This is a genomic window from Shinella pollutisoli, assembly GCF_024609765.1.
In the GTDB taxonomy this organism is placed as follows: Bacteria; Pseudomonadota; Alphaproteobacteria; order Rhizobiales; family Rhizobiaceae; genus Shinella; species Shinella pollutisoli.
Genome location: NZ_JANFDG010000011.1, coordinates 1 through 57,671, shown reverse-complemented (window position 1 = coordinate 57,671; position 57,671 = coordinate 1). Strand labels below are relative to the sequence as shown.

The 57,671-nt window shown below is 68.3% G+C and carries 49 protein-coding genes (1 of these 49 running past the window's edge); 28 read left to right on the top strand and 21 right to left on the bottom strand.

Features of this window, described 5'->3' with window-relative positions; genetic code table 11:
- The 4 genes in view from NNZ72_RS10810 to NNZ72_RS10795 are tightly spaced (at most 3 nt apart) and all read right to left on the bottom strand, a layout consistent with a single transcriptional unit that may run on beyond the window.
- Positions 1-799 carry the 5' portion of an aspartate aminotransferase family protein gene (locus NNZ72_RS10810; RefSeq protein WP_257315319.1) on the bottom strand. 524 nt of this gene lie to the left of the window's left edge, so the window shows 799 of its 1,323 coding nt (coding positions 1-799); it begins with the start codon at positions 797-799; its stop codon lies beyond the left edge, outside the window.
- A 3-nt stretch (positions 800-802) separates the two neighbouring features.
- Positions 803-1,888, bottom strand: coding sequence for a phosphotransferase (locus NNZ72_RS10805; RefSeq protein ID WP_257315318.1), 1,086 nt, complete (start codon positions 1,886-1,888; stop codon positions 803-805).
- Positions 1,881-2,864: a 5-oxoprolinase subunit C family protein gene (locus tag NNZ72_RS10800; RefSeq protein WP_257315317.1), complete on the bottom strand. Its 984-nt coding sequence runs from the start codon at positions 2,862-2,864 to the stop codon at positions 1,881-1,883. The genes NNZ72_RS10805 and NNZ72_RS10800 overlap by 8 nt, the downstream gene beginning before the upstream one ends.
- Positions 2,861-3,724, bottom strand: a complete 864-nt coding sequence (locus tag NNZ72_RS10795) for a 5-oxoprolinase subunit B family protein (protein WP_257315316.1) — start codon at positions 3,722-3,724, stop codon at positions 2,861-2,863. The genes NNZ72_RS10800 and NNZ72_RS10795 overlap by 4 nt, the downstream gene beginning before the upstream one ends.
- Before the next feature lie 163 nt (positions 3,725-3,887).
- On the opposite strand from NNZ72_RS10795, the gene NNZ72_RS10790 reads away from it, so the two are divergent.
- Positions 3,888-4,550, top strand: coding sequence for a GntR family transcriptional regulator (locus tag NNZ72_RS10790; protein ID WP_257315315.1), 663 nt, complete (start codon positions 3,888-3,890; stop codon positions 4,548-4,550).
- A 32-nt stretch (positions 4,551-4,582) separates the two neighbouring features.
- Here NNZ72_RS10790 and NNZ72_RS10785 read toward each other — a convergent pair whose 3' ends face one another.
- The 6 genes from NNZ72_RS10785 to pxpA all read right to left on the bottom strand — a co-directional run bounded on the left by NNZ72_RS10785 (position 4,583) and on the right by pxpA (position 10,981).
- Positions 4,583-5,425 carry an ABC transporter permease gene (locus NNZ72_RS10785; RefSeq protein ID WP_257315314.1) on the bottom strand — a complete coding sequence of 281 codons (843 nt, stop codon included), beginning with the start codon at positions 5,423-5,425 and terminating at the stop codon, positions 4,583-4,585.
- 4 nt (positions 5,426-5,429) lie between these two features.
- A complete protein-coding gene (locus tag NNZ72_RS10780) occupies positions 5,430-6,365 on the bottom strand; it encodes an ABC transporter permease (protein WP_257315313.1) in 936 nt (311 codons plus the stop codon).
- A gap of 76 nt (positions 6,366-6,441) precedes the next feature.
- A complete protein-coding gene (locus NNZ72_RS10775) occupies positions 6,442-7,641 on the bottom strand; it encodes an ABC transporter substrate-binding protein (protein WP_257315312.1) in 1,200 nt (399 codons plus the stop codon).
- 34 nt (positions 7,642-7,675) lie between these two features.
- Positions 7,676-8,758, bottom strand: coding sequence for an ABC transporter ATP-binding protein (locus NNZ72_RS10770; RefSeq protein WP_257315311.1), 1,083 nt, complete (start codon positions 8,756-8,758; stop codon positions 7,676-7,678).
- A 35-nt stretch (positions 8,759-8,793) separates the two neighbouring features.
- Positions 8,794-10,242: a hypothetical protein gene (locus tag NNZ72_RS10765; protein WP_257315310.1), complete on the bottom strand. Its 1,449-nt coding sequence runs from the start codon at positions 10,240-10,242 to the stop codon at positions 8,794-8,796.
- 4 nt (positions 10,243-10,246) lie between these two features.
- Complete coding sequence (gene pxpA, locus NNZ72_RS10760) at positions 10,247-10,981, bottom strand: 5-oxoprolinase subunit PxpA (RefSeq protein ID WP_257315309.1); 735 nt, start codon at positions 10,979-10,981, stop codon at positions 10,247-10,249.
- Positions 10,982-11,526: 545 nt separating this feature from the next.
- On the opposite strand from pxpA, the gene NNZ72_RS10755 reads away from it, so the two are divergent.
- Complete coding sequence (locus NNZ72_RS10755) at positions 11,527-14,499, top strand: NAD(P)-dependent oxidoreductase (protein WP_257315308.1); 2,973 nt, start codon at positions 11,527-11,529, stop codon at positions 14,497-14,499.
- 25 nt (positions 14,500-14,524) lie between these two features.
- Here NNZ72_RS10755 and NNZ72_RS10750 read toward each other — a convergent pair whose 3' ends face one another.
- Both NNZ72_RS10750 and NNZ72_RS10745 read right to left on the bottom strand, forming a co-directional pair.
- Positions 14,525-15,364: a hypothetical protein gene (locus tag NNZ72_RS10750; RefSeq protein ID WP_257315307.1), complete on the bottom strand. Its 840-nt coding sequence runs from the start codon at positions 15,362-15,364 to the stop codon at positions 14,525-14,527.
- Between the two features lie 82 nt (positions 15,365-15,446).
- Entirely contained in the window at positions 15,447-16,475 is a 1,029-nt protein-coding gene (locus NNZ72_RS10745) for an SH3 domain-containing protein (RefSeq protein WP_257315306.1), read from the bottom strand.
- Between the two features lie 303 nt (positions 16,476-16,778).
- Between NNZ72_RS10745 and NNZ72_RS10740 the strand changes: the two genes are divergently transcribed.
- The 14 genes from NNZ72_RS10740 to NNZ72_RS10675 all read left to right on the top strand — a co-directional run bounded on the left by NNZ72_RS10740 (position 16,779) and on the right by NNZ72_RS10675 (position 32,546).
- Positions 16,779-18,824 carry a hydantoinase/oxoprolinase family protein gene (locus NNZ72_RS10740; RefSeq protein WP_257315305.1) on the top strand — a complete coding sequence of 682 codons (2,046 nt, stop codon included), beginning with the start codon at positions 16,779-16,781 and terminating at the stop codon, positions 18,822-18,824.
- Positions 18,824-20,581, top strand: a complete 1,758-nt coding sequence (locus NNZ72_RS10735) for a hydantoinase B/oxoprolinase family protein (RefSeq protein WP_257315304.1) — start codon at positions 18,824-18,826, stop codon at positions 20,579-20,581. The genes NNZ72_RS10740 and NNZ72_RS10735 overlap by 1 nt, the downstream gene beginning before the upstream one ends.
- Positions 20,582-20,629: 48 nt before the next feature.
- A complete protein-coding gene (locus NNZ72_RS10730) occupies positions 20,630-21,790 on the top strand; it encodes a CaiB/BaiF CoA transferase family protein (RefSeq protein WP_257315303.1) in 1,161 nt (386 codons plus the stop codon).
- Positions 21,787-22,602 carry an enoyl-CoA hydratase/isomerase family protein gene (locus NNZ72_RS10725; protein WP_257315302.1) on the top strand — a complete coding sequence of 272 codons (816 nt, stop codon included), beginning with the start codon at positions 21,787-21,789 and terminating at the stop codon, positions 22,600-22,602. The genes NNZ72_RS10730 and NNZ72_RS10725 overlap by 4 nt, the downstream gene beginning before the upstream one ends.
- A gap of 32 nt (positions 22,603-22,634) precedes the next feature.
- Positions 22,635-23,792: an ABC transporter substrate-binding protein gene (locus NNZ72_RS10720; protein WP_257315301.1), complete on the top strand. Its 1,158-nt coding sequence runs from the start codon at positions 22,635-22,637 to the stop codon at positions 23,790-23,792.
- 7 nt (positions 23,793-23,799) lie between these two features.
- Positions 23,800-24,669, top strand: a complete 870-nt coding sequence (locus tag NNZ72_RS10715) for a branched-chain amino acid ABC transporter permease (protein WP_257315300.1) — start codon at positions 23,800-23,802, stop codon at positions 24,667-24,669.
- A complete protein-coding gene (locus NNZ72_RS10710; RefSeq protein WP_257315299.1) occupies positions 24,662-25,663 on the top strand; it encodes a branched-chain amino acid ABC transporter permease in 1,002 nt (333 codons plus the stop codon). The genes NNZ72_RS10715 and NNZ72_RS10710 overlap by 8 nt, the downstream gene beginning before the upstream one ends.
- Complete coding sequence (locus NNZ72_RS10705) at positions 25,660-26,436, top strand: ABC transporter ATP-binding protein (RefSeq protein WP_257315298.1); 777 nt, start codon at positions 25,660-25,662, stop codon at positions 26,434-26,436. Before NNZ72_RS10710 ends, NNZ72_RS10705 begins: the two co-directional genes overlap by 4 nt.
- Entirely contained in the window at positions 26,423-27,139 is a 717-nt protein-coding gene (locus NNZ72_RS10700; protein ID WP_257315297.1) for an ABC transporter ATP-binding protein, read from the top strand. Before NNZ72_RS10705 ends, NNZ72_RS10700 begins: the two co-directional genes overlap by 14 nt.
- Before the next feature lie 19 nt (positions 27,140-27,158).
- The gene (locus NNZ72_RS10695; protein WP_257315296.1) at positions 27,159-28,598 is read left to right on the top strand and encodes an NAD-dependent succinate-semialdehyde dehydrogenase; all 1,440 of its coding nucleotides are present in this window, start codon (positions 27,159-27,161) and stop codon (positions 28,596-28,598) included.
- Entirely contained in the window at positions 28,595-29,515 is a 921-nt protein-coding gene (locus NNZ72_RS10690; RefSeq protein ID WP_257315295.1) for a citryl-CoA lyase, read from the top strand. The genes NNZ72_RS10695 and NNZ72_RS10690 overlap by 4 nt, the downstream gene beginning before the upstream one ends.
- Positions 29,484-30,596 (top strand): 4-hydroxybutyrate dehydrogenase, encoded by a 1,113-nt coding sequence (gene gbd, locus NNZ72_RS10685; protein WP_257315294.1) that lies wholly within the window; start codon positions 29,484-29,486, stop codon positions 30,594-30,596. The genes NNZ72_RS10690 and gbd overlap by 32 nt, the downstream gene beginning before the upstream one ends.
- Positions 30,597-30,629: 33 nt before the next feature.
- Positions 30,630-31,628 (top strand): transcriptional regulator GcvA, encoded by a 999-nt coding sequence (gcvA, locus tag NNZ72_RS10680; protein WP_257315293.1) that lies wholly within the window; start codon positions 30,630-30,632, stop codon positions 31,626-31,628.
- A 114-nt stretch (positions 31,629-31,742) separates the two neighbouring features.
- A complete protein-coding gene (locus tag NNZ72_RS10675; RefSeq protein ID WP_257315292.1) occupies positions 31,743-32,546 on the top strand; it encodes a MerR family transcriptional regulator in 804 nt (267 codons plus the stop codon).
- 31 nt (positions 32,547-32,577) lie between these two features.
- On the opposite strand, the gene NNZ72_RS10670 is transcribed toward NNZ72_RS10675, so the two are convergent.
- The gene (locus tag NNZ72_RS10670) at positions 32,578-33,405 is read right to left on the bottom strand and encodes a helix-turn-helix transcriptional regulator (protein ID WP_257315291.1); all 828 of its coding nucleotides are present in this window, start codon (positions 33,403-33,405) and stop codon (positions 32,578-32,580) included.
- A 144-nt stretch (positions 33,406-33,549) separates the two neighbouring features.
- Between NNZ72_RS10670 and NNZ72_RS10665 the strand changes: the two genes are divergently transcribed.
- From NNZ72_RS10665 to NNZ72_RS10620, 10 genes are all read left to right on the top strand, one after another.
- The gene (locus tag NNZ72_RS10665) at positions 33,550-35,811 is read left to right on the top strand and encodes a propanediol/glycerol family dehydratase large subunit (protein ID WP_257315290.1); all 2,262 of its coding nucleotides are present in this window, start codon (positions 33,550-33,552) and stop codon (positions 35,809-35,811) included.
- Positions 35,808-36,221, top strand: coding sequence for a diol dehydratase small subunit (locus NNZ72_RS10660; protein ID WP_257315289.1), 414 nt, complete (start codon positions 35,808-35,810; stop codon positions 36,219-36,221). The genes NNZ72_RS10665 and NNZ72_RS10660 overlap by 4 nt, the downstream gene beginning before the upstream one ends.
- On the top strand, positions 36,222-36,986 hold the full coding sequence (locus NNZ72_RS10655) for an SDR family NAD(P)-dependent oxidoreductase (RefSeq protein WP_257315288.1): 765 nt from the start codon (positions 36,222-36,224) through the stop codon (positions 36,984-36,986).
- A gap of 14 nt (positions 36,987-37,000) precedes the next feature.
- On the top strand, positions 37,001-37,783 hold the full coding sequence (locus NNZ72_RS10650; RefSeq protein ID WP_257315287.1) for an SDR family NAD(P)-dependent oxidoreductase: 783 nt from the start codon (positions 37,001-37,003) through the stop codon (positions 37,781-37,783).
- Positions 37,784-37,848: 65 nt separating this feature from the next.
- Positions 37,849-38,925 (top strand): ABC transporter ATP-binding protein, encoded by a 1,077-nt coding sequence (locus NNZ72_RS10645; RefSeq protein WP_257315286.1) that lies wholly within the window; start codon positions 37,849-37,851, stop codon positions 38,923-38,925.
- Positions 38,926-38,938: 13 nt separating this feature from the next.
- Positions 38,939-40,057 carry an ABC transporter substrate-binding protein gene (locus NNZ72_RS10640; RefSeq protein WP_257315285.1) on the top strand — a complete coding sequence of 373 codons (1,119 nt, stop codon included), beginning with the start codon at positions 38,939-38,941 and terminating at the stop codon, positions 40,055-40,057.
- A 128-nt stretch (positions 40,058-40,185) separates the two neighbouring features.
- Complete coding sequence (locus NNZ72_RS10635; protein WP_257315284.1) at positions 40,186-41,028, top strand: ABC transporter permease; 843 nt, start codon at positions 40,186-40,188, stop codon at positions 41,026-41,028.
- 1 nt (position 41,029) lies between these two features.
- Entirely contained in the window at positions 41,030-41,845 is an 816-nt protein-coding gene (locus NNZ72_RS10630; RefSeq protein WP_257315283.1) for an ABC transporter permease, read from the top strand.
- Between the two features lie 169 nt (positions 41,846-42,014).
- The gene (locus NNZ72_RS10625; protein ID WP_257315282.1) at positions 42,015-44,465 is read left to right on the top strand and encodes a GcvT family protein; all 2,451 of its coding nucleotides are present in this window, start codon (positions 42,015-42,017) and stop codon (positions 44,463-44,465) included.
- Between the two features lie 556 nt (positions 44,466-45,021).
- Positions 45,022-46,014: a glycine betaine ABC transporter substrate-binding protein gene (locus tag NNZ72_RS10620; protein WP_257315280.1), complete on the top strand. Its 993-nt coding sequence runs from the start codon at positions 45,022-45,024 to the stop codon at positions 46,012-46,014.
- 99 nt (positions 46,015-46,113) lie between these two features.
- On the opposite strand, the gene NNZ72_RS10615 is transcribed toward NNZ72_RS10620, so the two are convergent.
- The 8 genes from NNZ72_RS10615 to NNZ72_RS10580 form a co-directional block, all read right to left on the bottom strand.
- Positions 46,114-47,166 carry a proline racemase family protein gene (locus tag NNZ72_RS10615; protein WP_257315279.1) on the bottom strand — a complete coding sequence of 351 codons (1,053 nt, stop codon included), beginning with the start codon at positions 47,164-47,166 and terminating at the stop codon, positions 46,114-46,116.
- Positions 47,167-47,217: 51 nt separating this feature from the next.
- On the bottom strand, positions 47,218-48,222 hold the full coding sequence (locus tag NNZ72_RS10610) for an Ldh family oxidoreductase (RefSeq protein ID WP_257315278.1): 1,005 nt from the start codon (positions 48,220-48,222) through the stop codon (positions 47,218-47,220).
- A 1-nt stretch (position 48,223) separates the two neighbouring features.
- Positions 48,224-50,209 (bottom strand): oxidoreductase, encoded by a 1,986-nt coding sequence (locus NNZ72_RS10605; protein WP_257315277.1) that lies wholly within the window; start codon positions 50,207-50,209, stop codon positions 48,224-48,226.
- A gap of 77 nt (positions 50,210-50,286) precedes the next feature.
- On the bottom strand, positions 50,287-51,348 hold the full coding sequence (locus NNZ72_RS10600; RefSeq protein WP_257315276.1) for a quaternary amine ABC transporter ATP-binding protein: 1,062 nt from the start codon (positions 51,346-51,348) through the stop codon (positions 50,287-50,289).
- Positions 51,341-52,228, bottom strand: coding sequence for an ABC transporter permease (locus tag NNZ72_RS10595; protein WP_257315275.1), 888 nt, complete (start codon positions 52,226-52,228; stop codon positions 51,341-51,343). The genes NNZ72_RS10600 and NNZ72_RS10595 overlap by 8 nt, the downstream gene beginning before the upstream one ends.
- A 96-nt stretch (positions 52,229-52,324) precedes the next feature.
- Positions 52,325-53,323: an ABC transporter substrate-binding protein gene (locus NNZ72_RS10590; RefSeq protein ID WP_257315274.1), complete on the bottom strand. Its 999-nt coding sequence runs from the start codon at positions 53,321-53,323 to the stop codon at positions 52,325-52,327.
- 56 nt (positions 53,324-53,379) lie between these two features.
- Positions 53,380-54,168, bottom strand: a complete 789-nt coding sequence (locus NNZ72_RS10585) for a pyrroline-5-carboxylate reductase family protein (protein WP_257315273.1) — start codon at positions 54,166-54,168, stop codon at positions 53,380-53,382.
- Between the two features lie 18 nt (positions 54,169-54,186).
- Positions 54,187-54,816 (bottom strand): TetR/AcrR family transcriptional regulator, encoded by a 630-nt coding sequence (locus NNZ72_RS10580; protein WP_257315272.1) that lies wholly within the window; start codon positions 54,814-54,816, stop codon positions 54,187-54,189.
- Between the two features lie 144 nt (positions 54,817-54,960).
- Between NNZ72_RS10580 and NNZ72_RS10575 the strand changes: the two genes are divergently transcribed.
- Together NNZ72_RS10575 and NNZ72_RS10570 are read left to right on the top strand one after the other, a co-directional pair.
- Complete coding sequence (locus NNZ72_RS10575) at positions 54,961-56,997, top strand: NADH:flavin oxidoreductase (protein WP_257315271.1); 2,037 nt, start codon at positions 54,961-54,963, stop codon at positions 56,995-56,997.
- 2 nt (positions 56,998-56,999) lie between these two features.
- Positions 57,000-57,593 carry a dimethylsulfonioproprionate lyase family protein gene (locus NNZ72_RS10570; RefSeq protein WP_257315270.1) on the top strand — a complete coding sequence of 198 codons (594 nt, stop codon included), beginning with the start codon at positions 57,000-57,002 and terminating at the stop codon, positions 57,591-57,593.
- Positions 57,594-57,671: the final 78 nt, after the last annotated feature.

Below are 57,671 nucleotides of genomic sequence, written 5' to 3'. Positions count from 1 at the left end.
CCCACATCGCCTCGCCGGTGCGGGCGAAGCCCGACTGCACCTCGTCGGCGATATAGAGGCCGCCCGCCTCGCGGATGGCGTCGACCGCCCTCTTGAGGAAGCCCGCCGGACCGTCGAAGACGCCGTCGCTGGCGAAGATGCCGTCGCAGATGAGGAGCGCCGGCTTGATGCCGTGGCGCCGCAGGTCGCCGATCGCGGCGCGGACGGCGGCGGTGAATTCCTCCGCGACGTTCTCCGACCGGTAGCTGTCGGGTGCTGGAACGGTGCGCACGTGCACGCCGAGGTCGACATTCTCCCCGAGCGAGGGCGAGAATTCGGAAACGGCCTGCGTGATGCCGTGATAGGCGGTCTCCGTCACGATGATGCCCTTGCCGCCGGTATGGGCCTGGGCGATGCGCACGGCCAGGTCGTTGGCGTCCGATCCCGTGCAGGTGAACATCAGGTGGCCGATCTCGGACGGCATGGTGGCGAGCAGGCGCCGGGCGTAGTCGAGGACCGCGCCGTGGAGGTAGCGGGTGTTCGTCGCCAGGATGCCGACCTGGCGGCGGATCGCCTCGACCACCTTCGGATGGCAGTGGCCGACCGAGGTCACGTTGTTGTAGGCGTCGAGATAGGCGTTGCCGTCCGGGTCGTAGAGCCAGACGCCCTCGCCGCGCACGAAATGCAGCGGGCGCTCGTACATGAGGCGGTAGGCGGGGCCGAGCAGGGCCTTGCGCTGCGCGATCAGCGCGGCGGTCGCCTCGTCCAGTTCAGCCGCGCCCTCGATGAAGGCGTTGACCATTGCTTCCTGGGTCTTCATGGCTCACTCCATACTGCAGGCGGCGCGAAGGGCCGCCGTGACCTGGTCTCGGGGAAGGGTTGCGAAGAGGCGCAGGCCCATGCGGGCGGGGCCGTTGTTGCGCAGGATGTAGGCCGCGTTCTGCGGATAGCGCGCCGCGCGGCCCTCGGTGATGGCGACGGTCGTCATCAGGCGCGCGACGATCAGGTCGCGCAGCACGTCGATCTCGCGCCGCTCCAGCGGCAGGACCTCGTGATAGGCCCGCACCATGTCGCAGACCGCCGCGAGGCAGCCTTCGGCCTCCTGCGTGTGATAGGAGGCGGCGACGGCGAGATCGATGATCAGCGCGGTCTTCACCATGTCGCCGAAGTCGAGGATGCCGGTGATCCGGTCCGGATCGGTGGGCTCCAGCACCGCGTTGTGCAGGTTCAGGTCGTTGTGCACGACGCGCTGCCTGAGCGTCGCGAGGACGGGGAGGACATCGGCGTCGAAGTGGTCGAGCTCCGCCGTCAGCTGCCGGCGCAGGTCGGGCTCCGTCAGGGCCTCGACCAGCGGCCGCAGACGCGAGGCGTTCTTGACGTCCCAGAGGATCTCGTGGCTGGAGGCCGGATGGTCGAACCCCTCGAAGGCGATGCCGAGCCGCGCGAGCGCCCGCCCGAGGTCGCGCCGCAGCGCCGGCGTGACGCCGACGCGCACCACAGGGAACCCGTCGAGCCAGGTGAGCACGCGGATGACGCTCGACCGCCCGTCTTCCAGCACCAGCGGGAATTCGCTTCTTCCGTCGAGCGCCCGCAGGGCCTTGGGCACCGGCAGGCCGGGATCGCGCCGCTCCAGCCAGAGCAGCGCCTCGGTCTGGAAGTTGGTGTTGATTTCCGGCTCGGCCGGGTTCGAGACCTTCAGCGTGAACTTGCGCCCGTCGTCGGCGACGATGTGGAAGTTCGCGTCGCGCTCGCAGGCGAGGGTCTCCGCGCTGCCCGAGATGCCGAAATGGCGTTGCATCAGCCGGGCCGCGGTGGCCTCGTCAATGGCGGGCGGCGGGCTGTTGAGCATTTCCCCGAGCGCGCCCCGGACGGGATCGCTCGCGGGCACGATAGTCGTCACGTCAGACACGGACTGCCACTCCTGCGCTGGTCACGGTTTCGAGCGCGGCGCGCAGACGGCCGGCCTCCTCGCGATCGATCCGGCGGAATCGCAGGACGTCGCCGGGCTTGGCCTGGGCGAGCTTCCAGAACGCCGCGCTGGCGACCGTGAAGGGATTGATGAAGCCGCCGGTGCTCGGGGCGTCGTTGACCAGTATGATCGGCGTCTGCCCGGCGAGGTTCACCGCCCCGAGCGGATAGCCGTGGTCGATGATGTTCGACGGGTCCTGGCCGTGGTCACTGCTCTTGTCGAGCGCCCGGCCGGCGAAGGCGAACTGCGGGCCGCTCAGGCGGATGCCGGTGCGGTTGCTCTTGGCCTGCACCGACCAGTCGGCGCTGAAGAACATCTCGACGGAGGCGGGGTCGAGCCAGTCGTCGTTCGGGCCGGCCAGCGCCTCGATCTGCCAGGTCTTGTCGGTGGAGAAGGGCGGGCGGCTCGCCTCGGGAACGGCGAGGATGTCGCCGGCGCCGGAGGGCGGCGGACCGAGCGGCAGGACCTGGTCCCTGGCGAGCGCCTGTCCGCCGACCCGGGCCATGTGGAACACCGCCCGCGAGCCGAGCACGACGGGCGTGTCGATGCCGCCGGAGACCGCGACGTAGCCGCGCGCGCCGCTGTAGGCGGCCGCGAGCTCCAGCACCTGGCCGGCCCTGACGGGCAGGCTCCGCCACATCGCCGCCGGCTCTCCGTCGAGCTTCGGCCGCATGTCGGCGCCGGTGACCGCGACCGTCGCGTCGCAGTCGAAGCGCAGCGTCGGGCCGAGGAACTGGCATTCCAGCGCGGCGGTGTCGCGCGGATTGCCAGCCAGCAGGTTGGCCTGCCGGAACGACCATTTGTCGAAGGGGCCGGAGACCGGGAAGCCCTGCTCCAGATAGCCGATCCGGCCGGGCAGTTCCTGCACCGTGGTCTCAAGGCCCGGCTTCAGGACGGTGATGCAACGCGCGTTCATGCCTTTTCTCCGTGCGCCTTTACCCAGTCGAGATACCGGTCGACCGAGAAGATCTGGTATTCGACCACGTCGTGTTCGTAGCGGCCGGCGGCGACCTCGGCGTCGATCCAGGCGCATTCCTCCGCCGTCACCGGGCGGAAGCGCACCCGGTCGCCGGCCCGCAGCAGCGCGAGGCTGTCGCGGAACGCCGGCAGGCGCTGGGTGCCGTCATAGATCGGCGCGGGGCAGCGCCCGATCAGCTGGTAGCCGCCCGGCGTCCGGTCGGGATAGACGCAGCAGAGCGCGCCGCCGATGCCGACCGCGCCCTTCGGCGTCCAGGTGCGCGGCGGGTTGTACTTGGGGGCGGTGATGCGCGAGCCGGGTCTCAGCGGCAGCAGCGAGCAGAGGCCCGGCCAGAAGCCGAGCGCGGCGACCCAGTATTCCGTGCCGGAATGCCGGCGCGCCAGGGCCGCGCGGTCGGCAAGCCCGTTCAGCTCGCACAGGAGGTCGGGATCGAACCGCTTGTCGGGATAGGTCTTGCGATAGTCCTCGATGCAGGCCGTCGTCTCCTCGTCGAAATAGCAGACCGGCAGCGTCACCAGCCGGCTGGGCAGCGATCCCGAGACGTCGGAGCCCATCTCCTCGTAGATGGCCGCGATCGCCCGGGTGAGGTCCTCGTAGGAGATGCGGTCGGGATCGTAGTTGATCTGCAGCGAGGCGAGTTCGGGGATGATATCCTCGATCGCGGCGATTCCGGCCTCGCGCACGGCCGCGACGAGGCGGTGCACGGTGAAATTCAGCGTGAAATCCATCCCGTCGCCCAATTCCACCTCGACAGCGCGGTCGCCGCCGGGGAAAAAACGCAAAGTGTCATGCAGCATGGGAGTGCCTCTGTTGGAACCGGGCCGGGCGCGGCGAGGAGCCGGCAGCGCCGGGAATAATTCTGCATAGATATATGATATATCTTGTCGGAAACGGTCGTGACTTCGTATATTTAGGAAAACTCGGGCAACATGCTCCGTGACTGTCGGGAAGAGGGACGAAATGACCAAGATCGCACGCGAGCCGCTGAGCGACCGAGCCTATGACGAAATCCTCAAGGGCATGGCCGAGGGAACCTTCGCGCCCATGCAGCCCATGGTGATCCGCAATCTCGCCGACAATTTCGGCATCTCGGCCACGCCGATCCGCGAGGCGCTGCAGCGCCTGATCGCCGAGCATCTTCTGGTGCAACTGCCGAACCGGTCGATCGTCGTGCCGCAGATGACGGTCGAGCGGTTCAACCATCTCCTGCCGATCCGCGTCGCGCTGGAGGGCATGGCGGCGGAGCTCGCGACGCCGCTTTTCACCGACGAGGACTTCGTCAAGATCGACGCGCTCCTCAACCGGATCGCGGAGACCACGGTCACCTACGACGCGCGCACCTATCTGAAGCTGAACCGGGAGTTCCATTTCAGCATCTACGAGAGAGCGGGCAATCCCGAGCTGCTGCGGGTGATCCAGGGGCTGTGGCTGAAGGTCGGCCCGGTCTTCACCGGTCTGTTCGACACGGATCACTACCGCGAGCATGCCAACGACGAGCACCGCAACATCATGGCGGCGGTGAAGCGGCGGGACGCCGTGGCCGCGCGCGAGGCGATGGCCGACGACCTGAAGCTGGCGGCCCGGGCGCTGCTGCCGCGCCTGGCGCGCGCGCCGGCGGACTGAGCCGCCGGCCGCGGAGGGGTATGCGGCCGGGCTCATGAGCGGCCCACCCGGGCGAAGAGCAGCCAGAAGACGCCGCACAGCAGCGGCAGGGTGACGAGCAGCACCAGCGAGGCGAGCGAGAAGATGATCGGCACCTGGCTCTGCTGGGCGGCGGCCTGGATCCAGCTCCAGACCGGCATGGTCTCGGCGGTGCCGCGCAGGAAGATCGACCGCATGACCTCGTTGAACGACATCAGGAAGCCGAACAGCGCGGCGCTGACGATGCCGGGCATCAGGATCGGGAACTCGATGTCCCAGAAGACGCGCCAGTTGCTTGCGCCGAGGTCGCGGCCCGCCTCGACCAGCCGGTGGTCGAAGCGGACGGTCACCACCAGGACGATCAGCAGGGCGAAGGGGAAGGCCCAGACGAAATGGCCGAGCGCGACCGACCAGAAGCCGAGCTTCAGGTTGAGGACGGCGCGCGCCAGGATGAACAGGGCCGCCCCCATCGACATGCCGGGCACGAAGAGCGGGACGACGAACATGAACAGGACGCGGCCCGGGCTGTTGAGCGTCGGCAGGGCGCGGCCGATGATCGTCGCGGCCACCGCGCAGACCAGCCCCACCAGGACGCCGATCGCCAGGCTCGCCAGCATCGGCTTGTGCCAGGCGCTGTTGGAGAACAGCGCGCGGTAGTGCTCGAGCGAGAACGATCCCGGGATGCCGCCGAGCGGGTTCTGGCTGATCGACAGGAGGATGAGCCACAGCAGCGGGAAGTAGATGAGCGCCAGCATGGCGAACCCGCCCCACTTGCCGAGGCGCTTCCAGACGGGCGCGTAGCTGGGCTCGAGTTTCGGCGAGATCGGGCGCAGGTTGAGGGAGTGTTGGCTTTTCATGCGCTCAGCCTCTGAATACGCTGACGGACGAAGGATCGCCGAACCGCCGCGCGATCAGGTACATCGCCGCCAGCAGCAGCAGGAGCAGCAGGATCACGAAGGCGGAAAGTGCCGCGACGACGGGATAGCGCAGCGCGGAATAGGCGCTCTCGATCGAGTTCGAGATGAGGTTGACGAAGCCGCCTCCCAGCATGCCCGGCTCGACCCAGGCGGCGAGCGCCGGACCGAGGCAGAACACCACGCCGGCCATCACGCCGGGCAGCGATAGCGGGATGATGATGCGGCTCAGCGTCTGCCAGGGCGAAGCGCCGAGGTCGTTGCTGGCCTCGAGCAGCGTGTCGTCGATCAGGTTGATCGCCAGATAGATCGGCATGACCATCGGCGGGAACAGGCTGACGACCATGCCGAAATGCACCGCCACCTCCGAATAGAGCAGCCACTCCACCGGCGTGTCGACGAGGCCGGTGCCGAGCAGCATCGTGTTGACCAGGCCGGACTGGCCGAGGATGGCGCGCCAGACGATGGTGCGCGAGGACATGTCGAGGAAGAACGGGATCGTCAGCATGGCGAGGCAGACGGCCTGCACGGTGCCGGACCGGCAGCCCTTCGCCAGCCAGAGCGCGAACGGGAAGGCGATCAGGAGCTCGATCACCGTCACCGTGAGCGCGATGCGCAGCGTGCGCAGCGTCACCTCCCACCGGCCGGAGGAGAACAGCCCGATCCAGGTGTCCAGCGTCGGCTCGTAGACGGTGCGGAACTGCACGGTGGTGAAGAAGCTGAAGGCGAAGAGCACGACGATCGGCACGATCACCAGCACGAACCAGGTCGACAGGATGACCGTCACGGCGAAGTTCATGTCGGCGAGCCTGCCGGCCAGCGCGCGCAGGAAACCCTGGCGGCCGACCGTCGCTGTTCCCGAGGCGCCTGCTGTCTGTTGCATCTCACTCATCCAAAGAAGTTCCGGATCGCCGGCCGGTCCGGGCCCACGTCGCCGCGGGCCCGGACCCCGTCTTCGCTCAGGCGTTCAGGAAGCGCTGCCATTCCTCTTCCATCGCGCCGGCATTGTCCGGCGTGGTGGTCGAGACGTAGGGCTTCGAGAACTTCTTGTTCACCTTGGCCTCGGTGGCCTTCAGCGCGGCGATCTCGTCCGCGCTCCAGCCGTTGGCCTCGGCATATTCGACGCCGAGGTCCATGTTCGGGCCGGCATAGCCGCGGTCGCGGGCCTGAAGCGCGCGATATTCGCCGCCGAGGAAGTAGTTCAGCACCTTGTAGATCGCGGCGAGATTGCCCCGGTCGGCGGCCTGGGCGGCGATATAGGCGCCATGCCCCCACTTGAAGTAGCCTTCCTTGGTGTAGGCATAGCGCGTGGCGTCCGGCCCGAGCTTGAGATTGGCCTCGCGGACGGCCGGCTCCCAGCAGTTGATGACGTCCACCTCGCGGTTGGTCAGAAGCTGGATCTGCTCCTCGAACGCACCGTAGAGCGTGCGGAACTGGCCGGCCTTCTTGCGCTCGATCAGGAAGTCCGCGACGGTCCTGGCCTCCTCGGGCGTGAGGTCGGCGATGTCGCCGAACGTCGCGGCCCCCTTCGACTGGAGATAGAGTGCCGCGACGCCCATCGAGTAGGTATAGGCGTTGCCGTAGGCGACGCGGCCGCGGGTGTTCTCGTTCTCGAACATCAGCGACCAGGACAGTTCCTCCTCGCTGTCGGCCGCCATGCCGAGCTTTTCCGGGAAGTAGCCGAAGCTGTCGGCGTTGCCGATCACCGGCACGCCCCACTGCTTGCCGTCGCGGTCCTGCACGACGGCCGAGCGCTTCCAGTCGTCCGACGTGCGCTCCCAGAGCGTCAGCTCGGGATTGGCCTCGTCGAGCGGGGCGTAGAAGCCCTGCGGCCCGAGAATGTCCTCGGTGCCGGATTCGAAGACGAAGAGATCGACGCTGTCGCCCATGTTGGCGCCCATGACGTCGCGCATGAAGACGCCGACGTCGTTGCTGGAGCCGGAGAGCTCGGCGCGCACGCCGATCGACTTCTCCATCGGCGCCCAGTCCTTGAGCGCCGCCGTCGGAACGCCGTAGATCTTGACGGACGCCACGTCCTGCGCGCCGGCGATGCCGGGCATGCCGCCGAGCGTGGCGGCACCCGCGAGCGCGGTCATGCCCGCCAGCATCTGGCGGCGGGTCAGTTGGGCCTGGTTGTATGTTGAAAATCTGTCTTGCATCTTGCGATCCCCTGTTGGTTTTCCTGGTTTGCAGTCACTGCGCGGCGAAGATCACGGCATCCGTCGTGTTCCAGCCAACCCTTCGTATTTCCTCTGTTTCGCTCCCTACGCCGTGCCAGCTGCGCAAGCGCAGCGGTCCTGCTCCCGTGGCGACCGTGACGTCCGTGTACTTGCCCCGGTAGATCCGGTTCGTGAGCGTCGCCTCGACGCTCTCCGGCGCCTCCGCCGACACGGGAGAGATGCGTTCGGCGCGGATCGCGATGGCGACCGTCCCGCCGACCTTCAGGCCGTCCGCGGTGACGACCCCGCGGATGCGCAGGCCGCCGGGGAACTCGACCGTGCCGAGCGTGCCGTCTTGCGCGACCAGCGTCGCCTCCAGGATGTTCTCGTAGCCCATAAAGCCCGCCGCGAAACGGCTTTCCGGCCTGTCGAAGAGATCGAGCGGGCTGCCGCTCTGGACGATCCGGCCGTGGCTCATCAGAACGACCCGGTCGCTCATGGTGAGGGCCTCTTCCTGGCTGTGCGTGATGTAGACGAAGGTCATGCCCAGGCTGCGCTGCAGCTCCATCAGCTCGATCTGCATGTCCTGGCGCAGGCGCTCGTCCAGCGCGCCGAGCGGCTCGTCGAGCAGCAGGACGGCCGGCTGGGTGACCACGGCCCGCGCCAGCGCCACGCGCTGCCGCTCGCCGCCGGAGAGCTGGCTGATCCGCCGGTCGGCCTTGCCCTCGAGCTGCACCATCGCCAGCGCCCGCCGCGCCTCCTTCAGCGCGTCGGGGCCGTTCACCTTGCGGATCTTCAGGCCGTAGGCGACGTTCTCGACCACGTTCATGTGCGGAAACAGCGCATAGCTCTGGAACACCGTCGTGCAATTGCGCTTGGCTGCGGGAAGATGGGCGACGTCCTGCCCGCCGATGCGCAGCCGGCGGACCGACGTCGGCATCTCCAGCCCCGAGATCACCCGCAGCATCGTCGTCTTGCCGGAGCCGCTGGAGCCGAGGATCGTCAGGAACTCGCCCTTCGCGGCCGAAACCGAGACATGGTTCAGCGCGGTCACCGCACCGTAGCAGTGGACAAGATCCTCGATCTCGAGCATGGGATCCACGACGCCGTTGTTCATCTGCTCTGGTCTCACTCTAAATCCGATATCCAGTTTCAGTGGCGCAGCACCGCCCCGCCGATTCCGGCAAGGCGGACCGCAAGCGAGAGCGCGACGTCCAGCAGGTCGCGCGACAGCCGGGCCGGGTCCGCGACGAGGGCGGGCATCGGCCCGCGCCCGTCCGCGCGGGGCTCGGCCGAATTGCGGCGCAGGCACTGTCCCGGCGCCCGCAAGGCCGCGTCGATCATCGCCGCCGCGGCAAGCCGGGCGGGGTCGTTGCCGCCGGCGCCCTTCAGGCGGTCGGCGATCGCCTCGAGGCCGCGGCCCCCGCCGACGATGACGCCGTCCGTGCGCGCGGCGCGCAGCGCCACGATCGCGCGCCGCACGGTTTCCGCCTGCGCGCCCGATTCCGGTCCCCGGGCGATGGTCAGCTCCACCCAGCGCCCCGCCAGCCGCGCCCGGCGCCGCTCGGCGTGCTCGCGGTCGAGCGGCAGGTAGCGCTTCGCGCGGATCTCGGCCTCGGCGGAGGCGATGCGCAGGGCGATCCGGTCCGCAGCGCCTGCCGCATCCGCCAGATGGACCCGCCCGCGCTCGAAGCGGAACCGCGCCGCCCGGCCGAGCATGGCGGGCTTCAGCCGTTCGATGGCGGTTCCCGCCTGGGCGCAGACCAGCGTCGCGCCGCTGGCGGCGGCCAGATCCTCGAGGATCTCGGCCGCGCGCGGCCCGGCATCGGCCGGGACGAGGGCCGCGATCTTCAGCACGCCGGCCTTCCGGTTGCGCTCGAGCAGCTGCAGCGCCTGGCCCTCGATGCCGCGGGCCACGACGACGAGCGCCTTGCCGCGCGCGGCGAACCCCTCGATCACCGGGGCGAGCGTCTTGAAGTCCGACAGGATCTCGTTGGCGACGATCAGATGGACGTCGTCCATCGCCGCAAGCGGCCCCGAGCCCGCATGGCGCGCATCGAAGCTGAAGCCGTCGGCGGCGACGACGGCGGCTTCCGCCGCTTCCTTCACCTCGACCAGGCCGCCCGGACCCGCCGCGGCATCCGCCTGCAGGATCAGGGGAACGAGCGCGGCATCGACGCCGGCCGCCGCGATCAGCCCGGCGCCCGCGTCGCAGATGCGGGTCTCCGCGGCGAAGGCCGCGTCCAGCGCCGGCCGCAGCCAGGCGAGCGCCTCGATGACGCGTTCGCTCTCGACCGCCGGGCCGCCGGGGCGGCGCCTCTCGGCCAGGGCCGCTCCCGCCATCACGGCGAGCCGGGCCGTCCCGTCGCCGAACTGGCGCTCGGCATCGACCAGCGCCTCCTTCAGCAGCCGTTCGGCGAAGTGGTCCGAACAGATCCGGCGCGCGATCTCGCTGCCGGTATGCGCGGTCAGCACGCGGTCCCCGGTATAGTAGAGGACATGCCGGCCGTCCGGGCCGATCGAGGCCGCGATCGCCCGCAGCGCCGGCGCGATCGCGGCGGCGATGTCCTCCTGCAGTGACTGTCCAGCCAGCGTGCGCATCGCTCTAGTCCCGGGTCAGCTTGCCGCTCTGGTTCAATTCGTCGAAAACCGCGCGGGCGACCTCGATGGCGTTCGGCGTGTCCGAGTGGACGCAGATCGATTCCGCGACCACGCGCACGTCCTTGCCGTTCACCGAGCGGGTGAGCCCCAGCCCGATGGCCCGGCGTACCTTCTCCGCCACCTCCTCGGCCGAGATGGGCGGATGCTCGCGCGAGATGATCTGCCGTCCGTCGTCGCCGTAGTCGATGTCGACGTAGAACTCGCAAGAGAAGGGAATGCCGCGCCGGGTGAAGACCTCCGACATGCAGCAATCCGAAAAGGCGATGACCGGCACGCCGAAGACCTCGGCGGCATCCGCGATGCCCTCGGCGACGGCCGGCTCGTTCTGGGCCATGCCGAACAGCGAGCCGTGCGGCTTGATATGCGAGAGCGTCACGCCCTCGGCCTTGAGGAAACCTTCCAGCGCGCCCGTCTGGTAGATGGTCAGCGCCGAGACCTCCTCGCGGGTCATGCGCATCGGCCGGCGCCCGAAGCCCTCCCGGTCCGGCAGGCCCGGATGCGAGCCGACCCTGATCCCCGCCTTCTTCGCCAGCCGGACGGTTTTCGCCATGACGACGGGGTCGGAGGCATGGAAGCCGCAGGCGATGTTGGCGTGGGTCACGAAGGGCATGCAGGCCTCGTCGTCGCCGAAGCGATAGATGCCGAAAGCCTCGCCCATGTCACAGTTGATCGTAACCATTTTGCCCCTCATCGCTACATGATATATAATATATCTCCGATCCCGCCCACGGAAGTCAATAGGCAAACGGCGCCATCCCGCCTTCTTCGGTGGGGCGGCCATCGGGGATGGACGGCATTGCGGAAAGCAGCCGGTACAGGCACGTCGTGCCGATGCCTTGCCCGGCGGCTCCACGCGGCCCGACGGCGGGCTGCGGCGCCCGCGGCCTGCCGCTCTTCAGCGGGCGGCAGGGCTTTCAACCCGGGCGGCGTGGCCCGAGCCGGCAAGGCGGTTGGTTGCGGGTTGGAGTCGTCCCAAGGTTCTTCCGATGGACAGGCGCGCGCGCCGGGCGAGGGCACTCACGCGCCGGTTCCGGCGTCCCGGCTTTGCGCGCAGGTTTCGCGGGGCGGTGGCCGCCGGTCCGCGCGCGCCGGCGCGGAGAGACCCCGGCCTGGCCGTCGATGACGCAATTCGTGCGCTGTCCGGCGCATATCATGCCGTCCGGCCGGCGGAAAAGCTCCAGTATCCCGGTCCAACTCACCTCCAGGTCATACGGGCGGCTCACCATGAACATTGCGCAGATGCAGGAACAGCGACTTGAAGCACTCCGGCTGACCGGATCGGCGGCGCCGAAGCTGCCGTCCAACCCGTTCTTCGGCGTCGGCCCGATCACCGACGCGACCACCGACGAGGTGGACAGCCGGCTGAGGCGCATCGCCTTCGACGCCTGGATCGAGAAGACCTATCGCAAGTTCGACGACAGGGGCAACGATATCGGCGGCTTCACCACCGCCGAGATCTCCCGCAGCATGCATCGCGGCTATCCGGCGGACAAGATCCTCGTCGACATGATGCGGGCGATCCATCGCTATTTCGGCTTCCCGAAGGAGAAACGCATGGCGGTGGGCCTCGGCGGCGGCCACAGCGGCTACACCGTCTGCGTCCAGCATCTCCTGAACGCCAACGACGCCGCCCAGCGCGTCTATGTCGACACGCCGCGGCCGGAGAGCGATCCGTCGAAGGCCGCCGGCTTCTTCCGCCAGTCCTGGGCGACGCAGCTGATCGAGATGCAGCGCTTTGCCGAGAAGGGCTGCGAGAGCCGCATCCATTTCGCCGCCTCCGAGGGCGTCATCCCGGCGGCGGACGAACTCGCCGCCCTCGGCATTTCGGTCTTCGTCGGCGTCGGCCACGAGACGACCGGGGCCAATGCCTATACCGCCGGCGAGATCCGCGAGCTGCTGCGCTGGCTCGACGGCGATCCCGAAAGCCGCCACGCCGTCTTCGACGCCACCTCCATGCTCGGCGCGATGCCTTGGGAGCCGGAGCTGGTCGCGGCCGTGATGGCGAAATGCTGCCTGTTCATGCCGTTCCAGAAGGCGATCGGCGGCGTCTCCGGCTATTTCGTCGCCTCCTTCACCCCGCATGCGCTGGCGCTGATCGAGAAGAACCAGCAGGACCCGTCCTGGGCGATCCCGCGCCAGCTCAAGATCGCCCCGCCGGTCGACCCCCGCCAGCCGTTCTCGGCGAAGCGCTCGGTCGACGCCGGACCGTTCTACGACGCGGCCGAGGACCGCATGCTCGGCGGCGTCATCAACACCTACAGCGCGCTCGCCTTCGCCGAGACCACCTTCGGCCTGCTGCAGTCGGAGGCGCGCGTCGGGTCGGTCGTCGATCTCAACCGCCGCTCCGCCGCCAATCGCGCGGTGATCGACGAGTGGGTGAAATCGCATCCGCTCTTCTCGCTCACCGTCGCCGACGCCGAGCGGCGCGGTGCGGCGGTGACGCTGCTCAAGGTCGAGGATGCCGGCATCACCGATCCCGCCGTCCATGCCCGCATCATCGCCCGCTCGAAGCAGCTCCTCGGCTACGAGGGCATCACCCACCCGAACGGCGAGTACGAGCCCGGCCTCGACGCGGCCCGCTACGTCAACGCCTTCCCCGGCACGCCCGGCGACTATCGCGCCTGGGTCGGCGGCATCCGCGAGCCGGAGGACGTCGTCGCGCTGCTGGAGAACCTGCAATACGCCTATCTGCGCGCCAAGATCGTCGTGCTGGAGGAGGAGCTGGCGAAGCAGGGCGTCACGTTCGAGGCGCCCGCCACGGCGAGCGGGCCCGTGCGCAAGGACGATCCCGGCCGCGCCTACACCGTGCTGATCGCCGACCTCGTCGGCCTGCGCTTCGGCGCCGACGGCAAGCCGGACCATAGCGAGGTCAAGGCCCATATCGAGGCGAAGGGCGGCGTCTTCCATCTCGGCCCGCTCGGCGACCGGGCGGGCCTGGACAAGGGCCGCATCCACTTCTTCTACCAGCCCGGCCTTTCCACCGAGGCGGAAATCCTGCCGCAGACCGACAGCGGCCAGTACGACGCGCTGATCGCCGCCGCCACCTTCATCCCGAAGGCCTCGGTCTTCCCGCTCGGCGGCGTGCGCATCGGCGCCGGCACCGGCAACATGGGCTCGGCCTCCTGGGGCGGCGGCAACGGCGAGGGCGGCACGGCACCATTGATGAATACGCCCGGCATCAACAGCCGGGCGACCGCGCAGATGGTCATGAAGGCGATCCTCAGGGTCCTGCCCGACCTGCCGGTGGAGGAACTGCACCGGCGCGTGTCGGCGGGCGACTTCGACACCGGCCGCGACCTCAAGGACTATCCGACCGCCAAGCTGGAGGGCCGGAAGATCGCCGTCCTCGGCTACGGCAATATCGGCCGCGAGGTCGCCGGGCTCGCCAAGGCCTTCGGCATGAGGGTGGCGGTCTACGCGCGCGACCGCCACAGGCGCTGGATCGAGGCCGAGGGCTTCGAGCATGCCGCAAGTCTGGCGGCGGCGGCCGCCGGCGCCGACGTGCTCTCCGTCCATATCGGCCTCGGCCGGCTCGATCCGGTGACCGGCGCCTATTCCAATGCCGGCACCGTCGATGCCGCGGTGCTCGGCGCGATGAACGACGGCGCGGTGCTCGTCAACTACGACCGCGGCGAGGTCGTCGACGTCGCGGCGCTCGACGCGGCGCTGTCGTCCGGCAAGGTCGCGCATGCGGCGATCGACGCCGACCTCTTCAAGGATGCGGCCACCGGCCGGCTCGGCGGGCCGATGCTGCCCTACCTGCCGCTCGAGGAGCGCCACCGGGGCAGGCTCGAGCTCCTGCCGCATGCCGCCGCCGACACCGACCATCCCTCCAGGGTCGCCGGCGCGAAGCAGGCTGTCGACCAGGTCTTCGACGTCATCCGCTTCCGCTCGGTCGCCAACCTGAAGGGCGACCTGCCGGAAGGCTACGTCTCGGCCGGCGGCCGCACGCCGCCGGGCATCGGCCGGGTGACGCGGGAGGCGGTCGCCGGCGCTGCCGGACAGGCGGACCTCCTGGACGAGCTGCGGCAGGCCTCGGAGACGATCGCGGCGGTCGTCGGCGCGCTCTCGGCCGTCGCCGATCCCGGCCACCGCGCGCGGATCGTCGAGCGCTATACGGACCTCCTCGTCGAGAATGCCGACAGGCAGCGCGCGCTGCTGGACCGCCTCGGCCTCTACGGCGCGGCCGGGGCGTGAGGCGGCGGCCCGTCCTCCGGGGCCGTCAGAAGCGCGTCTCGTTCTCGCGCGCCAGCACGGCGAAGGCGTCCGAGTCGGCGATGTAGCGCCGCTCGGCCGCGTCCCAGCGATAGGTCACCGCGATCGTCCGCGTTCCCGGCTCTGGAACGGCCGCACCGTCGTCGCACGGCTCAGCCGTCCCTGCCGTGCGTTCGGTCACGGTGGCCCGGATGTCCGCGAACGGCGCCGCCGTCCCCCGGCGGATGTCGAGCCGCTGCGTGCGCTTGAAGGCGCAGGCCCGGTCGTCCAGGGTGGAGATCGTGTCGACGAGCTCGAACCGGTCGCCGCCGAGGAGGATCAGGGCGGTCATCGCGTAGCCCTGGCTGGAATTGAAATGCGTGCTTCGGGTGACGAGCAGGTCGCCGGCCTCGCCGACCGGCAGCCGGACGGGTCCGGCGAAGGATGTCCGGCGATCGAAGGCGACGTCGGCGGCGTCGAGAAGCCTCGGCTCGCCGGCGATGTCGAAGAGGGCGAGAACGGCGAAGCCGGCGGCGCTGTCCCGCGCCTCGCCGAAGTCCAGGAGCAGGACCATCCGATCGGAGCCGCCGGAGCGCGCCGGAACGGCCGTAAACGCCCGCAGTTCGGCCGCCTCCGGCCCGGCGCTGCGCCATTCCTCGCCGCCGATGTGGCGCAGGCGGGCCGCCTCGCCGCTTGCGGCGATCCGGGGCGCAACGAGCCGGACGAGGTCGGCGAAGGTCAGATCCTCCCTGCCGCCGACCCGATCCGCGAGGTCGGGAGACGCCGCCGGCTGGGCGGACGCGCGCCCGGCCGGCGCCGAGAGGACCGCCAGCACGACCAGGACCACGCGCAGCAGAACGACCATCATGACGGTCTCCTTGAGATCACCTGCGCAGGATAGCCGTTTTTCGTCGGGCCGGCACAGGCGGATATGCGATGCCGGGGCGGCGTCACGGGCAGGTCGTCACCTGGTTGGAGCAGGTCTTCGTCGTCCAGCCGCGCAGGCGCGGCCCGTATGCGGTCCCGTCGATCGTCAGCACGCCCTCGACCTCCAGCCAGTCGCCCCGGCAGGCGTGGATGCGGTCGACCAGGATCGAATCCGGCCCGTAGCGCATGCCGTCGATCGTGCCCGCGATCGTGGCGACCACGGGGCTGTCGTTCGCAGGCGCGCTGTGCAGGTGCCGGTAGTTGAGCCGCAGGCCGATGTGGCGCCCCGACACCCAGCCCTCGCCCTCGAAGACGACGTCGATCGGGTCGTCGCCGATATAGTCGAGCACCCAGCCCTCCGATATCCGCAGCCAGCCGTCTTTCGAGCCGGTGATCGACACCTCGGTGGCGAAGCGCTCGCCGCCGACGTCGCGCGCCGCCGGAAGCGTGCCGATGATCGCCGCGTCACCCCGCGGCGCGGCCCGCACGTTGAGCCCGTCCGGATCCGGATCGGTGGACCAGGCGGAGATCGCGCAGGCGTCGACGCCGGGAACGGCGGCCCGAGCGGCCTCGGCGGCGCAGGCCTCGATCAGGGCGGCCGCGGCTTCGCGCGCGCCGTCGAGCGGGAATTGCCGTGCCTCGTCCCCGGCGGAGACGGTCAGCGTGCCGCGCGAGGCGAGGAGGTCGACGAGGCGCCGATCGAGCGCCGTGCGGCCTTCGAGGACGAAGCTGTCGTCCATCTCGATGCGGGTGCCGGTCGTGACGATCGGCACCGTGATGTCGCCGGCCCTGAGCAGCACCTCGGTTTCCTCGCCATCGGCCGCGCCGGCGGGCTCGAACGTGACGGCGAAGAGGAGGTCGCCGCCGGCCTGCGGGCAGGAGAAGGAAACCGGGGCATGGTCGCTCTGCGGAATGCCGTAGAACAGCGAGGCGCCGCCCTCTTCCCCTTTCGCGCCATGCCATCCGAGCGTCTCCCCGGCCATTGCCGCCATGGGAAGGAGGCAGAGGAGCGCGGCGGCGCGCAAGAGGGCATTCAATCGGTCCTGAACCATTCCCGTCACCCTTCGGTCGGATCGCGCGGAGCCGCGACGCGTCACCATACCCCACTTCACGCCGCAATGCCTCCCTGCGGGGCAGAGGCCGAGCGCGCCGCCGAAGACGCCGATCAGGCCGGGCGCTTTCGTTCCATCCGGTCAGGTTGAAGAATTCGAGGCGGCCGGCGCTACCGGCAAGGCTTCCAAAAAGTCATGCTTACCGTCAGATAAAGTCGTTTGCATCACCAACTCCAGAGAAGGCATTGTGCCGTCAAGAACGAGAAAGGCGGCGCGGAACCGACGCCGCGATCTGGAGGAAACGTGAAAAGAATAGGGATTGATGTCGGGGGCACGTTCACGGACGTGGTCCTGATCGATGACGGCCCGGGCCGCATCTGGTTCACGAAGGTCGCCACGACGCCCCAGGACCCCGCACGCGGCGCGCTGGAGGGGATCCGCAAGATCGTGAGCCAGGCCGGCGCGGACTATGCCGAGATCGCACGCATAGGCCACGGCACCACGATCGCCACCAACCTGATCGTCGAGGGCAAGGGCGCCAGGACGGCGCTGCTGACGACGAAGGGTTTCCGCGACATCCTCGAGATCCGCCGCGTCTCGCGGCACGACCGGGCGGACCTCTACGATCTGTTCTTCAGGAATCCCGCGCCCCTCGTGCCGCGCCGGCTGCGCCTGGAGGTGGACGAGCGGATCGCCTTCGACGGCGAGGTGCTCCAGCCTCTCGATCCCGCGCAGTTCCAGGACCTGGGCGCGGTGCTGAAGGAGGCGGGGGTGGAGGCCGTCGCCATCTGCCTGCTGCACGCCCACGTCAACCCGGCCCACGAGCAGGCGGTCGCCGCGTTCCTGCAGAAGGCGCTCCCGGACGTCTTCGTGACCTCCTCCTCCGACGTCAATCCGGAGATGTATGAATACGAGCGCACCAGCACGACCGTGATCAACGGCATGATCGGGCCGAAGTGCAAGCGATACATCGCCACCTTCGAGCAGGAGGTGGGCAGGCTCGGCATCGACGGCGAGGTCCTGTTCATGCAGTCGAACGGCGGGCTGGCCGGCGCGCCGCTGGTCATGGACCGCCCGGTGACCCTGCTCGAATCCGGCCCCGCCGGCGGCGTGACGGCCGCGGTCAAGCTCTGCCGGCGCATCGGCGTCGAGAACGCCATCACCGGGGACATGGGCGGCACGACGTTCGACGTCTCGATGATCCATGCGGGGCGGCCGCAGCTGCGCACCAGCACGGTGCTGCAGACGGTGACCGTCCGCACGCCGACGATCGACATCGAGTCGATCGGGGCGGGCGGCGGCTCCATCGCCCGGATCGACGAGGCCGGCGGCGTCAGGATCGGGCCGGACAGCGCCGGCGCGGTGCCCGGGCCCGTCTGCTACGGACGCGGCGGGACCGATCCGACGATCACGGACTGCAACCTGATCCTCGGCTACATCGATCCCGACGGCTTCATGGACGGCGAGCTCGAGCTGGACATCGCGGCGGCGCGGAGGGCGGTCGACGTCCATCTCGCCAGGCCGCTCGGCGTCAGCATCGAGGAGGCGGCGCGCATCGTCCGCTCGATCGGCAGCTCCCTCATGGCGCAGGCCATCCGCCTGCTGACGGTCGAGCGCGGCTTCGACCCGCGCGACTTCGCCTATATCCCCTTCGGCGGCGGCGGCCCGGTCCATGCGATCGAGATCGCCGACGAGCTCGATATCGACCATGTCATCGTCCCCAACCTTCCCGGGCTGCTCAGCGCGTTCGGCATGCTGATCGCCGACCAGACCTACGACCTCCAGCAGCCGGTCCTCGCGAACCTCGACGAGCTCACGCCGGCGCGCCTGCAGGCGCTGATGGCGGACCTGAAGCGGAAGGCGGACGATGCGCTTGCGGCCGGCGGCGAGGGCTGGAGCGGCGCGGTCGCGCGCTACTCCGCCGACTGCCGCTATGCGGGCCAGGCCGAGACGCTGTCCGTCGACATCGATCCGGCGGCGGACGTGACGATGGACACCATCGCCTCTGGCTTCGCCGTCGAACATCAGCGGCACTGGAACTTCACCCGCAAGACCGCGCCGGTGACGCTCGTCAACCTCCGCCTCCAGGTGACGCTGCCGACCGTCCTCAACATCCCGGCGCAGGCGTCCGGGGCGGGCGACGAGGTCAAGCCGTTCCGTCACCGCGCCGTCGTCATCGGCGGCGAGAGGCAGGAGATCGCCTGCTACCGGCGCGAAGCCCTTGGGGCCGGCACGACGATCGCCGGTCCCGGCATCATCGAGGAGCGCAGCTCCAGCCTCGTCTTCACGAAGGACTGGACCGCAAGCCTCGATGGCGAGGGCAACATCCATGTGAAGAGGAATCCGTGATGCTCGATCGTATCACCTACGAGGTCCTGCGCAGCGCGCTCTACGCGACGGCCCGCGAGATGAAGGTCGCGATGATGCGCACCGCCGCAAGCCCGATCATCCATGCCGGCGGCGACGTCTCCGCGGCGATCTTCGACGCCGAGATGCGGCTGGTCGCGCAGGGCAACGACATTCCGACCATGCTCGGCTCCGCCGTCATCTCGACGCGCGAATCCGTGCTGGCCGTGGGCCGCGACAATCTCCGGCCGGGCGACGTCATCATCAGCAACGACGTCTATCTCGGCGGCGGCAATCACCAGCCGGACATCCAGCTGACGCGCCCCGTCTTCCTCGACGGCGAGATCATCGCCTTCGTGATGACCCGCGGCCACTGGACGGACATCGGCGGCAAGAGCCCCGGCAGCTTCACGCCCGACACCTGGGACATCTTCGGCGAGGGCGTGCGCATCCCGCCGGTGTTCATCTACCGCAACGACGAGCCGGTGGCGGATATCATGTCGATGATCGTCCACAACACGCGCAATCCCGACGCCTGCACGCTCGACATCCTCGCGCAATATGCCGGAACGTTCTGCGGCGACCGGCGCCTCCAGCAGCTCGCGCGCAAGTACGGGGCGGCGGCGCTCGGCGAGACCATGGCCGAGGCGCTCCTCTATTCCGAACGCCGGATGCGCGCGCAGATCGAGGCGATCCCCGACGGGGTCTACACGGGCAGCGACTATATCGAGCCGGTCGGCGACGCGGAGCTGATCCCGATAAAGGTGAAGATCACCGTGGAGGGCGACAGCATCTGCTTCGACTACACCGGCACGGCGCCGCAGGTTCGTGGCGGCGTCAACTGCCCGCTCTCCGTCACCTGCAACAGCACCTGGTTCGCGGTCAAGGCGATCACGGACCTCAGCATCCCGATCAACCAGGGCTGCTATGAGCCGGTCAAGATCATCGCCCCGGAGGGCTCGCTGGTGAACTGCGTCTATCCGGCGTCCGTCGTCAGCGGCAACACGGAGACCTCTCCGCGCATCATCGACCTGCTGCTGAGGACCCTGTCCTCGGCCCTGCCGGACCGCGTGATCGCGCAGAGCAACTGCGCGGCCTGCTGCGGCATCTTCAGCGGCGACGATCCCGACCTCGACCGGCGCAAGGCCATGCGCCGCACCTACGTGTCGACGATCGACGTCCATGCCGGCGGCATGGGCGCGCGGCCGGACAAGGACGGCGTCTCGGCCATCCGCGTGCTGGTCGGCAACGCGGGCGCGCAGCCCGTCGAGCTGATCGAGCACAACAGCCCGCTGACGATAGAGGAGTGGACGCTCGTTCCCGACACCGGCGGGGCAGGGCGCTGGCGCGGCGGCTGCGCGGCCAGGCGCACCTACAGGGTCGGCTTCGAGCAGGCGACGTGCACGGTCATCGCGGAGCGCGGCCGGGTCGCCCCCAAGGGCCTCTTCAGCGGGCTCGCCGGCGCGACCTTCAACAGCTCGATCGAGCGGCGGAACGGCGAAACCAAGACGCTGCGCGCCAAGAGCGAGCAGGAGATCATCGCCAGGGGCGACCGCGTCCGCATCCAGCCGGCGGGCGGCGGCGGGTACGGCGACCCGCTGGAGCGGCCTGCGCAGGACGTGTGGAGCGACGTTCTCGACGGCTACGTGTCGGCGGAATCGGCCGAGCGGGACTACGGCGTGATCGTTTCCGCCGGCCGTCTCGATCCGGGCGCGACCGAGGCTCTTCGCCACCAGTTGCGGGCGCATCGCGGCGGCTAGCCGCAGCGCGATCGGTAGCGGACAATTTTCGAGAGAAATGAGGATTACATGGCAAGCGTGAAGCCGCTGGACGGCATTACCGTGATCGAAATCGGCCATAGCGTGGCCGGCCCCTATGCAGGTTTCATCCTTGCGGAACTGGGTGCGAAAGTCATCAAGCTGGAGCGGCCGGGCGGCGGCGACTACGCGCGCGGCTGGGGGCCGCCCTTCTGGCGCGGCGATGCGGCCATCTTTCACGGGCTCAACCGCAACAAGCAGGCGATCTCCGCCGATCTCTCCGATCCCGCGGAGGCCGCACGGGTCAAGGCGCTGATCGTCGACGAGGTCGACGTCGTCATCCAGAACATGCGCTTCGGCGCCTTGGAGCGCCTGGGTTTTGGCGCGGCCGATCTGAAGGCCATCAAGCCCGGCCTGATCTACTGCAACATCGGCGCGTTCGGCGCCACCGGGCCGCTGCGGGAGAATCCCGGCTACGACCCGCTGATGCAGGCCTTCAGCGGCATGATGAGCATCCTCGGCGAGGACGGCAGGCCGCCGATCCGGGTGGGCGTCTCCATCATCGACATGGCGTCCGGCATGTGGGCGGCCATCGGCGTCCTCGGCGCCCTGCTGGAGCGCGGGCGCACCGACGAGGGCGGCGTCGTGGACTGCTCGCTCCTCGAAACCGCGCTCGCCTGGATGCTCAACCCCGTGACCTCCTACCTGTGCTCGGGGAAGATGCCGAAGCGGGTCGGCTCGGCGTCGCCCGACATCGTCCCCTACCAGGCGTTCGAGACGCAGACCGGCTACATGATGGTGGCTGCCGGGAACGACAACCTGTTCCGCAGGCTGTGCGAGGCGATCGGCAAGCCGGACCTCGCGTCCGATCCGCGGTTTGCGACCAACAAGGACCGCGTCGTCAACCGGGCGGTCCTCATCCCGATCCTCGCCGAAACGCTGCGCGAGCGGCCGGCGGACCACTGGTTCGGCGTCTTCGACGCGGCGGGCATCCCGAACGGACCCATCCACACGGTCGATCAGGTCGTCGTCCATCCGCAGGTCGAGGCGCTCGGCATCCTGCAGAAGGTGAACGGCGACACGATGCAGCTGCTCGGGCTGCCGGTGTCGTTCGACGGCGCGCGGGCGAGCCTCGAGCGCGTCGCTCCTTCGGTCGGTCAGGACAACGGCGTCTATTTCCCGAAGCAATTGACGAAGGAGGTCAACTCTTGAATACGCATACAGCGATCAATCCCGACAGGTTCCAGATGCTCCGGGTGGAGGAACACAACCCGCATCTGCTCGTTGTCACCTTCAACCGGCCGCACGTCGCCAATGCCGTCAACACCGAAACCGGGCAGGAGCTCATCGATCTCTTTTCGGCCCTCCAGCACGATCCCGGCAACTACCGGGCGGTCGTCCTGACCGGCGCCGGCGAGCGCCATTTCTGCGCGGGCGCGGACCTCAAGCAGCGGAAGGGCATGACCACGGAGGCCTGGCGCGCCCAGCACGCGGTCTTCGAATCGATGCGCCAGGCGCTGCTCAACTGCCCCATTCCGCTCATCGGCGCCGTCAACGGCGCGGCCTATGCGGGCGGATGCGAGATGGTCCTGTGCTGCGACTTCGCCTATGCCTCGCCGAACGCCCGGTTCGCGCTGACCGAGGTGCGGATCGGCGTGATGCCCGGCGGTTCGGGCACCCAGACGATGCCGCGCGCCGTCGGCGAGCGCCGGGCGAAGGAATTCATCTTCAGCGCGACGCCGATCTCGGCCGAAACCGCGCTGCAATGGGGCCTGGTCAACCGGATCGTTCCGGCAGACGAGCTTCTCGCACAGACGATCGCCGTGGCGGAGCGCATCTGCGCGAATGCGCCGCTGTCGATCCGGCAGGCGAAGAAGTCGATCCATTTCGGCATGCAGGCGGATCTGAGGACCGGCATGGCGTTCGAGATCGAGGCATACAACCGGCTTGTCGACACGGCCGACCGCGTCGAGGGCGTGAACGCGTTCAACGAAGGGCGCCCGCCGGTGTTTCAGGGCAGATAGTCAGTCCGGTCAAACTTTGGGAGGAGAACACAATGAAGCGCATGACAGCCATTCTCGCAGCAGCCCTGGTCGCTGTGGCCAATCCGGCCTTCGCCGAACCCGGCGTCGGGGAGGATACGATCAGGATCGGCATCTTCGCGCCGCTGACGGGCAGCGCCTCGATCTTCGGGCGCGCCGCCTTCGGCGCGGAGGCCGTCTATAACGAAGTCAACGAGAAGGGCGGCATCCACGGCCGCAAGATCGAGGTCGTCCGGGAGGATGACGGCTGCGACGCGGCGCGCGCGATCTCCGCGGTGAGAAAACTGACGGCGCAGGACGACGTGTTCCTGATCCACGGCGGCGTGTGCAGCGGCACCGTGATGGCCGTGCGCGACGATCTCGAACGCCAGAACGTGCCGTTCGTCATCCTGGGCGCCGCCAGCGCCGGCATCGTGAAGCCGTTCAAGAAGAACCTCTTCCAGCCGATCCCGAACTCGGACGTCGTCGCCACCCAGATGGTGGACTTCGCCATGTCCAAGCCGGGTACGGCGAAGATCGCGCTGATCAGCCACACGGACGAGTGGGGCGAGACGAACTCGCGCGTCGCCACCGAGCACCTGAAGAAGGCCTACGGCCTCGACATCTCGCTGAAGCTCGCCCTCGAGCGCAGCACGACCGACGCGACGCCGCAGATCCTGCAGCTGCGCAACGCGCAGCCCGATTTCGTGCTGGCGATGCTCTATCCGGCCGAAACGGCGCTTCTGGTCCGCGACGCGCACAAGTTCGGCATGACGACGCCGATCCTCGGCAATTTCGGCGTGTCGCTGGAAGACACCCGGGACCGCGTCGGCGACATGGCCGCTATGGCGAACTTCTACACGTTCTACGCCTACGAGCCGGCGCTCAGCAGCGCGGAGATCGAGCCGTGGACCAAGATGATCACGAAGTACTTCCCCGACCATCGGGCCGACACCTTCAGCTACGAGGCCATGGGCGGCGCGCTCGCCGTCATCGAGGCGCTCAAGCAGGCCGGCCCCGACCTGACGCGGGACAAGTTCATCGCCGCGATGGAATCGATCAAGGACTTCCAGTCCGGGATCCTCAACACGCCGATCACCTTCTCCGCCGACGACCATGCCGGCGTGAACGGCGGCGCGATGATCGCCTACCGCGACGGAAAGCCGACCGTTCTGAAAACCTGGTCCGAGTGACAGATCCATGTTTGCACAGCTTGTGGCGAGTGGCCTGGTTCAGGGCTCCATCTATGCCGTCATCGCGCTTGGGATGACGGTCCTGTTCCGATCAACCGGAGTCGTTCATTTCGGATACGGCGCGTTCTTCATGGCAGGCGCGTTCGCGGTCTATGTGTTCTCGCAGGTTGTCGGCATGGCCTTCGTGCTCGCCTTCCTGGCTGCCGTCGCGGTGCTGGTTCTGGTGGGCATGGCGTTCGAGCGCGTGCTGGTGCGGCCCATCGTTCATGGGCCGCACGTCACGGTCGCCATGATGACCGTCGCGATGTCCTACCTCCTGACCGGCGTGGCGCGCTTCTTCTGGGGGCAGGAAGTGCTCAGGATGCCGCCGATCGTCGATGTCCCGCCGATCTTCGTCGGCAGCATCGTCCTGACGGCCCAGGACCTGCTCATCATCGCCGGATGCATGGCGCTGGTGGTCGCCTTCTTCCTCTTCTTCGCCAGGACGAAGCTCGGCAAGCTGATGCAGGCCGCCTCGCAGGTGCCCCGCGGCGCCGCCCTGGTGGGGATCAACGTCCCCGGCTTCCACATGGCCATGTGGGGCGTGGTCGCGGGGATCGCCGCCGTCGCCGGGACGCTCGTCGCGCCGGTGACGATGCTCTACCCGGACATGGGCGCGCATCTGCTCATCAAGGCGTTCGCGGCCATGACGTTCGGCGGGTTCGGCAACCTCGGCGGCGCCGTCCTCGGCGGGCTGCTCATCGGCCTCGCCGAGCAGCTGGCCGGCTTCTACATCTCGACCGCCCTGATCGACATCTTCGCCTATCTGGTCATCATCGTCGTGCTGATCGTGTTGCCCAACGGCATTCTCGGGAAAAAGGAGGCGACACGTGTCTGATATCTCCAGCCCAACCTCGCGTACGGGGACGTGGACCCGGGCATCGGGCGACATGCCGCGCGCCGTGCTGGTCCTCGCCGCCCTGGTCGCGGCCCTCGCGCCGCTCGGCCTCAACGAATACTGGCGTTTCGTCGCCAGCATGATGCTGATCTACACGCTGGTCACCCTCGGCTTCAACATCCTGCTGGGGTATCTCGGCCAGCTCGCCTTCGCCAATGTCGCCTTCTTCGGCGTCGGGGCCTATGCCGCGACGATCGCCATGAACGGCGGCCTGAACTTCATCCCGGGCATCCTCGTCGGCGGCATCGGCGGCGGCATCGCCGGCTTCCTCGTCGGCATCCCGGCCCTGCGCATCCGCAACTACCAGCTCGCGATCGTCACGCTCGCGACGGGAGAGCTGCTGCGCTGGCTCTACATCCACGGCGGCAGCATCACGCAGGGATCGAGCGGGCTCGAAGTGCCTCCGATGACGCTCGCCGGCCTTCAGATCACGACGGAGATCGGAAAATACTGGGTGTTCCTGGCGTTCACGATCCTGTGCCTCGCCGTCACGCGCAATCTCCTGCGCTCCAGCGTCGGCCGCGCGATCGTCTCCGTGCGGGAAAGCGAGGCGATCTCGCTCGGCCTGGGGATGCATGCCGCCGGCTTCCGGATCCTCGCCTTCGTCTGGAGCGGCGCGCTCGTCGGCGTGGCGGGCGGAATGTATGCCTGCCTTCTCGGGCGGATCACGCCGGAGAGTTTCGGCCTCACCCAGCTGCTGGTTCATTTCTCCATGGTCATGGTCGGCGGCCTCGGCAGCTTCGTCGGGTCGATCTTCGGCGCGCTTCTCCTGACGGCGATACCGGAAACCCTGCGCAATTTCCCGGGCCTCGAAGAGATCGTCTTCAGCCTTCTTCTGATCCTGGTCCTGCGCTTCGTTCCCGAGGGCATCGGCGGGTTCCTCGGCGCACGGATTTCCGGCCTGCGCGACCGTTTCTTCGGAGGCAAGCCATGACCGTATCCGAAAGACGATCCGTGCTCTCCGTCGAGGACGTGTCCGTCCGCTTCGGCGGCCTGACGGCGGTCTCCGGCGCGTCCTTCGATCTGCGGGCGGGCGAGATCTGCGCGCTGATCGGCCCGAACGGCGCCGGCAAGTCGACCCTGTTCAACGCCATCACCGGCTTCGCGCGCACGGCGTCCGGCCGCGTCGTCTTCGGCGCCGACGACATCACGGGAAAGCGCCCCGACGCCATCGCCCGCCTCGGCGTGCGCCGCACCTTCCAGAACGGCGGCGTGCTGAAGAAGCTGTCGGCGCTCGAAAACATCCTCACAGGCCTGCACTGCGCGACGCAGAGGCGGATCGTCGGCAATATCCTGCGGCTTCCGTCCGCCGTGGAGGAGGAGCGCTCGTCGATTGCGAGAGCCGAAGAGGTCCTGCGCGATCTCGGCATCGCCGACCTCCGGGACGCGAAGGCGGAGGACCTGTCGTCCGGCCAGCAGCGGCTGGTGGAGATCGGCCGCACGCTCGCCCAGCACTCGCGGCTGATCCTCCTGGACGAGCCGGCGGTGGGGCTGTCGGCGACGGACCGCGCCAATCTCGGCGCCCTCCTGAAACGCCTGGCCGCCGACGGCGTGGCGATCCTTCTGGTGGAGCACGTTCTCGAACTCGTCATGGCGGTGTCGGACCGCATCGTCGTTCTCAACCACGGGCAGGTCATCGCGAGCGGCACGCCCGAGGCGATCCGGAACGACCCCGTGGTGCTGGAGGCGTATCTTGGAAACAAATGACTTCTTCTTCCGCGTGGAGGACGTCCACGTCCACTACGGCAAGGCGGCGGCGCTGTCCGGCGTTTCCCTCGGCGTGCGGCGCAGCGAGGTCGTGACCCTTCTGGGCGCGAACGGCAGCGGCAAGACCACCCTCTTGAACACGGTCAGCGGGTTCCTGCCGCTGACCGCCGGCGATGTGCGCATCGAGGGCCGGAGCATAAGGGGCCAGGCCCCGCATGCGGTGGTGCGGGCGGGCGTCGTGCAGGTCTCGCAGTACAGGGACCTCTTCCCGCAGCTCTCGGTGCGCGACAATCTCGTGCTCGGCGCCGCGGTGCGCGGCGACGATTCCGACGAAGCGCTCGAAGGCGTCTATGCGAAGTTCCCGCGCCTGAAGGAGCGGCACGCCCAGAAGGCGATCACGCTTTCGGGCGGCGAGCAGCAGATGCTGGCGATCGGCCGCGCCCTGATGACGAGGCCGGAGATCATCCTGCTCGACGAGCCGTCGGCGGGCCTCGCGCCGATGTTCGTCGACGAGATCGCGCGGATCATGCGCGAGCTGAAGGACGAAGGCCGGACCATGCTGCTGGTCGAGCAGAACATGCGCCTGGCGATGAACATCGCCGATCGCTTCTACATCCTCCGCGACGGCGTGGTGCGGGAGGAGGGGCATTGCGACCATCTCCGCGCCAATTTCGATGCGCTCGCTCGCGAACACTACCTCTGACGTGGCGTAAGGAATTCCAATGCTAGAGAGCCTGCTCTATATCGACGGCGAATGGCGGCACGCGGCAGGCGGCCGCAGCTATCCCGTCCACAATCCGGCCACCGGCGAGGTCGTCGCCCGGGCCGCCCACGCCGCCGTCGAGGACCTCGATCTCGCCCTTGCCGCGGCGGCACGCGGCTTCGAGACATGGCGGCGGGTCTCGCCCTATGACCGCTCGGCCGTCATCCGCAAGGCCGTCGATCTGATCCGCGAAAGGCGGGACGACATCGCCGCGCTCCTGACGATGGAGCAGGGCAAGACGCTCGCGGAGGCGAAGGGCGAGCTGGGCGTCTGCCTCGCGAATCTCGAATGGATGGCGGAGGAGGCCACGCGAGGCTACGGCCGCGTGCTCGCAAGCCGGACGCCCGACGTGCGCCAGCACCTCGTCAAGCAGCCGATCGGGCCCGTCGCCGCCTTTTCTCCCTGGAATTTCCCGGCCCAGACGCCGGGCCGGAAGATCGGCGGGGCCCTGGCGGCCGGATGCTCCGTCATCCTGAAGCCGGCGGAGGAGACGCCGCTGACGGCCGCCGCGATCGTCCGCGCCTTCCACGATGCCGGACTGCCGAAGGGCGTGCTGAACCTCGTCCACGGCGTGCCCGGCGAGATCTCGACCCGTCTCATCCGCTCGCCTGTCATCCGCAAGATTTCCTTCACCGGGTCGACCGCGGTCGGCAAGCAGCTCCTGGCGCTGGCGGCCGAGGGCGTCAAGCGCGCCACGATGGAGCTTGGCGGCCACTCCCCCGTCGTCGTTTTCGACGACGCCGATCCCGTCGGCGCGGCGCACATGGCGGTGGCCGCCAAGAGCCGCAACGCCGGTCAGGTCTGCACCAGCCCGACGCGCTTCTTCATCCAGCGCGGCATCTACGAGGCCTTCCGCGACGCGTTCGCCGCCAGGGCGAGGGACCTGCGCATCGGCCCGGGCGACGATCCGGCAAGCCAGATGGGTCCGCTCGCGAACGCCCGGCGCATCACCACGATCGAGGCCATGATCGCCGACGCCGTCGGGCGCGGCGCGCGCCTGCTGGCGGGGGGCAGTCGCATCGACCGGCCCGGCTATTTCTTCGAGATGACCGTCCTCGAGAACGTGCCGGCGGATGCGCTCGCCAAGGTGGAGGAGCCCTTCGGCCCCCTCGCCCTGCTCGAACCCTTCGACAGCTTCGAGGAGGTCGTGGCGGCGGCCAACGACACGCCCTACGGGCTTGCCGCCTATGCCGTCACCAACCTCGCCTCCCGCGCCACGGCGATGGCGGAAGCCTTCGAGGCGGGCGTGATCGCCATCAACAACTACTCGGTGTCGACGCCGGCCTCGCCCCTCGGCGGCGTGAAGGAGAGCGGCTATGGCTTCGAGGGCGGCGCCGAGGGGCTCGACGCCTACCTGATCACGAAGTCGATCATGCACCGGATGGAGGGCCTGCAATGACCGCCAAGGTTTCCGCCGGGCAGCCCGAGGCGCCGCGCGACGACCGCGGCGCCGCCGCGATCGCCGAGTGGTGGCGCTCGTCCATCACGGATATCGCCCCCGACCAGATCCGGATCCGCGGCTATCCCATCCAGGATCTCGTCGGCACCATCACCTTCCCGGCCATGGTCTGGCTGATGACGCGCGGCGAGCTGCCGTCGCCGCAGCAGGCAAGGCTGCTGGAGACGGTGCTGGTGGCCGGTGTCGACCACGGCCCGCTCGCCCCTTCGCTCTCCATCGCGCGCATGGCGGCGACCTGCGGGGTCGGCCTCAACAACGCGATGGCATCCGGCGTGAACGTGCTGGGCGACGTCCACGGTGGGGCGGGCGAGCAGTGCATGGAGCTGCTGGGCGATATCGTCCGCGATCCGGATTTCGCGTCGGACGCGTCCCGGGTCGCCGCGGCGCATGTCGAGGCGTTCCGGGCCGCCAACGGCCGGTATCTGCCCGGCTTCGGCCATCGCTACCACAGGACCGACCCGCGATCGGTCCGGATCGGCGCATTGCTGGAGGAGGCGATCGGCCAGGGCATCGTCACCGGCGACGCGCTCAAGGCCGCCCGGGCGGTCGAGGCGGTGCTGGCCGGCAAGGGGCGCGCGGTTCCCCTCAACATCGACGGGATCACCGCCGTCGTTCTCCTCGAGCTCGGCTTTCCCGCCGCCCTCGGCCGCGGCCTGTTCATCCTGTCGAGGAGCGTCGGCATCTGCGCCCATGCCTGGGAGCAGATGCAGGAGGGCGGACGGATAAAGGGGCCGGTGCCGAAGGAATTCACCTATGCCTATCAGGGCCCGGCGCTCCGCTCCGTGCCGCAGGCCTGGACGGGCGGCTCGACCGCAGGAAAGCCGAATGACGCAGATCAACTACCTGACCAGGATTGAATTCGCCGAAGGCGCGCTTTCCCGCCTTCCCGGCCTGCTTGCCGAGCTCGGCATCCGCCGGCCCCTGATCGCCACGGACGCCGGGCTGGTGGCGTCGGGCATCGTTGGCCGCGTGACGGCGCTGGCGGGCGACGGCGCCGCCGTTTTCGACGCGACGCCGCCCAACCCGACCGAGGACGCGGTGGTCGCGGCCCTCGATGTCTACCGGTCCCGCGGTTGCGACGGTGTCGTCGGCGTCGGCGGCGGCTCGTCGCTGGACCTCGCCAAGGCGGTCCGCCTCCTGGCGGGGCACGAGGGTCCCCTGGAGAGATATGCCGCGGTGAACGGGGGCGTTTCCCTCATCCGGAAGCAGGCGTGCCCGATGATCGCCGTTCCGACGACCGCCGGCACCGGATCCGAGGTCGGGCGGGCCGCGGTCATCGTCACGGCCGACGGACGCAAGCTCGGCATCCTCTCGCCCCACCTGCTGCCGGACGTGGCGCTTTGCGACCCCGAGCTGACATACGGGCTTCCGGCCATGCTGACGGCGGCGACCGGGATGGACGCGATCTCGCACTGCCTGGAGACCTACATGGCGCCGGCGTTCAACCCGCCGGCCGACGCGATCGCGCTCGCCGGCCTGGACTACGGGCTGAACGCCATCCTGCGCGCCGTCGGGGACGGGAGCGACCGGCGGGCGCGGCGCGACATGATGGTGTGCGCCCTCCACGGCGCGCTGGCCTTCCAGAAGGGGCTGGGTGCGGTCCACGCGCTCAGCCATCCGCTGGGCGCCGCGCGCGGGCTCGCGCTGCATCACGGCACGCTGAACGCCGTTCTCATGCCGGCCGTCCTGCGTTTCAACCGGCCTGCCATCGGCGGGAAATGGGAGACGCTCGCGCAGCGGATGGGAGGGCCGCCGGATGCCGTCGTCGAGGACCTCAACCGGCGTCTCGGCCTGCCGGCCGGGCTTGCGGCGATGGGCGTCACCGACGCGCTGCTCGCGCAGGTCGCGCAGGCGGCGGCGAAGGACCATTGCCACGCGACGAACCCGCGCGCCGCGCGGGTCGAGGACTATCTGGCCATGGGGCGCGAGGCATTGTGAGGGGCCGTGCGGACTTGACAGCCGATTTGCAGGATGGATGATCCCCTTTTCGGCCAGAAGGGACCGGGGCATGCCGACGCGATCAGGCCCCGGCGGCATGGAGATGGTTCGATCGCCAGACAACTGACGCCCCTCAATCCGATCCGCGTCTTCGAGGCGGCAGGCCGGCATCTCAGCCTTTCGAAGGCGGCGCAGGAACTGAACGTCACCCAGTCCGCGGTCAGCCGCCAGGTCAAGCTGCTGGAAAGCATCCTGGGCATCGCCCTGTTCGAGAGAACGCCGCGCTCCGTCAAGCTGACGACGAAGGGCAAGCAGTATCTCGAGGACATCGGCGACGCGTTCGCGATCCTGGAGGATGCGACGAACCGCGTGCGGGAGCGGAACACGCCCGACCTCATAAAGCTGAGGGTCTATTCGACGTTCGCGCTCAGATGGCTCATCCCGCGGCTGCCCCGCTTCGCGCAGCGCCATCCCAAGATCGAGGTCCAGCTCATGACCTTCTCGCCGGCGGGCAAGATGGATTTCGAGCACGAGCTGATCGACGCCTATATCCGCACCGGGTTCGGCGACTGGCCCGGCGTCCGCTCGGACCGGCTGATCCAGAACCATCTCGTCGCGGTCTGCCACCCCGACGTCGCCGCGCGGCTGAAGACGCCGGCGGACCTGAAAGAGGTCACGCTGCTGCACTCCTATGCCCGGCAGGACGACTGGAGAAAGTGGATCAATGCCCTGAAGGTCGAGGGCGTCGATCCGGTCAAGGGCATGAAGTTCGAGAATTCGGGCCTTGCCTACCAGGCCGCGGCCTCGGGGCTGGGCGTCGCCATATCGCAGGTCGCCCTCGTCCAGGCCGAGCTGCGGCAGGGCACCCTCGTCATCCCGTTCCCCTACGCGCTGCCGGCGGAAAGGACGTATTATTTCGTCTCGCCGCTGGGCCACAACAGCCGGCGCGTCCAGGTCTTCCGGGAGTGGCTGATCTCCGAGTGCGACCAGGACGAGGACTTCCTGGAAGGCCTCGGCTTGCAGGCGATCTAGCCTTCGAATCCGATGGACCTGCTTTTCCCGCCTGTCCGTCCGGCGCGGCGGCGATGCGTTGATATTCGCGGGATTATCGCGTAGCACGGCGGGGAGAGAGGTCGGCAGGGCGCGATGGGCAGGCGGTACAAGGTGTCGGAGATCTCGGCGGCAACCGGCGTGCCGCCCGCGACGCTGAGGCTCTGGGAGCAGCACGGCCTGATCGCCCCGTCCCGCACGCCGAGCGGCTACCGGCTCTACAGCGAGGACGACTTCGCCCGCGTCCACCAGATCGTCCGGCTCCGCTCCGTCCTCGGGCTCAATCTGGCGGCAATAAAGTCCTCCCTGGACGCGGCGTCCTCCGCGTCACCGCGCGCCGCGGACGAGGACCTCCCGTCGCCCCGGCTGGGCCACGAGATCCGGCGGCTGCGCAAGGAGAGAAAGCTGACGATCTCGGCGCTGGCCGCGCAGCTCGATGTGTCCCCCTCGACCCTGAGCACGCTCGAGCGCACCTCGCGCGGCGCGAGCGTGCCGCTTCTGCGCGCCGTCGCGCAGGCGCTCGGCGTCACGGTGACCCAGTTGATGGCAAGCCCTGTCGTCGTCGCCGAGGCCGTCGTGCGCCGCGGGGAGGGCCGGCAGCTGCCCTCCCTCGGCAAGGGCATCCAGATCAGGGAACTGGCCTCGGGGCCGCGGATGATGGATTGCCAGGAGTGGATCCTGGCACCCGGCGCCGGCAGCGACGGCTTCTACCGGCACGAGGGGGAGGAGTTCATCCGCGTGCTGGAGGGCCGTTTCGAGATCGAGGTGGAGGGCCTCGGCTTCGCGACGCTCGACGCGGGGGACTCGATCTATTTCGAGAGCCATCGCGCCCATTCCTGGCGGTCGGCCGGGACCGGACCGTGCCGGCTGCTGTGGGTGAACACGCCGCCGACGTTCTGAGATCCGGAGGCTTCCCGTTCCGGGGCGGTCCTCAACCCTCCTTCAGGGAGGTGACGAACAGGTTGAACAGCTCGCCGTGAGACGAGATCCCGAGGCGGGAATAGATGTTTCGCTTGTGCGTCTTCACGGTCCCGGCCGAGATTTCCAGGTTCAGCCCGATGGACTCGGTGGAATGCCCCTGGAGGATGAGGTCGACGATGTCCGACTGCCGGTCGGAGAGCGTCTGCTTTTCGTTTCCGGATGCCTTCAGGTACTTGTTGATGCTGGCGGACGGCGTCAGCCGCGCCGACGGCATGGTCGACAGGGTCCGCATCTGCCGTTCGGATTTCAGGGTCTCGTGCAGGATGATCAGCCTCGAGAAGATCGGATAGAGTATGTTGGCTATCCTCACATGGTCGTCCACGAACTTCGGCGCGTCCCAGCGGCGCATCAGGCATATGACGACCTGGTCTCCGTTCTCCAGCCTTGCGATCCATCCGAACTCGTCGGTGATGTCGGCCTTCCGGTAGTGCCTTTCGTAATACGAGCTGTCCTTGAAGCTGTCCGGCGCGAGATTGTCGAGGATGTAAAAGCTGTCCCGGTAGTCCGGGTCCATCAGCTTGATCCACACGGGATCGAGAAGGTAGTAGCCGCTGGCGTATTCGTCGATCCACTCGTACTTGTTCGGGCTTCCGTCGTGCAGGACGACGGGTGCTCCGTTTTCCGAGAAGAACATCATCGCATGCCCGGTGTTGAACGGGATGTATTTCGACAGGAAGGTGAACAGCGCCGGATAGAAGTCGGCGTCGCGGATCCTGTCGATCACCTCGGCGATCTCGTGGCTCATGGCCCGCGGCGTGGATGTGTCCAGGATGTCCATCTCTTCCCTTTGGGGTATCCCCTCTGGCAGATGCATTGCGCGAATGCTCTCCACTAATCTGGCGGCCAGACTACGCCGAGCGCCGCGGGCATATCAACCTTCGCACCCTCGGTCCGACTGGAGCAGATCACCGGAGCATCTGAATTGGAATCGCAGACTCCCAACCGCTGGAAGCGCTTCGACCTGTGGGATGAGCGTCCGCTGAGGCTGGACCGTTTCGCGAAGGAGGACCCCGAGCACGGCTTCTCCGCCGTCAGGAGCCCGGCCGACCCGAAGCCGTCGCTGCGGATCGAAGGCGGGAGCGTCACCGAGCTCGACGGCGTCGCGGCGGCGGATTTCGATCTCATCGACGAGTTCATCGCCCGCTATCACATCGACGTTTCGGTCGCCGAGGAGGCGATGGCGACGGACAGTCTCGAATTCGCACGCCGCCTTGTGGACATCAACGTGCCGCGCGCCGACGTGATCCGCCTCGCGCGCGGCATGACGCCCGCCAAGCTGGTCGACGTCCTGCAATACCTCAACACCGCCGAGCTGATCTTCGCGCAGACGAAGCTGCGCGCCCGCAAGGAGCCCGGCAACCAGGCCCATGTGACGAACGCCAAGGACGACCCGCTGCAGCTGGCGGCCGATGCGGCGACCGCCGTCGCGCTCGGCTTCGACGAGATCGAGACCACCATGCGGGTCGCCAGCAACGGCTGGTCGAATGCGCTCGCCTGTGCCGTCGGCGCGTCGGTCGGCCGCGGCGGCGTGCTGTTCCAGTGCTCCATCGAGGAGGCCGAGGAACTGGCGATCGGGATGGCGGGGTTCACCTCCTATGCCGAAACCGTCTCGGTCTACGGCACCGAGGGGTCGTTCATCGACGGCGACGACACGCCCTGGTCGAAGGCCTTCCTGACGACCGCCTATGCGTCGAGGGGCATCAAGGCGCGCTGCACGTCCGGCGGCGGCTCCGAGCTCCTGATGGGCTATCACGATGCGAAATCCATCCTCTACCTCGAAGCCAGGTGCCTGTGCCTTCAGCGCGGGATGGGCATACAGGGCACGCAGAACGGCGGCATCGACGGCGCCCCGATAACCTATTCGGTGCCGGGCGGCGGACGCGAGATCTTCGCCGAGAACGTCCTTGCCGCGCTGCTCGACCTCGAATGCGCCAGCGGCAACGACACCCGCGCCAGCTCCTCGGAGATCCGCGTCGGCGCGAAGATCATGCCCGCGCTGGTCGCCGGCACGGACTTCATCTGCTCGGGCTTCGGCTCGATCCTCGCCTATGACAACGCCTTCGCGGCGTCGCTCTTCAACGGCGAGGAGATCGAGGACTATCTCAGCCTCCAGCGCGACTACGTCGCCGAGGGCGGATTGACGCCGCTGACGGAGGACACCGCGCTCGACGTGCGCGAGCGGGCCGTGGAGGCCGTCAGCGCCGTCCTCGACGAGCTCGGGCTGGCCACCCCGACGGAGCGCCAGAAGAAGAGCGTCATATTCGCGGCGGGCTCCGCGGAGACCGAGACCCTGTCGGGAAGCGAGGTGGTCGACATCAGCGCCCGCATCCGCTCCCGCGTCACCGCCGTCGACGTGGTGCGCGCGCTGCACAAGCGGGGCTTCGTCCACGAGGCGCAGAACCTGCTGATGATGCTGCGGCTGCGCGTGTCGGGCGACTACCTCCAGACCGCGGCCATCGTTCGCGACGGCCGTGTGATGAGTGCCGTCAACACGCCGAACGACTATGCCGGCCCCGGCACCGGGCACCGGATCGACGAGGAGCGGTGGCAGGCGATCGCGGCGATGCGGGGCAGCGTCGGGCGGGCGGACATGATCGGCCGGCGCGGCCCGCGCCCGCATGCCGGGCATTCCCCCTTCGCCCTCACGTCGGCGGGGACCGCCGCTCCCGGCGCCGATCCGACCGAGGTGGTCATCGGCATCAGCCCGGCCTGGGGCATCAGCATCCACGAGACCACGGCCGGCCATCCGCTCGCGGACGTCCTCGAGGCCATCGTCAGGGGCGTCGCCGAGGCCGGCGGGACGAGCCGGATCGTCCGTATCCGCCACACGGCGGACACCTCCTTCCTCGGCCTCACGGCCGCCCGGCTCTCCGGCTCGGGCTACGGGATCGGCATCCAGGCGAAGGGCACGGCGGTGATCCACCAGAAGGACAGGCTGCCGCATATGAACGTCGAATTGTTCTCGACCGCGCCCTTGACGACGATCGACCACTACCGGAGGCTGGGCGCCAACGCCGCCATGCTGGCGGCCGGCAAGTCCCCGGAGCCGGTGCTGGTCGAATACACGGGCGAGGCGATCCATGCCAAGCATCACGTGAAGACGGCGCTGCTGTTCGCCCTGGAGACGGCGGCGATCGAGCCGTCGGAACTTCCCCAGGAAATGCGGTGGGAGGGGATGCGATGAGCGATATCCCTTATCCCATTTCCGAAAACGCGCCCGATCGTCTCCGGTCGGCCAAGGGGCGGCCTTTTGCGGAACTGACGCTCGACAACGTCCTCGACGGCAGCGTGGACCACGGCGACTTCTCGATCACCGAAGACGCGCTGCGCTACCAGGCCGAGGTCGCGCGCCGCGCCTGCCGCGGGACGCTCGCGGACAGTTTCGAGCGGGCGGCCGAGATGGTGAAGGTGCCGAACGCGATCCTGATGGAGACCTACGAGCTCCTGCGGCCGGGCCGGGCGGAGAGCGCCGATCTGCTGTTCGAGCGCGCCCGATTGCTGCGGGAGGAATTCGGCGCCGAACGGATGGCGCTTTTCATCGAGGAGGCGGCGAATGCCTATATCCGCCGGTCGCTCTTTCGCCGGAGATACTAGATGAGCAGGGACTTTACCGGAAAAAGCGTTCTGGTCACCGGGGCGACGTCGGGCATCGGCTCGGCGATCGCGCGCCTCTTCGCCGAGCGCGGCGCCGCGGTGCTCCTGACGGGCCGCAACGCGCGGGCGGGGCTGGAGCTGAGGCAAGCCATCGTCGGCGACGGCGGCCGTGCCGAATTCGAGGCGGCCGATGTCACCGTCCCCGGCGCGGCGGAGGCGCTCCTCGCCGCCGCCGCGCGCCATTTCGGACGCATCGACGTCCTGGTGAACAATGCCGGGATCCTCCACCGCGGCGACATCACGCAGTGCAGCGACGACCAGTGGGCCGCCACCCTGGAGATCAACGTGACCTCCGTCTTCCGCATGTCGCGCGCCGCCGTGCGGGCGATGATCCCCGAGGGCGGAGGCGCGATCGTGAACATCGCCTCCGACTGGGGCCTGGTCGGCGCCACGGGCGCGCTCGCCTACGGCGTGAGCAAGGGGGCCGTGGTCCAGCTCACGCGCTCGATGGCGCTGGATCACGCCCGGCAGGGCATCCGCGTCAATGCGGTCTGCCCCGGCGACACCGACACGTCGATGCTGGAATCGGCGATCCCCGGGCTCGACCACGCCGCGCGGCTCGCCGCGCTCGGCGAGGCCATCCCCATGGGCCGAGTGGCGACCCCGCAGGAGGTCGCGCGGGTCGTCTGTTTCGCGGCGTCGGAGGAGGCGTCGTTCATGACGGGGGCGATGCTCGCCGTCGACGGCGGGAACAGCGCGGGTTGAGGGAGGACGTTTGCATGAACGGATTGCTTGAGGACAAGGTCGCGCTGGTCACGGCCGCGGGCACGGGCATCGGCCGGGCCGGCGCCGTGAAGATGGCGGGCGCCGGGGCGAAGGTCTATGTGACGGATCGCGATCCGGACGCGGCGGCGCGGACCGCGGAGATCATAAACGGGAACGGCGGGACGGCGGTGGCCGCGGGGCTCGACGTCGCCGATTTCGGCCAGATCGGAACGGCCGTCCGCAACTGCCTGGAGGCCCTGGGCCGCATCGACATCCTGCACAATCACGCCGGGATCCAGATCGCCGGCAAAGCCGGGGACGTGCGCATCGAGGATTTCGAGCGTTCCGTCGCCATCAACGTCACGGCGCAGCTTGCCGCCGTCAAGGCGGTGCTGCCGGTCATGGTCCGCCAGTCCGGCGGCGTCATCCTCAACACCGCGTCCAATGCCGGCGTCGTCGTCGACCACGGCATGCTCGCCTACAACACGACGAAGTCGGCGGTCATCACCATGACGCGGCAGATCGCACTCGACTACGGCCGTTCGGGCATCCGCGTCAACGCGCTTTGCCCGGGCTGGGTCGATACGCCGTTCAATCTGCCCTATGAAAGGCAGCTCGGCGGGCGCGACGCCCTGGAGGCGGTCGTGCGCGACAAGGTCCCGCTCGGGCGCTTCGGGACGCTCGACGAGATCGCGACGGCCATCCTCTTCCTCGTCTCGCCCATGTCGTCCTATCTGACCGGTCAGGCCCTGGTCGTGGATGGAGGGGAATCCATCGCATCGGCGAGCCAGTCATGAGGCTGGCCCCGGAGGCAGAGGGCGGCGGGGCGAACGCGCCGGACGACAGGACGAAAGGACAGCGCATGAACGATGGAGGGGGCACGTTTCGGGGCGTGACGAAGAAGTTCGGCAGTTTCACCGCGGTGAACGACCTGTCGTTCGAGATCGAGGCGGGGTCCTTCGTGTCGATCGTCGGCCCGTCGGGCTGCGGCAAGACGACGACGCTGCGCCTCATCGCCGGCTTCGAGTTTCCGACGGTCGGCAGCGTTTTCATCGGCGGCAGCCCCGTCGAGCGGATGGAGGCCTACGAGCGGCCGATCAACATGGTCTTTCAAAGCTATGCGCTGTTTCCGCACCTCGATGTCTTCGACAATATCGCCTACGGCTTGAGAAGCCGGAGGAACAGGCGGCCCGCCGCCGAGGTGAAGGCGCGGGTGAACGAGATCATCGGCAAGATGCAGCTTTCCGGCAAGGAGCACAACCGCGTCTGGGAACTGTCCGGCGGCCAGCAGCAGCGCGTGGCGCTCGCCCGGGCGATCGTCAACAACCCCAAGATCCTCATCCTGGACGAGCCGATGGCGGCGCTCGACAAGAAGCTGCGCCGCGACGTGCAGTTCGAGCTCCAGAGCCTTCAGCGCGAGCTCGGGATCACCTTCATCATGGTGACGCACGACCAGCACGAGGCCCTCTCGCTCAGCGACCGGATCATCGTGATGAACAGGGGCCGGATCGAGCAGATCGGCTCCCCGGACGAACTCTACAACCGGCCGGCAAGCCGCTTCGTCGCCTCCTTCATCGGCGACTTCAACCTGCTGGAGCTTGAGAAGCCGGCCGCCGGCGGGACCGTCGACGTCGCCGGCCGGGTCCTCGCGGTGCCGCAGGAGAGGGCGGGCGAGGGGGCAACGATCGCGGTGGGCTTCCGGCCGGACGCCCTGAAGCTCTCCGCGGCCGCACCCGGCGCGGGCGGGGAGGCCTGGCGGGCGACGATCACGAACGTCATCTATCTCGGCGACAAGGTCGAGATCAAGCTCGACTGCCCCTCGTCCGGCACGCTGCTGGCGCGTGCCGACGTCGCCCGGCTGGCGGAGCGCCGCTTCCGGGTCGGGGACACCGTCCACCTGACGGTCGAAGACAGCGACTTTCACCACTTCACAAAATAGGAGGAACAGCATCATGGATCGCAAGGAACTGAGCGTTTGGGTGGAGAAATACCGCCGTGGCCACATCTCGCGGCGCGGCTTCCTGACCGTCACCGGCATCGGCGCGACGATGCTCGGCATGGGGATCCGGCCGTCGCGTGCGCTCTCGCAGGAACTGTCCGGCACGGTGACGCTCGCGACCTGGCCGAGCTACCAGAACCAGGCCAACCTCGACTCCTTCACCGAGAAGACGGGCGTTTCGGTGAACATGGCCATCTTCGGCTCCAACGAGGAGATGATGGCCAAGATGCAGGCCGGCGAGTCCGGCTTCGACATCATCGCGCCGTCGCAATACGCCATCCCCCTCTACGCGTCCGGGCAGTTCATCGAGCCGCTGGACCTCAGCCTGCTTCCGAACTACGACGCCGCCGCGGTCGAGCCGCGCTTCGTCGAGCAGGGCACGTTCGACGGCAAGACCTATGCGGTCCAGAAGAACTGGGGCACGAGCGGCTTCATCATCAACACCACGATGGTCACCACGCCGTTCACCTCGGTCAAGGACTATTTCGACGGGATCCGCGGCCCCTATTCCGGCTACGGCGTCGCCCTCGACCATCCGCTCGATACCGTCGGCTTCGCGCTGAAATATCACGGCTATTCGTTCAACTCCGTCGACGAGGCGGAGCTGAAGAAGGCCGAGGAGCTGCTCCTCGAGACCAAGCCGCATCTCTATGCGGTGACGACCGACTTCCAGCCGATGATGAGCAGCGGCGACGCGAGCATCGCCATGGGCTGGAGCTTCAACGCGATGCAGCTCCACCGCGACATGCCGGAGATCCAGTATGTCATCGCCAAGGAGGGCGGGGAGATCTGGTGCGATTTCTACGTCATCACCCGCAACGGGCCGAACAGGGCGGCGGCCTATGCGCTCGTCAACCACCTGCTGGACCCGGCCAACAACGTGCTCGAGTTCGAGGCGCACGGATCGGCCATTTCCGACACGCGCGTGCTGGCGCTCCTGCCGCCCGAGGTGCAGACCGACCCGATCCTCTATCCCGCCAAGGAGCTGCTCGATCCGCTCGAATTCGGCATCGCCGAGGCGATGTCGAACCCGCTGCGCAACGAGATCATGGCGCGCTTCAAGTCGGCCTAGAGCGCCGTGCGTCCGAACGGATGCACGAAGGGCGCTCTAATTCCTTGAATCCGGAGCGCTTGCCCGCGATCAGGTCCGCCTGATCGCGGGAGGCTCTCCTCCACCCGCTCCCACGTTCCGAGGTCAAGATGCTCCAGCCGAGAATGGCGAGATTGCTGTTGCTGCCGGGCTACGCCCTTCTGGCACTGACGCTGATCGGTCCGCTCATCACCACGCTCGTCATCTCGCTGGGCAGGCGGGCGCCCAGCGGAGGATACGAGACCGCGCTCTCGATCGAGAATTTCGCAAGCGTGCTCTCCCGCTCCACGGCCTTCCTGAACACCGTCCAGCTTTCGGCCTTCGGGGCCGCGATCTGCATCCTGGCGGCCATCCCCGTCGCCTTCTTCATCGCCAAGCATCTGAAGGGCTCCGTCCGGTACACGGTCCTCTTCCTCGTGGTCCTGCCGTTCTTCACGAGCTTCGTCGCGCGCACCTATGCCTGGTACTTCGCGCTCGGGGGGCGGGGGCTGCCGGCCGTGCTCGAATGGATCGGCCTCGGGCGCTTCCGTTTCCTCAACACCGACTTCGCGGTGGCGATCGGCATCATCTACGCCTATCTGCCGATCGCGATCCTGATGCTCTTCGTCGCGTTCGACAGGATCGGCGACGACCTTCTCGAGGCCTCGAACGATCTCGGGCGCGGCAAGGTCGAGACGTTCTTCTCCGTCGTCATCCCGCTTGCCATGCCCGGCCTGATCTCGACCTACTCGCTCCTGTTCATCCTTTTGTCGGGCGAATATCTCATCCCGATGCTGCTCGGCGGCGGGAAGGTCTATTTCATCGGCAACGCGATCGTCGACCTGTTCCTCCAGTCCCGCAACTGGCCGCTCGGCTCGGCGGTCGCCATTTCCCTCATGTCGATGATGATCGTCGTCGCCTTCCTCAGCCAGATTTTCCAGCGGATGGCCAACCGGGACGGGAGGATCGGCTGAAATGCGCGCCTTCTCGCTGTTCATCTTCCTCTTCCTCTATCTGCCCGTCGCGGTCATCGTCGTGTTCTCCTTCAATGCGGCGCCGAACATGAGCGCGTTCACCGGCCTGTCGCTGCGCTGGTATGCGAAGGCCTTCTCCAACCCGCTGGCGATCGCCGCCCTCACGAACAGCATCGTCATCGCGCTCTGCTCCGCGGTGGTCTCGACGGCGATCGGCTCGGCCGTCGCCATCGGCCTGATGGGGACCTCGCGGACCACCCGGATCGTCGTCCAGAGCCTGATGATGCTGGGCCTCGCGGTCCCGGGCATCGTGATCGGTCTCGCGTCGCTGGTGTTCTTCTCCGCGGCCTTCTCGGGCGCCGAGCAGGCGGTGGCGATGCTTGCCGGCTGGGAGCAGGCCGCAAAGCTCTTCAGCTTCGGCAGGCCCACCGTCATCGCCGCGCACTCGCTGTTCTGCACCGCTCTCGTGGTGGAGGTCATCTCCCTCCGCCTGCGCCAGCTCAACCCGAGCTGGCTGGAAGCCTCGAACGACCTCTATGCCGGGCGGGGCGAAACCCTCTGGCGCGTCGTCGTGCCGTTCATCGTGCCCGCCATGGTGGCGGGCGGCCTGCTGTCGTTCGTCCTCAGCTTCGACGAGTTCATCATCGCCTTCTTCGTCTCGGGAACGAAGCCGACGCTGCCCGTCTACATGTTCGCCTCGGTGAAACGCGGAGCGACCCCGGAGCTCAACGCCATCGCCACGAGCATGCTGACGATCTCGATCCTCGTCTCGGTCGTCGCCTTCTCCTTCCTTCGCCGGGGCCAGGCCAGGGCGTGACGCCGCGGGCAGGCGGCATGCTCAAATTCGCCATAACCCGGCATGTTTTCTGTAGAGTTTTACGCGGCCTGTGATACGGTCCGCAGCGAGGCCCCGGGGTGCGAGCCCCGGGGCGACGCCCGATTGCGGGCGCGGGAATTCAAGCGGAACGGGAAGGGGACCAAACCCAATGGACATTCCATCGAAGGCCGACGTCGTCATCGTCGGCGGCGGCATCGCCGGCTGCTCGATCGCCTATCACCTGACGAAGCTCGGCATCACCGACGTCGTCCTGTGCGAGCGGCGCCAGCTCACCAGCGGCACGACCTGGCACGCGGCCGGCCTCGTGACCCAGCTTCGCGCGACGCGGCAGATGACCGAGCTTGCCCAGTACACCGGCGAGCTGTTCGGCCAGCTCGAGGCGGAAACCGGCCAGGCGACGGGGTTCCGCCGCTCGGGGTCGCTGCGGCTCGCGACCAGCGAGGCCCGCTACGAGGAGCTTGCGCGCGGCGCGTCGATGGGGCGGAACTTCGGCCTGCCCGTCGAGGCGGTGAGCCCGGGCGAGATCAAGGAGCGCTGGGCACCCATCGACACCGACGGCGTCGTCGGCGGCTTCTGGTTCCCCCATGACGGCCAGGTGAACCCGGCCGACGTGACGATGGCCTATGCGAAGGGCGCGCGCATGGGCGGCGCGCGGATCGTCGAGAACCTGCCGGTGACCCAGATCCTCGTCGAGAACGGCAGGGCCGTCGGCGTCATGACGGAGAAGGGCCGGATCGACGCGCGCACCGTGGTGATCTGCGGCGGCATGTGGTCGCGCGATCTCGCCGCGACGATCGGCGTGACGCTGCCGCTGCATGCGGCCGAGCATTTCTACGTCGTGACCGAGGCCATCCCCGACCTGCCGAAGAACCTGCCGGTGCTGTTCCTCTCGGACGAATGGACCTACTACAAGGAGGACGCCGGCAAGCTTCTCGTCGGCTTCTTCGAGCCCGTCGCCAAGCCCTGGGGCCAGAAGGGCATCTCCGAGAGCTTCTGCTTCGACACGCTGCCGGAGGACATCGACCACATCGCCCCACATCTGGAGGCGGCGGCGGCGCGCGTGCCGCTGCTCGAGCATACCGGCATGCAGCTCTTCTTCAACGGGCCGGAGAGTTTTACGGCGGACAACCGCTATCTGCTCGGCGAGACGCCGGAGGTGGCCGGGCTCTTCTGCGCGACCGGCTTCAACTCCATCGGCATCCTGTCGTCGGGCGGCGTCGGCAAGTCGCTTGCGGCCTGGATCCGCGACGGCCGGCCGCCGGTCGACCTGATCGACGTCGACGTCCGCCGCACGCAGGCCTTCCAGCGCAACCGGCGCTACCTGGAGCACCGGACCGTCGAGACGCTCGGCCTCAATTTCGACATGCACTGGCCGGCGCGCCAGTTCACGACGGCGCGCGGCGTGCGCCGCTCGCCCTTCCACGACCGGCTGCTTGCCGCCGGCGCCTTCATGACCGAGCTTGCCGGCTGGGAGCGTCCGGGCTTCTTCGGCACGGCCGAGGAGGTGGCAAACGTCCGCTATTCCTACGGCAGGCCGAGCTGGTTCGACAACGTCGCCGCCGAGTGCCGCAACACCGCCGGGAACGTCTCGCTCTTCGATCACAGCTGCTTTGCGAAATATCTCGTCGAGGGGCCGGATGCGGCGAGGACGCTGAACCGGATCGGCGCGAACGAATGCGACGTCGCGGTCGGCCGCATCGTCTATACGCAATGGCTGAACGAGGCGGGCGGGATCGAGGCCGACGTCACCGTGACGCGGCTCGCCGAGAATTCCTTCCTGGTCGTCACCGTCGCGGTCTCGCAGCGGCGCGACATGGCCTGGTTCAAGCGCCACGTGCCCGAGGAGGCGCGCGTCCACATCACCGACGTCACCTCCGGCCTGCCGATGCTCGCGCTGTGGGGGCCGAAGGCGCGCGCGCTCCTGGCGCAGGTGTCTCCGGACGACTTTTCCAACGAGGCCTTCCCCTTCGGCACGAGCCGCGAGATCGACCTCGGCTATGCGCGGGTGCGGGCGAGCCGCCTGACCTTCGTCGGCGAACTCGGCTTCGAGCTCTACATCCCCGCCGAGCAGGCCGCGCACGTCTACGACGTCCTCGCCGAGGCCGGCGGCGCGTTCGGGCTGAAGAACGCGGGCTTCTTCGCGCTGAACTCGCTGCGGATGGAGAAGGGCTACCGCCACTGGGGCCACGACATCGGCGAGGAGGACACGCCCTTCGAGGGCGGCCTCGGCTTCGCGGTGGCGATGGACAAGCCCGGCGGCTTCATCGGCCGCGAGGCGCTCGCCCGCCGGAAGGCTAACGGCACCGTCCGCAAGCGGCTGGTGCAGGTGAAGGTGACGGCCGGGGGCGAGCCGCCGATGCTGTTCCACCACGAGCCGCTGCTGCGCGACGGCAGGATCATCGGCTCGATCATGTCTGGCGCCTACGGCCACCGTGTCCAGGCCTCGCTCGGCCTCGGCTATGTCTCGAACGACGAGGGCGTGACGAAGGAATGGCTGGCGGGCGGGCAATGGGAGGTGGAGGTGGCGATGAAGCGCTACCCGATCGAGGTCCAGCTCGGCCCTTGGTACGATCCCGGGAACCAGAAGATACGCGGCTAGAGCATTTCCAGCCGAAGCGAAGTCGCTTCGGCGTCGGATAATGCGGCAAAACAAGAAGCTGGAGCATTTCCGGTGAACCGGTGTTCACCGGAAATGCTCCAGGACGTCCCGCGTCCACGACCCGGGCGGTCACGGCCGCCCTTTTCGTCTCCCCGGGCCCGCGACGAGAGCGCCGGCAACGGAGAGCAGCCGCCCGCGGCACGATATCCCCTTGGCAACCGACCCGGACGGCATGCCGATCCGCTGCGAACGGCGGATCGCACGGTCGTGCCGCGGCCAAAATGTACACAACAGTCTCAATAATATTCTCCTAAGAGCATTGAATTGACGATCATGTACATTTTGCTTGTTGTCGGTCAATTCGTCTGCTACTTTCCGCCAACGATCGGGGAGCCGCCGCGTGCGGGACGCCCGGATACTGGCTGCAGGCGGTGCCGCGCCCGGTTCGGGAGCGCGCGGTCGCCGGCAAGGGTTCTGACGTGAGGTGCGATCTTCGGGGCGGGTTTCTGCGGCACCCTGTCCTTGTCGTCTGCCGCAAAAAACAAGGGGAACGGGAATGAAGAAACTGCTTGCATCGACGTGTCTGGTGTTCGGCCTTGCCGGCGCCGCCCATGCCGCGGATTGCGGAACGGTGTCCGTCGCCGTCCACAACGTACAGAGCGCGGAAGTCCTGGCGTATGTCGACAAGTTCATCCTGGAAAACGGCTATGGCTGTACCGTGGAGACGATGCCCGGCGACACCGTGCCGTCGACGACGTCGATGGTCGAGAAGGGCCAGCCCGACATCTCGCCGGAGACCTGGGTCGACCTCCTGCCCGAGATCGTGCCGCGCGGTCTTGCCGAAGGAAAGATCGTCATGGGCGCGCCGGCCCTGCCGGACGGCGGCGTGCAGGGCTGGTGGATCCCGAAATATGTCGCGGACGCCCACCCCGACATCAAGACGATCAGCGATGCTCTGAAGCATCCCGAGCTGTTTCCCGATCCGGAAGACAGCTCGAAGGGCGTGATCTTCAACGGCGCCGAGGGCTGGGGCGCGACGGTGGTGACCGCCCAGCTCTACAAGGCCTACAAGGCGGCCGATCAGGGCTTCAATCTCATGAACCCCGGCTCGGCGGCAGGCCTCGACGGCGCGATCGCCAAGGCCTACGAGCGTCAGGAAGGCTTCATCACCTATTACTGGGCGCCGACCTCCCTGCTCGGCAAGTACGAGATGGTGCTGCTGAAGTTCGACGCCGAGCACGATCCGGACGAGTGGAAGCGCTGCATCACCAATCTCTCCTGCCCGGACCCGAAGGTCGCCGCATGGCCGGTCGACAAGGTCTTCACGGTGCTGACCAAGCAGTTCGCCGACAGCACGAGCCCGGAGATCCTGGCCTATTTCAACACGCGCGGCTGGACGAACGACACCGTCGGCAGGCTCATGGCCTGGCAGACGGAGAACCAGGCGGCCGGCGAGGAAGGGGCGAAGCACTTCCTCGAGGAGAACAAGGACCTCTGGAAGGCATGGGTGCCGGCGGAGGTGGCCGAGAAGGTCGAGGCCGCGCTCTAGCGTTTTCGCAGGCGCGCGGCGACGGGCCGCGCGCCGTTATTTCCGCACCATCGACAAACCAGGCGGTCGTTGCCGGCCGCCTGTTTTTTTCGCGTCGCCTCAGGCCCAGGTGTCGCCGACGGTGAAGCCCTCGACGAAGGGATCGTCGTTGTCGAGCACGATCGTGTTGATGCCGTAGATCCAGCTCGTGCCGCTCACGGTCGGCACGACGGCGGGGCGGTCGCCGATCCTCGCTTCCTCGACGAGGCGGCCGGTATAGATGTTGCCGAGAATGCCCTGGTGGCGGAAGTCCCGGCCGAGCGGCAGCTCGCCCTTGGCATGGAGGACCGCCATCTTCGCGCAGGTGCCGGTGCCGCAGGGGCAGCGGTCGAGCGCGCCGGTCCAGGTCGCCGGATTGTCCCAGGAGAAGTCGCCGGAGGCCATCGTCACCGCGTTCTTCCAGTCGGCGTTCGGGTCGTCCGTCGGCCCCGAGAGCTGCGAGATCGTGATGCCGACGCCCGGATAGTCCGGATGCTCGACGGCAAGCTGCTCGATGGCCGCCTGCCGGATCATCGACGACACGCGGGCGATCTCCCGGCCGTGCTCCGGGATCAGTTCGAGGCCCGGGAATTGCCGGACGTCGGCGATCGCGTAGAACATGCCGCCCCAGCCGACGTCGACCCGGACCTTGCCGAGGCGGGGCACGTCGATCTCCGCGTCGAGATGGGCGGCGAAGGCCGGCACGTTCCTGAAGGTCACGCTCTTCACCTTTCCGTTCCGGCATTCGGCGGTGATGCGGATGAGGCCGGCGGGGGCTTCGAGCGTGAGCTCGGTGACGGGTTCCCGCATCGGCAGCATGCCCATCTCGAGCAGCACGGTGACGACCGAGATCGTGTTGCCGCCCGACATGACCGGATATTCGATCTGCTCCATGATGATGTAGCCGGCATCGGCCTCCGGATGGCCGGGCGGCACGATGATGTTGCAGCAATGGGCCGGATAGCCGCGCGGCTCGCGCAGCAGCAGCTTGCGCAGCTGGTCGTCGTTGCCTTCGAGCCATTTCATCTTGTCGTGGACGGTCCTGCCCGGAATGTGCGGAATGCCGCCGGTGACGACGCGCATCGGCGTGCCGGCATGGGTGTCCACGGCGTGGATCGTTCTCTTGAAGGCCATTGTCGTCGTTCCCTTCGTGTCGGAATGGGGTTCGGGCAGAGAGCGAGGCGCCTACGCGGCGCCGGCGAAGCGGCGGATTGCCGCGTGGACGCTTTCGGGCATCGTCAGCGGCTTCGACGCCGCCGGGAGCGATTCCGTCTCGCTGACGCCCGGAATGAAGACGCCGAGCCCCGCCAGCCGGCGCGCCTGCTCGGCGGCCCGGGCGATGCGTCCTTCCTCCGGAGCGCCCGGCATCATCGCCAGCACCGTCAGGCCGACGGCCGGCCGGACGCTGCCGGAGCGGAAATCCGGCGTGTCGAGCGACCATGGCCCGCCGGAAAGGCCGGCGGAGAGCATCTCGACGAGCAGGGCGACGTTGCCGCCCTTGCGCCCGCCGAAGGGGAGGAGGGCGCCGCGAAGCGCCTTTTCCGGATCGTCGGTGTCGGCGCCGGTCTCGTCCACCGCCCAGCCGGTCGGGATCGGCCTTCCCTCCGCCGCGGCGGCGACGATGTTGACGAAGGCCGTGGCGCTGGAGGCCTGGTCGATGATCATCGGCAGCGCGTTCTCGCCGAGCGGAAAGCCGAAGGCCAGCGGATTGGTGCTGTAGACGGCCGGCCCGCCGGGCTTCGACACGACCATGGCGTTGGCGTTCGTGGCCGCAAGCCCGACCAGCCCTTCGGCGGCGAGGCGGCGCACGTAGTAGCCGAGCTCGCCGGCGGTATAGCTGTTCGTCTGCGTGAACAGCGCGATGCCGAACGAACGGGCCGCCGCGACGATGTCGCCGAAGGCCAGGTCGAAGCCGAGCTGGGCTATGCCGCCATCGGCATCGGAGGCGAGCATCGCCGGGAAGGGCCGGGCGAGCGCCGGCGCGGGCGTGCCGTTGATGCGCCCCTCGCGAAAGCTGTTCAGATAGTCCACCATATGGGGAAAGCCGAGCGTCGCCGGGCCGAACCGCGCCGCCGACAGCGTCGCGTCGACGAGGGCGCGCGCGGTCGGTTCGTCGGCGCCGGCGCCGCGGCACGCCCTCAGGGCCAGGTCCTCCGCCTCCGCCGGGCTGAGTTCGATTGCGTCCGCCATGTCAGATCTCCAGTCCTGCCTTGCGGCCTTCGAAGAAGGCGTAGGGTGCCTGCCGCGGGGCGGCGCAGTCGCCGATCTGGCGCGTCGCGACGCCGAGCTCCGCAAGGCCCGGCATCAGCCAGTCCATCGGCGCGTTGGTGGTGGCGGTCACCAGCGTCTCCGCCGCGACGAAGCGGTGCTCGCCCGTGTTGTGGTCGACGATCGTCGCGCCGTTGCCGTGCCATTCGACGACGCTCGCCTCGACGATCCAGTCGACGCCGAGCTTGCGCAGCGCCTGCCGCATCGGCACGTCGGCGGCGGTGCGCTGCAGCTCCTTGCCGACGAAGGGGTCGGGGGTGAGGATCGTCACCCGGTGGCCCTCCTCGGCGAGCTTCCAGGCGGTGCCGCAGCCGCGCCAGCCGCCGCCCTCGTCAAGGAGCAGGACATGGCTGCCGGGCCGCGCCTGCCGGGCCATCACCGCCTCGACCGTGACGACGTTGCCCTTGTCGATGCCGGGCATGGTCTCGACCGTGGGAAGCGCCTTCTGGAAGCCGGTCTCGGGCGAATAGGAGCCCGTCGCGGCGATCACCACGTCGAATTCGGCCGGAGCGATCTCCCCGGCCTCCAGATAGGTGTTGAGGCGGACCTCGACGCCGAGCTTGTCGAGCTGGCGCTCGTACCAGCCGATGAGGTCGAGGATCTGGGCGCGGCGCGGCTGCATGCCGGCCAGAAGGAAATTGCCGCCGAGGCGGGGAGCGGCTTCGGCGAGCGTCACGCGGTGGCCGCGCTCGGCGGCGACGCGCGCCGCCTCCAGCCCGGCCGGGCCGCCGCCGATCACCAGCACCCGCTTGGGGTCGCCGGACCTGCGGAAGCGGTCGCCGCCCCATTCGGCCTCGCGGCCGACGGAGGGGTTGATGAGGCAGCTGATCCAGTAGTCGCGCGAGCGGCGGCCCCAGCACATCTGGTTGCAGGAGATGCAGCCGCGGATGTCCTCCGGCCGGTCGTCGCCGGCCTTGGCGGCGAGGTGCGGGTCGGCGATCTGGCCGCGAACGATGGAGACGAGGTCGGCCGCACCCTCGCCGAGCACCGTCTCGGCGTTCTCCGGCGTGCGGATATGGCTCTCGGCGATGACGACCGCGTTCCGGACGACGCCCTTGAGCACGGCGGCGAGGTCGGCGCCGAGCTTCTCCGGGTAGAGGAAGGTCGGCATCAGCTTGTAGAAGTCGAGATAGCCGCCCGAGCCGCAGGTGACGTAGTCGACGAGGCCGAGATCGTCGTGCAGTTTTATGATCCCGGCGAGCTCGTCGCGCTGCAGCGCCACCTTCACGTCCGGCTCGTCGGAGACGGCGAGGCCGACGATGAAGTCGGGGCCGCAGACCGCGCGGATGCGCGACAGGATCTCGCGCGACAGGCGCGTGCGGTTCTCCAGCGAGCCGCCCCAGTCGTCCTCGCGCCGGTTGCACCAGGGCGTCCAGAACTGGTCGACCATGCCGAGATAGGCGGCCCAGACCTCGACGCCGTCGAAGCCGGCGTCGCGACATCGCCGCGCCGCCTCGACGAAGCCGTCGATCGTCTCCCATATCTCGGCCTCGCTCATCGGATGCGAGCCGTCGCTGTCGTGGTAGCTCGGCCCGCCCGAGGGCGACCAGTGGGGATGGAAGGAATTGTCGGAATCGCCGTGCGCGCCGACATGATAGAGCTGCTGGATGGCGACCGCGCCATGCCGCTTGATCGCCTCCACCACCCTTTTGAAATGCGGGACGACCGCATCGTCGGAGTGGCGGAAATTGCCGCGGGTGAGCACGGCGGCCGCATGCACGGGCATGGGCTCGACGACGATCATCGCCGCGCCGCCGATGGCGCGCTCCTCGTAATAGGCGGCGTGGCGTTCGGTCGGCAGGCCCTCGACAGCCATGTTGGCGGTGTGCGCGCCGAAGACGATCCGGTTCTTCAATGTGCGGGAGCGCAGTTTCAGCGGCGAGAAGAGGCGGGGGAATTTTTTCGACATCGCGCACGTCCGGTTTGGCAGGGAATCTGGAGATGCTGGTGCGGAAGGCTGGCGGCGCCGCCGGCCTTCCGCCGGCGTCAGGCGGCGGCGCGCCGGCCGCCGTCGTGGGCGTTGACCATCGCGCCGGCGAGCTGCCGGAAGGTCACGGTGCCGAGCGGCTTGCCGGCCGGGTCGACGACGGTGATGTCGCCTTCGGGCGCCGCGGCGAGGCTGCGCACCGCCTCCTCGATGGTGATGCCGGCGGCGACGGTCGGCCCGCCCGCCGCATCCGCCGTCGTAAGCGGGCTCATGACGGCCTCGACATGGACGACGCGGCCGCGGTTCACCTCTTTCACGAAGTTGGCGACATAGTCGTCGGCGGGCCGCAGCACGATGTCCTGGCTGGTGCCCTGCTGGATGACCTCGCCGTCGCGCAGGATGGCGATGTTGTCGCCGAGCCTCAGCGCCTCGTCGAGGTCGTGGGTGATGAAGACGATGGTTTTCCTGATCTCCTTCTGCAGGTCGAGCAGGACGGTCTGCATGTCCGTGCGGATCAGCGGGTCGAGCGCCGAATAGGCCTCGTCCATCAGGAGCACCGGCGCGTCGTTGGCAAGCGCCCGGGCGAGGCCGACGCGCTGCTGCATGCCGCCGGAGAGCTGGTTCGGATATTTCTGCTCGAAACCCTTGAGGCCGACGCGCTCGATCCAGCGCATGGCGGTGTCGACGCATCGCGCACGGGGCACGCCCTGCAGCTCGAGCCCGAAGACGGTGTTGTCGAGGACGGTTCGGTGCGGCAGCAGCGCGAACTTCTGGAACACCATCGCCGTCTGGTGGCGGCGGAACTCGCGCAGCTCCGCCTCCGCCATCTTCACCACGTCGACGCCGTCGACGAGGACCTCGCCGGCGGTCGGGTCGATCAGCCGGTTGATGTGGCGGATGAGCGTCGACTTGCCGGAGCCGGAGAGGCCCATGATGACCTGGATCGAGCCCGAGGGCATCTCGATGTTGATGTCGCGGAGGCCGAGCACGTGGCCGTGCCTCTCGTTGAGCTCGGCCTTGGTGAGGCCGTTCCGGACGGCCTCGATATGGGCCTGCGCGTCGGGTCCGAAGATCTTGTAGAGATGGCGGATCCGGATGCCGCCGAAGGCGTGGTCAGCCATGGATGATCTCCCGGTGCTTCTGGAGGCGCTTGCCGTAGGCCTGGCTGACGCGGTCGAACATGATGGCGATGCCGACGATGGCGAGCCCGTTGAAGACGCCGAGCGTGAAATACTGGTTGGCGATGGCCTTCAGGACCGGCTGGCCGAGGCCCTGCACGCCGATCATCGAGGCGATGACCACCATGGCGAGCGCCATCATGATCGTCTGGTTGATGCCGGCCATGATGGTCGGTAGCGCCAGCGGCAGCTGCACCTTGAAGAGCTTCTGCCGGCGGTCGGCGCCGAAGGCGTCGGCGGCCTCCAGCACGTCCTTGTCGACGAGGCGGATGCCGAGGTCGGTCAGCCGGATCATCGGCGGGATGGCGTAGATGACGACGGCGATGAGGCCGGGCACGCGGCCGATGCCGAGCAGCATGACGACGGGGATCAGGTAGACGAAGCTCGGCATGGTCTGCATCACGTCGAGGATCGGGTTGATCGCCCGCTGCACCCGGTCGGAGCGCGCCATCAGGATGCCGATCGGCAGGCCGATGGCGATCGAGATCACGGTGCAGACGAAGATCATCGCCACGGTGCGCATCGTGTCGGTCCACATGTCGAAATAGCCGATCAGCATGAGCGTCACGAGACAGCTCGCGACGATCTTCAGGCTGCGGCTCGCGAACCATGCGACGGCGAGGATGAGGAGGAGGATGATCGGCCAGGGCGTCTGCGTCATGAACCGGTCGGCCGCCAGCAGGAAATGCTGCAGGGGCGTGAAGAGGCCTTCGATCGCATCGCCGTAGGCGCGCGTGAAGGCCCTGAAACCGTCGTCGATCAGCTTCTTGAGGTCGCGCAGCGCCCCGTCGTTCATGTTCGGGAATTTGTAAAACCAGTCCATTCGGTTCCCCTTCTCGGAAAGAAGCCGCTTGTTCTTCTTGATCTTTTTGGCAGGTGGGACGCGGCGCGCGGGAAGCGCGCCGCGGGATGAGGCCCGTCAGAGCGCCGCTTCGATCTTCCCGGCGGCCTCGGGCGAGACCCACTTCGTCCAGACGTCCTTGTGCTGGCTTAGGAATTCCTTCGCGCCGTCCTCGCCGGTCGCCTGGTTGTCGGCCATCCAGGCGAGCATCCGGTTGACGAGCTCGTTCGGCCAGGTGCGGCTCTTGATGTAGTCGAGCGCGGGGCCGGAACCCTCGGCGAACTTCCGGGTGACGATCGTGTCGACCGCGTCGGCCGGCCAGTCGTTGGGCTTTGGGTCCGGGCAGTTGTCGACCTTGTTGCAGCGGTCCCATTCGGCGGCGTCGTATTCGGCGCCGGAGGCGAGGCGGACCATGTCGTACTTGCCGAGCAGGGCCGTCGGCTCCCAGTAGTAGCCGATCCAGCCCTTGTGCGCCTCGTAGGCGTGGATCAGCGAGCCGTCATGGCCGGCCGCCGAGCCGGTGTCGACATTGGCGAAGCCCGCCGCCTCCGCGCCGTAGGCCTTGTAGTACTGGCTGAGCACGACCGTGCCGCCCCAGCCCTGCGGGCCGGACGACCATGCCGCCGTCGACGGATCGTCGGAATTGGGGAAGAGATCGGGGCGTTTGACGGCGTCGGCGACCGTCTTGATCTCCGGGTTCTCGTCGACGATGAACTTCGGCACGTAGACGCCCTGGATGCCGCCCTTCTCGAAGGCCTTGCCGGCGACGATCAGCTTGCCCTCGTCGATGTTCTTCTGGGTGATCGGCGGGCGCAGGCTGTACCAGGCTTCCGGCGCGATGTCGGGCTGGCCCTTCTCGGCCATCGAGGTCAGCGTCGGCACGGTGTCGCCGAGCACGATGCTGGAATCGCAGTCGTAGCCGTTCCTCAGGATGAAATCGTCGACATTCGCCAGGAGCTCCGCCGACGCCCAGTTCATGCTGGCGATCGTGACGGTTCCGCACTCGGCGGCATTGGCTGCCGACAGGCCGAAGAAAAGGCCGGCCGTCAGGCAGGTGGATGCAAGCAAGGACTTCATTTCTCTCCCTCAATCTGCGGCGTGCGTGGTCATGCGGGCGCCGCGGAGCCCGCTGGTCAGGAGGTTTCCCCCATCTCGATCGATCTCTTGTGCGCCGCCGCCAGCCCCGCCGAGACGGATGCGGCGAAGCCCGCTGCGCGCATCGCCTCGATGCCCGCCGCCGTCGTTCCCCGATAGTCCAGGAAGGTCCGGACCATGTCCGCGGGACAGTCGTCGCGCCGCTCCAGCAGCCGGCCCGCGCCGATAAGCAGCGTGCTGACGGCCCGCCGCGCCACCCGGCGGTCCAGCCCGTGCGCGACGGCGTCCGCCATCATCGCCTCGGCGAGCAGTGCCGGGAAGGCGGGACCGGAGCCGGTGAGGCCGGTCAGATAGTCGATCTCGGCTTCCGAACGGACCTCGTCCTGGTCTCCGCAGGCGTCGAGGACGGCGCGTATGACGGCGCGGTCCGCGTCGCCGACGGCGGCGCTGGCGATCCACGGCGTGTAGGACTTGCGGACCTCGGCGGCGGCGTTCGGCAGGGTGCGCACGGCGCGCGTCGTGCGATGATGCCGGCACAGCGCATCGAGGCGGATGCCGGCCATGACGGAGATGACGAGCTTGCCGCCGGCGTCGACCTCCAGATCCTGCCAGTCGTCCGGACGGACGGAGAGAACGACGACGTCCGATCGGTCGGCAAGGGCCTGGTTGTCCGTGGTCCAGAAGGCGCCGGGCAGGCGGTCGGGGCGCCGGCTGCGATAGGAGAGCGACAGGCCTTCGGGCCGGGCGACGCCGGCGGCGAGCACCGCCTCGGTGATCGCCCCGCCGAGCCATCCCGCCCCGCCGATCACGCCGATCCTCAAGCCCATGCCCCTCTCCACCTGGTCTTACTCCGGTTTGTAGCCGTGGCGCGCGAAGAAGCGGTCGAGCTCCCGCTGCTGCGGCATCTGGCCGGTATAGATCGCGATATATTCGGGGATGCGCTGCATGCGCAGGGCGATGTCCTCCTTCGCCTGCATCGAGATGTAGCCGATCTGGACGAGGTAGGTCGTGCGGGCGCGGACGTCGGCGGGCACCTCGCCGTAGCCGAAGCGGCGGAACATGCGGCCGAGCGCCTCCACCCTGACCTGGTCGGCCTGACGGACCTCGTCGAGCGCTTCCGGCGACTGCAGGGCCCAGCTCCGGACGGCGAACTCGAACTGGGAATCGAACAGGTCCTTGTTCAGCCAGCAGTCGAAGACGTTCAGCATCGCCTCGGCGAGCGATTCCGCATAGGCCTCGGACTGCTTGACGATGGCGCCGGTGTTCTTGTCGCGCCAGCGGGCCAGCAGCGCCGTGAGCAGCTCCTCCCGGTCCTTGAAGAACCAGTAGAAGCTGGTGCGCGAGAGATTGAGCTTCTTCGCCAGCGGCAGGATCTTGACGGAGTCCACGCCGGATTCGAGCAGGGCGTTGTAGGCCGCTTCCAGCCATCCCTCCTGCGATCCCCGCCAGCCGCTGTTGTTCAAGGTCTGCTCCATGGTTGTCTCCTAGCAAATTGTGACGAGGGGCACAAGGAAAATGTTCATATGTGTCAGAATAGATGACTATACTGTTTTCATGATTGACACCTATGCACGCATGCGCTTAGCATCCTTGAGCTTTTCTAATCCGGAGCCCGTCGCATGTCGAACGATCCCCTGCTTCAACCGTTCCAGCTCAAGCATCTGACGCTGCGCAACCGCATCATCGTGACGTCGCACGAGCCGGCCTATCCGGAGGACGGCATGCCGAAGGGGCGCTACCGCGCCTATACGGTGGAGCGGGCGAGGGGCGGGGTCGCGCTGACGATGACGGCCGGCTCCGCCGCCGTCTCGAAGGACAGCCCGCCGGTCTTCAACAACCTGCTCGCCTACAAGGACGAGATCGTCCCGTGGATCCGCGAGATGACCGACGCCGTGCACGAGGAGGGCGCGGCCATCATGATCCAGCTCACCCATCTCGGCCGGCGCACGCGCTGGGACAAGGGCGACTGGCTGCCCGTCGTGGCGCCCTCCCATCACCGCGAGGCGGCGCACCGCGCCTTCCCGAAGAAGATGGAAGACTGGGACATCGAGCGCATCATCAGGGATTTCGCCGACGCGGCCGAGCGCATGAAGGCCGGCGGCATGGACGGCGTCGAGCTGGAGGCCTACGGCCACCTGATCGACCAGTTCACCTCGCCGCTCACCAACGAGCTCGACGGCCCCTACGGCGGCTCGCTCGACAACCGCCTGCGCTTCTGTCTCGACGTCTTCAGGGCGATGCGCGAGCGGGTCGGCGACGACTTCATCCTCGGCGTGCGCTACACGGCCGACGAATGTCTTCCCGGCGGGACCGGGAAGGCCGAGGGCATCGAGATCTCGAAGCGGCTGCGCGACAGCGGCCTCATCGACTACCTCAACGTCATCCGCGGCCATATCGACACCGACCCCGGCCTGACCGACGTCATCCCGATCCAGGGCATGGCGAACTCGCCCCATCTCGATTTCGCCGGCGAGATCCGCGCGGCGACCCGTTTCCCCACCTTCCACGCCGCCAAGATCCCCGACGTGGCGACGGCGCGCCATGCGATCGCCACCGGCAAGGTCGACATGGTCGGCATGACCCGCGCCCACATGACCGACCCGCATATCGTGCGCAAGATCATCGAGAGGCGCGAGGACGACATCCGCCCCTGCGTCGGCGCCAACTACTGTCTCGACCGCATCTACCAGGGCGGGCTCGCCTTCTGTATCCACAACGCGGCGACGGGCCGCGAGGAGACGATGCCGCACAGGATCCCGAAGGCGGATGCCCGCCGCAAGGTGGTGATCGTTGGCTCCGGCCCGGCCGGGCTCGAAGCGGCGCGCGTCTCGGCCGAGCGCGGCCACGAGGTCGTGGTGTTCGAGGCGGCGAACGATCCCGGCGGCCAGATCAGGCTGACGGCGCAGAGCAAGCGCCGCCGCGAGATGATCAGCATCATCGACTGGCGCATGAGCCAGTGCGAGAAGCGCGGCGTCACCTTCCGTTTCAACACCTGGGCGGAGGCCGACACGGTGCTCGCCGAGAACCCGGACGTGGTGATCGTCGCGACCGGCGGCCTGCCGCACACCGAGGTGCTGACGAAGGGCAACGAGCTCGTCGTCTCCTCCTGGGACATCATCTCCGGCGACGTGAAGCCGGGCACCAACGTCCTCGTCTATGACGATGCCGGCGACCATGCCGGCCTGCAGGCGGCCGAGTTCATCGCCAGGGCCGGCGCCAGGGTCGAGATCATGACGCCGGACCGGTCCTTCGCCCCGGAGGTCATGGCGATGAACCTCGTGCCCTACATGCGCTCGCTGCAGAAGCTCGACACGACCTTCACCGTCACCTGGCGGCTGGAGGCGGCGGAACGGAGCGGCAACCAGATCATCGCCCATGTCGGCAGCGACTACGGCGGCGTGGCGAAGACGCGCACGGTCGACCAGATCGTCGTCAACCACGGCACCATCCCGCTGGACGACCTCTATTTCGAGCTGAAGCCCGGCTCCAGGAACCTCGGCGAGGTCTCCTACGACGCGTTGCTCGCCGGCGCGCCGCAGACCGTCGCGCGCAATCCGGCCGGCACCTACCAGCTCTTCCGCATCGGCGATGCCGTCGCGGCCCGCAACACGCATGCGGCGATTTACGATGCGCTGCGTCTCGCCAAGGATATCTGACGATGGCGCGAAGCGAGGCATTGCAGGATTTTCTCGACGCGGCGCTCGCCGCGTTCGACGAGGCCGCACAGGACCCGCGCTCCCGCCGCTCGCTGGCGCGGATCGCCGCCAACCTGGAGGCGCCGCAGCCGGAGCGGGCGGATATCGCCCGGCGCCTGCCGGTCTGCGACCGCTATCTGGACGGCGTGCTTTCGACGCGGACGGGCAGGCCCGCGCTCGACCGCCTGATCGGATGCTTCGGGGCGCTCGAGCCCCGGCTCGAATGGAAGCCGCGCGGCGGCGACGCCGGCTCGGCGAGCGAGAATTTCGCCGCCGGCCACGCCAACACGATGATCGTCGGGCCGGCCGCGCTTGAAAGCCGGCGCGACGTCTGGCTCGGCGCGACCCTGATGGCGCCGGACGTGCGCTATCCGGATCACGACCACGCGCCGGAGGAGACCTATCTCGTCCTGTCGGACGGCGAATTCATGCACGGCGATTCCAGCTGGTTCTCGCCGGGCGTCGGCGGCTCGTTCTACAACCCGCCCGGCATCCGCCATGCGATGCGCTCGACGGACCGGCCGCTCTTCGCCCTCTGGGCGCTTCTTCCCGACTGATCGCGAAAGGAAAGCCATGAAGATTCTCGTGCCAGTGAAACGCGTCGTGGACTACAACGTGAAGATCCGTGTTAGGGC

Coding starts and splice junctions, on each gene's coding strand:
- NNZ72_RS10800 (WP_257315317.1), bottom strand. CDS start 2,864: ATGAACGCGCGTTGCATCACCGTCCTGAAGCCGGGCCTTGAGACCACG.
- NNZ72_RS10795 (WP_257315316.1), bottom strand. CDS start 3,724: ATGCTGCATGACACTTTGCGTTTTTTCCCCGGCGGCGACCGCGCTGTC.
- NNZ72_RS10790 (WP_257315315.1), top strand. CDS start 3,888: ATGACCAAGATCGCACGCGAGCCGCTGAGCGACCGAGCCTATGACGAA.
- NNZ72_RS10785 (WP_257315314.1), bottom strand. CDS start 5,425: ATGAAAAGCCAACACTCCCTCAACCTGCGCCCGATCTCGCCGAAACTC.
- NNZ72_RS10780 (WP_257315313.1), bottom strand. CDS start 6,365: ATGCAACAGACAGCAGGCGCCTCGGGAACAGCGACGGTCGGCCGCCAG.
- NNZ72_RS10775 (WP_257315312.1), bottom strand. CDS start 7,641: ATGCAAGACAGATTTTCAACATACAACCAGGCCCAACTGACCCGCCGC.
- NNZ72_RS10770 (WP_257315311.1), bottom strand. CDS start 8,758: ATGAACAACGGCGTCGTGGATCCCATGCTCGAGATCGAGGATCTTGTC.
- NNZ72_RS10765 (WP_257315310.1), bottom strand. CDS start 10,242: ATGCGCACGCTGGCTGGACAGTCACTGCAGGAGGACATCGCCGCCGCG.
- pxpA (WP_257315309.1), bottom strand. CDS start 10,981: ATGGTTACGATCAACTGTGACATGGGCGAGGCTTTCGGCATCTATCGC.
- NNZ72_RS10755 (WP_257315308.1), top strand. CDS start 11,527: ATGAACATTGCGCAGATGCAGGAACAGCGACTTGAAGCACTCCGGCTG.
- NNZ72_RS10750 (WP_257315307.1), bottom strand. CDS start 15,364: ATGATGGTCGTTCTGCTGCGCGTGGTCCTGGTCGTGCTGGCGGTCCTC.
- NNZ72_RS10745 (WP_257315306.1), bottom strand. CDS start 16,475: ATGGTTCAGGACCGATTGAATGCCCTCTTGCGCGCCGCCGCGCTCCTC.
- NNZ72_RS10735 (WP_257315304.1), top strand. CDS start 18,824: ATGCTCGATCGTATCACCTACGAGGTCCTGCGCAGCGCGCTCTACGCG.
- NNZ72_RS10730 (WP_257315303.1), top strand. CDS start 20,630: ATGGCAAGCGTGAAGCCGCTGGACGGCATTACCGTGATCGAAATCGGC.
- NNZ72_RS10720 (WP_257315301.1), top strand. CDS start 22,635: ATGAAGCGCATGACAGCCATTCTCGCAGCAGCCCTGGTCGCTGTGGCC.
- NNZ72_RS10715 (WP_257315300.1), top strand. CDS start 23,800: ATGTTTGCACAGCTTGTGGCGAGTGGCCTGGTTCAGGGCTCCATCTAT.
- NNZ72_RS10705 (WP_257315298.1), top strand. CDS start 25,660: ATGACCGTATCCGAAAGACGATCCGTGCTCTCCGTCGAGGACGTGTCC.
- NNZ72_RS10695 (WP_257315296.1), top strand. CDS start 27,159: ATGCTAGAGAGCCTGCTCTATATCGACGGCGAATGGCGGCACGCGGCA.
- NNZ72_RS10690 (WP_257315295.1), top strand. CDS start 28,595: ATGACCGCCAAGGTTTCCGCCGGGCAGCCCGAGGCGCCGCGCGACGAC.
- gbd (WP_257315294.1), top strand. CDS start 29,484: ATGACGCAGATCAACTACCTGACCAGGATTGAATTCGCCGAAGGCGCG.
- gcvA (WP_257315293.1), top strand. CDS start 30,630: ATGGATGATCCCCTTTTCGGCCAGAAGGGACCGGGGCATGCCGACGCG.
- NNZ72_RS10675 (WP_257315292.1), top strand. CDS start 31,743: ATGGGCAGGCGGTACAAGGTGTCGGAGATCTCGGCGGCAACCGGCGTG.
- NNZ72_RS10670 (WP_257315291.1), bottom strand. CDS start 33,405: ATGGACATCCTGGACACATCCACGCCGCGGGCCATGAGCCACGAGATC.
- NNZ72_RS10660 (WP_257315289.1), top strand. CDS start 35,808: ATGAGCGATATCCCTTATCCCATTTCCGAAAACGCGCCCGATCGTCTC.
- NNZ72_RS10655 (WP_257315288.1), top strand. CDS start 36,222: ATGAGCAGGGACTTTACCGGAAAAAGCGTTCTGGTCACCGGGGCGACG.
- NNZ72_RS10650 (WP_257315287.1), top strand. CDS start 37,001: ATGAACGGATTGCTTGAGGACAAGGTCGCGCTGGTCACGGCCGCGGGC.
- NNZ72_RS10645 (WP_257315286.1), top strand. CDS start 37,849: ATGAACGATGGAGGGGGCACGTTTCGGGGCGTGACGAAGAAGTTCGGC.
- NNZ72_RS10640 (WP_257315285.1), top strand. CDS start 38,939: ATGGATCGCAAGGAACTGAGCGTTTGGGTGGAGAAATACCGCCGTGGC.
- NNZ72_RS10635 (WP_257315284.1), top strand. CDS start 40,186: ATGCTCCAGCCGAGAATGGCGAGATTGCTGTTGCTGCCGGGCTACGCC.
- NNZ72_RS10630 (WP_257315283.1), top strand. CDS start 41,030: ATGCGCGCCTTCTCGCTGTTCATCTTCCTCTTCCTCTATCTGCCCGTC.
- NNZ72_RS10625 (WP_257315282.1), top strand. CDS start 42,015: ATGGACATTCCATCGAAGGCCGACGTCGTCATCGTCGGCGGCGGCATC.
- NNZ72_RS10620 (WP_257315280.1), top strand. CDS start 45,022: ATGAAGAAACTGCTTGCATCGACGTGTCTGGTGTTCGGCCTTGCCGGC.
- NNZ72_RS10615 (WP_257315279.1), bottom strand. CDS start 47,166: ATGGCCTTCAAGAGAACGATCCACGCCGTGGACACCCATGCCGGCACG.
- NNZ72_RS10610 (WP_257315278.1), bottom strand. CDS start 48,222: ATGGCGGACGCAATCGAACTCAGCCCGGCGGAGGCGGAGGACCTGGCC.
- NNZ72_RS10605 (WP_257315277.1), bottom strand. CDS start 50,209: ATGTCGAAAAAATTCCCCCGCCTCTTCTCGCCGCTGAAACTGCGCTCC.
- NNZ72_RS10600 (WP_257315276.1), bottom strand. CDS start 51,348: ATGGCTGACCACGCCTTCGGCGGCATCCGGATCCGCCATCTCTACAAG.
- NNZ72_RS10595 (WP_257315275.1), bottom strand. CDS start 52,228: ATGGACTGGTTTTACAAATTCCCGAACATGAACGACGGGGCGCTGCGC.
- NNZ72_RS10590 (WP_257315274.1), bottom strand. CDS start 53,323: ATGAAGTCCTTGCTTGCATCCACCTGCCTGACGGCCGGCCTTTTCTTC.
- NNZ72_RS10585 (WP_257315273.1), bottom strand. CDS start 54,168: ATGGGCTTGAGGATCGGCGTGATCGGCGGGGCGGGATGGCTCGGCGGG.
- NNZ72_RS10580 (WP_257315272.1), bottom strand. CDS start 54,816: ATGGAGCAGACCTTGAACAACAGCGGCTGGCGGGGATCGCAGGAGGGA.
- NNZ72_RS10575 (WP_257315271.1), top strand. CDS start 54,961: ATGTCGAACGATCCCCTGCTTCAACCGTTCCAGCTCAAGCATCTGACG.
- NNZ72_RS10570 (WP_257315270.1), top strand. CDS start 57,000: ATGGCGCGAAGCGAGGCATTGCAGGATTTTCTCGACGCGGCGCTCGCC.